The sequence below is a fragment of the Jonesia denitrificans DSM 20603 genome, assembly GCF_000024065.1.
In the GTDB taxonomy this organism is placed as follows: domain Bacteria; phylum Actinomycetota; class Actinomycetes; order Actinomycetales; family Cellulomonadaceae; genus Jonesia; species Jonesia denitrificans.
Genome location: NC_013174.1, coordinates 974731 through 1032401 on the forward strand (window position 1 = coordinate 974731; position 57671 = coordinate 1032401).

Annotated in this window: 50 protein-coding genes and 1 tRNA gene (1 of these 51 running past the window's edge); 29 read left to right on the forward strand and 22 right to left on the reverse strand. The window is 58.0% G+C overall.

What is annotated here, in order from left to right; genetic code table 11:
• Positions 1–14: 14 nt before the first annotated feature.
• The gene (locus JDEN_RS04625) at positions 15–668 is read right to left on the reverse strand and encodes a maleylpyruvate isomerase family mycothiol-dependent enzyme (protein WP_015771207.1); all 654 of its coding nucleotides are present in this window, start codon (positions 666–668) and stop codon (positions 15–17) included.
• An 89-nt stretch (positions 669–757) separates the two neighbouring features.
• Here JDEN_RS04625 and JDEN_RS04630 point away from each other — a divergent pair, with 89 nt between their 5' ends.
• The 11 genes from JDEN_RS04630 to JDEN_RS04680 all read left to right on the forward strand — a co-directional run bounded on the left by JDEN_RS04630 (position 758) and on the right by JDEN_RS04680 (position 12743).
• The gene (locus JDEN_RS04630) at positions 758–1465 is read left to right on the forward strand and encodes a winged helix-turn-helix transcriptional regulator (protein WP_041288176.1); all 708 of its coding nucleotides are present in this window, start codon (positions 758–760) and stop codon (positions 1463–1465) included.
• Entirely contained in the window at positions 1462–1953 is a 492-nt protein-coding gene (locus tag JDEN_RS04635) for a FluC/FEX family fluoride channel (RefSeq protein ID WP_015771209.1), read from the forward strand. The genes JDEN_RS04630 and JDEN_RS04635 overlap by 4 nt, the downstream gene beginning before the upstream one ends.
• On the forward strand, positions 1950–2339 hold the full coding sequence (locus JDEN_RS04640; RefSeq protein WP_015771210.1) for a fluoride efflux transporter FluC: 390 nt from the start codon (positions 1950–1952) through the stop codon (positions 2337–2339). Before JDEN_RS04635 ends, JDEN_RS04640 begins: the two co-directional genes overlap by 4 nt.
• 54 nt (positions 2340–2393) lie before the next feature.
• A complete protein-coding gene (locus JDEN_RS04645) occupies positions 2394–2585 on the forward strand; it encodes a hypothetical protein (protein ID WP_015771211.1) in 192 nt (63 codons plus the stop codon).
• 154 nt (positions 2586–2739) lie between these two features.
• A complete protein-coding gene (locus JDEN_RS04650; protein WP_041287826.1) occupies positions 2740–4344 on the forward strand; it encodes a dynamin family protein in 1605 nt (534 codons plus the stop codon).
• An 82-nt stretch (positions 4345–4426) separates the two neighbouring features.
• Positions 4427–5983, forward strand: a complete 1557-nt coding sequence (locus tag JDEN_RS12950; protein WP_015771213.1) for a P-loop NTPase family protein — start codon at positions 4427–4429, stop codon at positions 5981–5983.
• A 62-nt stretch (positions 5984–6045) separates the two neighbouring features.
• Positions 6046–6579, forward strand: coding sequence for a single-stranded DNA-binding protein (locus JDEN_RS04660; RefSeq protein WP_015771214.1), 534 nt, complete (start codon positions 6046–6048; stop codon positions 6577–6579).
• A 126-nt stretch (positions 6580–6705) separates the two neighbouring features.
• Positions 6706–8388, forward strand: a complete 1683-nt coding sequence (ettA, locus tag JDEN_RS04665; RefSeq protein WP_015771215.1) for an energy-dependent translational throttle protein EttA — start codon at positions 6706–6708, stop codon at positions 8386–8388.
• Positions 8389–8552: 164 nt separating this feature from the next.
• Positions 8553–10505, forward strand: a complete 1953-nt coding sequence (locus tag JDEN_RS04670; RefSeq protein ID WP_015771216.1) for a dynamin family protein — start codon at positions 8553–8555, stop codon at positions 10503–10505.
• Entirely contained in the window at positions 10502–12238 is a 1737-nt protein-coding gene (locus tag JDEN_RS04675; RefSeq protein ID WP_015771217.1) for a dynamin family protein, read from the forward strand. Before JDEN_RS04670 ends, JDEN_RS04675 begins: the two co-directional genes overlap by 4 nt.
• Before the next feature lie 31 nt (positions 12239–12269).
• Complete coding sequence (locus tag JDEN_RS04680) at positions 12270–12743, forward strand: acyl-CoA thioesterase (protein WP_041287827.1); 474 nt, start codon at positions 12270–12272, stop codon at positions 12741–12743.
• 5 nt (positions 12744–12748) lie between these two features.
• Here the strand turns inward: JDEN_RS04680 and JDEN_RS04685 are convergent, their stop codons facing one another.
• Genes JDEN_RS04685 through ptsP form a run of 3 tightly spaced genes read right to left on the reverse strand, consistent with a single transcriptional unit; the run spans position 12749 to position 15904 of the window.
• On the reverse strand, positions 12749–13720 hold the full coding sequence (locus JDEN_RS04685; protein ID WP_015771219.1) for an acyl-CoA thioesterase: 972 nt from the start codon (positions 13718–13720) through the stop codon (positions 12749–12751).
• 56 nt (positions 13721–13776) lie between these two features.
• Entirely contained in the window at positions 13777–14184 is a 408-nt protein-coding gene (locus JDEN_RS04690; RefSeq protein WP_015771220.1) for a globin, read from the reverse strand.
• A 25-nt stretch (positions 14185–14209) separates the two neighbouring features.
• On the reverse strand, positions 14210–15904 hold the full coding sequence (gene ptsP, locus JDEN_RS04695) for a phosphoenolpyruvate--protein phosphotransferase (protein WP_015771221.1): 1695 nt from the start codon (positions 15902–15904) through the stop codon (positions 14210–14212).
• A 181-nt stretch (positions 15905–16085) separates the two neighbouring features.
• Between ptsP and JDEN_RS04700 the strand changes: the two genes are divergently transcribed.
• Together JDEN_RS04700 and JDEN_RS04705 are read left to right on the forward strand one after the other, a co-directional pair.
• The gene (locus tag JDEN_RS04700) at positions 16086–16316 is read left to right on the forward strand and encodes a glucose PTS transporter subunit EIIB (protein ID WP_041287828.1); all 231 of its coding nucleotides are present in this window, start codon (positions 16086–16088) and stop codon (positions 16314–16316) included.
• 8 nt (positions 16317–16324) lie between these two features.
• Positions 16325–16813, forward strand: coding sequence for a PTS sugar transporter subunit IIA (locus JDEN_RS04705; RefSeq protein WP_015771223.1), 489 nt, complete (start codon positions 16325–16327; stop codon positions 16811–16813).
• Here JDEN_RS04705 and JDEN_RS04710 read toward each other — a convergent pair.
• Entirely contained in the window at positions 16800–17681 is an 882-nt protein-coding gene (locus JDEN_RS04710; RefSeq protein ID WP_015771224.1) for a mechanosensitive ion channel family protein, read from the reverse strand. The two genes, JDEN_RS04705 and JDEN_RS04710, sit on opposite strands and share 14 nt — an antisense overlap.
• A 110-nt stretch (positions 17682–17791) precedes the next feature.
• On the opposite strand from JDEN_RS04710, the gene JDEN_RS04715 reads away from it, so the two are divergent.
• Complete coding sequence (locus JDEN_RS04715) at positions 17792–19942, forward strand: 4-alpha-glucanotransferase (RefSeq protein ID WP_015771225.1); 2151 nt, start codon at positions 17792–17794, stop codon at positions 19940–19942.
• Here JDEN_RS04715 and JDEN_RS12955 read toward each other — a convergent pair.
• Together JDEN_RS12955 and pepN are read right to left on the reverse strand one after the other, a co-directional pair.
• Positions 19931–20962, reverse strand: a complete 1032-nt coding sequence (locus tag JDEN_RS12955; RefSeq protein WP_049754425.1) for a toxin-antitoxin system YwqK family antitoxin — start codon at positions 20960–20962, stop codon at positions 19931–19933. The genes JDEN_RS04715 and JDEN_RS12955 overlap by 12 nt on opposite strands.
• Positions 20963–21057: 95 nt before the next feature.
• On the reverse strand, positions 21058–23607 hold the full coding sequence (gene pepN, locus JDEN_RS04725) for an aminopeptidase N (RefSeq protein WP_015771227.1): 2550 nt from the start codon (positions 23605–23607) through the stop codon (positions 21058–21060).
• Positions 23608–23760: 153 nt separating this feature from the next.
• On the opposite strand from pepN, the gene JDEN_RS04730 reads away from it, so the two are divergent.
• Both JDEN_RS04730 and JDEN_RS04735 read left to right on the forward strand, forming a co-directional pair.
• The gene (locus tag JDEN_RS04730) at positions 23761–24372 is read left to right on the forward strand and encodes a mycothiol-dependent nitroreductase Rv2466c family protein (protein WP_015771228.1); all 612 of its coding nucleotides are present in this window, start codon (positions 23761–23763) and stop codon (positions 24370–24372) included.
• 94 nt (positions 24373–24466) lie between these two features.
• Positions 24467–25081 carry a hypothetical protein gene (locus JDEN_RS04735; protein ID WP_015771229.1) on the forward strand — a complete coding sequence of 205 codons (615 nt, stop codon included), beginning with the start codon at positions 24467–24469 and terminating at the stop codon, positions 25079–25081.
• Positions 25082–25156: 75 nt separating this feature from the next.
• Here JDEN_RS04735 and JDEN_RS04740 read toward each other — a convergent pair whose 3' ends face one another.
• Entirely contained in the window at positions 25157–27154 is a 1998-nt protein-coding gene (locus JDEN_RS04740) for a M13 family metallopeptidase (protein WP_015771230.1), read from the reverse strand.
• Positions 27155–27227: 73 nt separating this feature from the next.
• Here JDEN_RS04740 and JDEN_RS04745 point away from each other — a divergent pair, with 73 nt between their 5' ends.
• Entirely contained in the window at positions 27228–27680 is a 453-nt protein-coding gene (locus tag JDEN_RS04745) for a ribose-5-phosphate isomerase (RefSeq protein WP_015771231.1), read from the forward strand.
• Positions 27681–28712, forward strand: a complete 1032-nt coding sequence (locus tag JDEN_RS04750; RefSeq protein WP_015771232.1) for an Fpg/Nei family DNA glycosylase — start codon at positions 27681–27683, stop codon at positions 28710–28712.
• On the opposite strand, the gene JDEN_RS04755 is transcribed toward JDEN_RS04750, so the two are convergent.
• The 5 genes from JDEN_RS04755 to JDEN_RS04775 all read right to left on the reverse strand — a co-directional run bounded on the left by JDEN_RS04755 (position 28695) and on the right by JDEN_RS04775 (position 33526).
• On the reverse strand, positions 28695–30020 hold the full coding sequence (locus tag JDEN_RS04755; RefSeq protein ID WP_015771233.1) for a GNAT family N-acetyltransferase: 1326 nt from the start codon (positions 30018–30020) through the stop codon (positions 28695–28697). The genes JDEN_RS04750 and JDEN_RS04755 overlap by 18 nt on opposite strands.
• Positions 30021–30060: 40 nt before the next feature.
• Positions 30061–31179, reverse strand: coding sequence for an LLM class F420-dependent oxidoreductase (locus JDEN_RS04760; protein WP_015771234.1), 1119 nt, complete (start codon positions 31177–31179; stop codon positions 30061–30063).
• 110 nt (positions 31180–31289) lie between these two features.
• Positions 31290–31892: a serine O-acetyltransferase EpsC gene (epsC, locus tag JDEN_RS04765; RefSeq protein ID WP_226926600.1), complete on the reverse strand. Its 603-nt coding sequence runs from the start codon at positions 31890–31892 to the stop codon at positions 31290–31292.
• A gap of 103 nt (positions 31893–31995) precedes the next feature.
• On the reverse strand, positions 31996–32931 hold the full coding sequence (gene cysK / locus JDEN_RS04770; protein WP_015771236.1) for a cysteine synthase A: 936 nt from the start codon (positions 32929–32931) through the stop codon (positions 31996–31998).
• 521 nt (positions 32932–33452) lie between these two features.
• Positions 33453–33526: transfer RNA gene (locus JDEN_RS04775), tRNA-Gly, on the reverse strand.
• 246 nt (positions 33527–33772) lie between these two features.
• On the opposite strand from JDEN_RS04775, the gene tig reads away from it, so the two are divergent.
• The 5 genes from tig to JDEN_RS04800 all read left to right on the forward strand — a co-directional run bounded on the left by tig (position 33773) and on the right by JDEN_RS04800 (position 38467).
• On the forward strand, positions 33773–35140 hold the full coding sequence (gene tig, locus JDEN_RS04780) for a trigger factor (RefSeq protein WP_015771238.1): 1368 nt from the start codon (positions 33773–33775) through the stop codon (positions 35138–35140).
• 183 nt (positions 35141–35323) lie between these two features.
• The gene (locus JDEN_RS04785) at positions 35324–35947 is read left to right on the forward strand and encodes an ATP-dependent Clp protease proteolytic subunit (protein ID WP_015771239.1); all 624 of its coding nucleotides are present in this window, start codon (positions 35324–35326) and stop codon (positions 35945–35947) included.
• Positions 35948–35975: 28 nt separating this feature from the next.
• Entirely contained in the window at positions 35976–36683 is a 708-nt protein-coding gene (locus JDEN_RS04790; protein WP_015771240.1) for an ATP-dependent Clp protease proteolytic subunit, read from the forward strand.
• A gap of 141 nt (positions 36684–36824) precedes the next feature.
• Positions 36825–38102, forward strand: coding sequence for an ATP-dependent Clp protease ATP-binding subunit ClpX (gene clpX / locus JDEN_RS04795; RefSeq protein ID WP_015771241.1), 1278 nt, complete (start codon positions 36825–36827; stop codon positions 38100–38102).
• A 5-nt stretch (positions 38103–38107) separates the two neighbouring features.
• Complete coding sequence (locus JDEN_RS04800; protein WP_015771242.1) at positions 38108–38467, forward strand: chorismate mutase; 360 nt, start codon at positions 38108–38110, stop codon at positions 38465–38467.
• A gap of 88 nt (positions 38468–38555) precedes the next feature.
• On the opposite strand, the gene JDEN_RS04805 is transcribed toward JDEN_RS04800, so the two are convergent.
• The 5 genes from JDEN_RS04805 to valS all read right to left on the reverse strand — a co-directional run bounded on the left by JDEN_RS04805 (position 38556) and on the right by valS (position 45680).
• Positions 38556–39338: an amino acid ABC transporter ATP-binding protein gene (locus JDEN_RS04805; RefSeq protein ID WP_015771243.1), complete on the reverse strand. Its 783-nt coding sequence runs from the start codon at positions 39336–39338 to the stop codon at positions 38556–38558.
• Positions 39335–40174: an amino acid ABC transporter permease gene (locus JDEN_RS04810; RefSeq protein ID WP_015771244.1), complete on the reverse strand. Its 840-nt coding sequence runs from the start codon at positions 40172–40174 to the stop codon at positions 39335–39337. The genes JDEN_RS04805 and JDEN_RS04810 overlap by 4 nt, the downstream gene beginning before the upstream one ends.
• Complete coding sequence (locus JDEN_RS04815; protein ID WP_015771245.1) at positions 40171–40947, reverse strand: transporter substrate-binding domain-containing protein; 777 nt, start codon at positions 40945–40947, stop codon at positions 40171–40173. The genes JDEN_RS04810 and JDEN_RS04815 overlap by 4 nt, the downstream gene beginning before the upstream one ends.
• Positions 40948–41135: 188 nt before the next feature.
• Positions 41136–42950, reverse strand: coding sequence for an AMP-dependent synthetase/ligase (locus JDEN_RS04820; protein ID WP_015771246.1), 1815 nt, complete (start codon positions 42948–42950; stop codon positions 41136–41138).
• 24 nt (positions 42951–42974) lie between these two features.
• Positions 42975–45680 (reverse strand): valine--tRNA ligase, encoded by a 2706-nt coding sequence (valS, locus tag JDEN_RS04825; RefSeq protein ID WP_015771247.1) that lies wholly within the window; start codon positions 45678–45680, stop codon positions 42975–42977.
• 182 nt (positions 45681–45862) lie between these two features.
• Between valS and cofE the strand changes: the two genes are divergently transcribed.
• A complete protein-coding gene (cofE, locus tag JDEN_RS04830; protein WP_015771248.1) occupies positions 45863–46678 on the forward strand; it encodes a coenzyme F420-0:L-glutamate ligase in 816 nt (271 codons plus the stop codon).
• A gap of 23 nt (positions 46679–46701) precedes the next feature.
• On the opposite strand, the gene JDEN_RS04835 is transcribed toward cofE, so the two are convergent.
• The 4 genes from JDEN_RS04835 to proC all read right to left on the reverse strand — a co-directional run bounded on the left by JDEN_RS04835 (position 46702) and on the right by proC (position 50707).
• Positions 46702–47583: a putative F420-0 ABC transporter ATP-binding protein gene (locus JDEN_RS04835; RefSeq protein WP_015771249.1), complete on the reverse strand. Its 882-nt coding sequence runs from the start codon at positions 47581–47583 to the stop codon at positions 46702–46704.
• Positions 47580–48689: a putative F420-0 ABC transporter permease subunit gene (locus JDEN_RS04840; RefSeq protein ID WP_015771250.1), complete on the reverse strand. Its 1110-nt coding sequence runs from the start codon at positions 48687–48689 to the stop codon at positions 47580–47582. The genes JDEN_RS04835 and JDEN_RS04840 overlap by 4 nt, the downstream gene beginning before the upstream one ends.
• Before the next feature lie 5 nt (positions 48690–48694).
• Positions 48695–49762: a putative F420-0 ABC transporter substrate-binding protein gene (locus tag JDEN_RS04845; protein ID WP_015771251.1), complete on the reverse strand. Its 1068-nt coding sequence runs from the start codon at positions 49760–49762 to the stop codon at positions 48695–48697.
• A gap of 129 nt (positions 49763–49891) precedes the next feature.
• A complete protein-coding gene (gene proC / locus JDEN_RS04850; RefSeq protein ID WP_015771252.1) occupies positions 49892–50707 on the reverse strand; it encodes a pyrroline-5-carboxylate reductase in 816 nt (271 codons plus the stop codon).
• A gap of 283 nt (positions 50708–50990) precedes the next feature.
• On the opposite strand from proC, the gene JDEN_RS04855 reads away from it, so the two are divergent.
• From JDEN_RS04855 to dhaL, 5 genes are all read left to right on the forward strand, one after another.
• Entirely contained in the window at positions 50991–51257 is a 267-nt protein-coding gene (locus JDEN_RS04855; protein ID WP_015771253.1) for a hypothetical protein, read from the forward strand.
• 363 nt (positions 51258–51620) lie between these two features.
• Positions 51621–54839: an isoleucine--tRNA ligase gene (gene ileS, locus JDEN_RS04860; protein WP_015771254.1), complete on the forward strand. Its 3219-nt coding sequence runs from the start codon at positions 51621–51623 to the stop codon at positions 54837–54839.
• A 49-nt stretch (positions 54840–54888) separates the two neighbouring features.
• On the forward strand, positions 54889–56280 hold the full coding sequence (locus JDEN_RS04865; protein ID WP_015771255.1) for a bifunctional folylpolyglutamate synthase/dihydrofolate synthase: 1392 nt from the start codon (positions 54889–54891) through the stop codon (positions 56278–56280).
• Between the two features lie 116 nt (positions 56281–56396).
• Complete coding sequence (dhaK, locus tag JDEN_RS04870) at positions 56397–57392, forward strand: dihydroxyacetone kinase subunit DhaK (RefSeq protein ID WP_015771256.1); 996 nt, start codon at positions 56397–56399, stop codon at positions 57390–57392.
• 20 nt (positions 57393–57412) lie between these two features.
• Positions 57413–57671: the beginning of a dihydroxyacetone kinase subunit DhaL gene (gene dhaL, locus JDEN_RS04875; RefSeq protein ID WP_015771257.1), read on the forward strand. The gene runs 392 nt beyond the window's last position; 259 of the gene's 651 nt are visible here — the first part of the coding sequence; the start codon lies at positions 57413–57415; its stop codon lies off the right edge, out of view.

Genomic DNA, 57671 nt, shown 5'->3' on the forward strand with positions numbered 1-57671 from the left:
GTTTCCGGAAGAGATTATGGGTTCTGGCCAAGTGATACGCGTTCGTTGAGGATCGCAATTCCGTCGCCGTCAAGGACGCCAGGGGGCACGGGTCGGCCTGCCAGTGTCATGACAATGTCAAGGAGCGGGCCGTGGATGGTGGGGCCTTCACCACTGGCGAACGTCGTGTCTGTTGCCTGGAAGCTGAGGCCTTTGGCGAGCGTGTGACTGTTCACGGCGAAGTCTTTGCGAATGTAGAACTGGGCGACTTCCCTGACGGCTTCTGTGTCGGGTGTGAGGGAGATGTCCAGGCAGCGTGCCATGTCTTGTCCGTGGACAATGACCTCTCCTAACCATGCTGCGTAGTCTTTGGTGGGGGCGATAGTGGCGGATAATGACGCCCGGTACGCCTCCAGAGTGTCGTGTGGGGTTGGGCCTAGGTATGGGGTGAGGCGGCGGGCGTTGTGTCGGTCGGTGTTGAATCGTGCGGCGACGATGCTGCGCATCCAGGTCCACGTTCCGGTGCGTGCTGCTGCGGTGAGGTGAGCGGTGACGTGTTCGACTGTCCATGAATCACACAAGGTGGGGGAGTGCCATTGCTCAGTGGTGAGGGTGTCGAGCATGGTGAGGAGCCGGGCACGTTCGGTGTGGATGAGGGTCCAGTAGTGGTTTGTGGTGGCGGGTGACACAACAACTCCTCGCTTTGAATTTCATAGTATCTAATACATTTAATGTAGTTCACGTCGTGGCTGTGTGCACAGTGGATTACGATGACTTTATGAGTTCGCGACGCACATATGCCTCCTATAACGATGGGTGCGCGGCCGCGCACGCCCTAGATCTCATTGGGGATAGGTGGACCCTCATCGTGGTGCGCGAACTGATCCTTGGCCCCAAACGCTTTGCGGAATTGCAGCGTGACCTCATGGGAATCAGCCCCGCCATTTTGTCGCAACGTCTTCGTGACCTCGAGGACCGCTCCATTGTGGTGCGCCGGTCGTTGCCAGCTCCGGCGCGTGTTGACGTCTATGAACTCACCAACTGGGGTAAGCAACTCGAAGCAGTGAACGCTGCCTTGTCGCTGTGGGCGGTTTCTTCCCCCGAGTTCCCCATGGACGCGGATATGAGCCCAGATGCGCTTGTGTTGGCTATGCGGGCCCACGCCCGCGGCCTTGACTCACAGCCCTCCCCGGTCACTGTTCGTCTCATGCTGACCGATGCGCGCCTCGAGGATGCTGACCCTGTCACCTACACGGCCACTGTTGGGCCGCACGAAACAACGATTGTCAAAACCCCGGACCCTGGCCCGGCGGACGCTATCGTGTCGGCAACAGCAACGAACTGGAAGGCTCGGATCGTCGGCGCGTTTCCACTAGACCAGGTGTCGCCGCTGGCTATCGAGGGGGACGCATCGGCAGTTGACGCACTTATTGAGGCCACACGGCTGACTGCGCTTGCGCCAACTGCCAAGCCGAACCCGGCATGACTGGTCCGTCGACTCGCGAGCGCCCACTGGCCTCGCAGCCCCGTGTGGTGGCTGCTGTTGCGGTGGGGGGAGGTGTTGGGGCAAGTCTGCGCTATGGGCTGGGTGAGGTTTTCCCAACCAGTGTGGGTGCGTTCCCGTGGACCACGGTTGCGATCAACGTCGGGGGATCATTGCTTCTTGGTGCTCTCTTAGGATTTCTTGTGCTTGCGGGCACTGATCACGGGTGGCGTCGGTACCTTCGCGTGACCCTCGGCACGGGGATGCTGGGTGGTTTCACTACGTATTCAACGTTTGTCATCGACATCACGCATCAGCTGGTCGATGCGCGCTACCTCACAGCTGTGGTGTTGGCGGCCGGCAGCGTCATCGCCGGCGTTGTTGCTGGCGGTGTGGGTTGGGTATTGGGGCAGTCGGCGTGGTTTGCGTTACCTGGCAATGCTCGCCCCAGCGACAATGCCATGGATAGCGACGGCAAGGAGGCGCTGTGAGTGTGCTGTTGGTGGCCTGTGGTGGCGCGATTGGTGCCGCCATGCGTTTCATGACCGATGCGCGAGTGACCTCCTTTGTGGCTGCACGATGGCCCCAGGTGCCGGTTCCCGTGGGGACGGGCGTAGTCAACGTTGTGGGGTCGTTCCTGCTGGGTGTGCTGACCGGTGCCGGTGCCCACACTGACTTACCTCACGCGGTGGTGGTCGGCGTTGGGGTGGGGTTGCTTGGTGGGTTTACCACCTTTTCCACGGCAAGTGTCGATGTAGTGGTGTTGGCGAATAAAGACCACCCGCGCGCATGGATCTGCGCTGGCGGCTACGCGGTTGGCATGCTGGTGTTGGCATTGACGGCGGGTGTTTGTGGTTGGATGCTCGCGGGGTCATGATCACCAGGTAAGATACCGGCACAACGTTGCACCCTGTGACGCAAAGGAGCGATCATGACTGGACACCACAAGACCCGTGACAGCGAGCAGCACAACGACCATGGTGAGCACCACATGCCTGGGCAGGATGCGTGGGTGGAGCAACCCGACGATCAACCGGCAAAGGGCTATTCCACGGCCGCGCACATTCTTGCTCGCGATGAGGACAACGACACCGACTCGGATGCCACCACGACTGATCAGTGAGTGGCGCCTGCAGGGCGTGATAGCCGGGTGAAACGCAAAACCTTGCCTTGTCACAGCCTGTCACCACTGCCAATGGTCTCCGGGTGCTTTATGGTGGGGGCCAAGGGGGCTTCCTCCCCAACCCCACTGACGAAAAATGGTGACGGCGACCAGCATGGTGACTCGCAGTACTCGTAGCTCTCGCTCCACCGTGGATTCCACGGTATATGACATTGTTGCCGACGTCCGACGCGACGTGGCCGCATTGACGTTCCCCTTGGACACCTCAACTGCTGCCGATGCACGCCACCAGCAAGCTCTTCTTCTTGCGCAACTTGATGACCACCTGTTACCGCGGCTTGCACAATTGTCGCGGCCCGCGGTGATTGTGGTTGCTGGGTCAACGGGTGCGGGGAAATCCACTTTAGTGAACTCGCTGGTGGGGCGGGACGTGACCCGCGCATCGGTGATCAGGCCGACAACCACGACCCCTGTGTTGGTGCTTCACCCGGACGATGAACGTCTTATGGTTGGCTCAGCGCTCCTGACGGAGGCGGAGGTGACGTTCAGTGAGGATGTCCCGCGTGGGCTTGCGATCCTTGATGCGCCTGACCTGGACTCGGTTCGTGACGACAACCGCACCCAAGCGATCAGGCTCCTTGAATCTGCGGACCTGTGGCTTTTTGTCACCACCGCGCAACGCTACGGTGATGCGCTGCCGTGGAAAACCCTGACGAGTGCTGCGGAGCGGGGGACCTCTGTGGCGCTCATTGTCAACCGTGTGCCCGAGGACACCACCACGGAGATCTACCAGGATGTCGCCGCGCGTTTGGCTGACCACAAGATGGACGCCACCCCGATCTTCATGATGAAGGATCATTCACCACACACCGGGCCCCTCCCTGCCAGCGACGTGAAAGAAGTCACCGGATGGTTAGCGACCCTGGCTGGTGCAGATCATGCGCGCACCGTCATTGTGCGCACCCTGCGTGGGGCACTTGATGCACTGCCCCCACGGCTGAATACGTTGGCCACAGCGGTGGAGGATCAGGCAGCAAGTCACGCCGCTCTCAATGAATCTGCCCGTGACGCACTTGTTGACGTGGTTGAATCGGCTCGAAAACACGCTGCTACCGGCCAATATGCGCGTGGACGGTTGACCGCAGCATGGGGGCAGACTGCAGCGGCAGCCCGGTTCGACAAACTCATCAACCGGTCTGGGTACGCCCGCGTGCTGCGCAGTAACCCCACCCCACCTGAAGCGCTGCGACAGTTGAAAGACACAGCAATCACCGCAGCTCATGAATTGGCTAGCGACACGATCGTCACCGCACGGCGTGCTCTGGCGCAACTCGCCCACGATGACGATGCAGCAACCATCATCGATGTGGCTCACCACCCCGTGCGCACCGGTCACATCGCGACCGCAGTTGATACCTGGGTTGCCCGCATTGGTGACGACCTCGCCCCGATCCTCGCTGACCACTCCAAGCAAAGTCTTGCCTCCGAACGGGCCGTGACAAGAGATGGGCTTGTCACCATCACCTTGTACGCAGCGTTGGGAGTGCCTCAAGCAGGGGAATTACTTGAGCGTCTCATCGGATTTGAAGCAGCCCCATTGGCTGAGATCACCGCTGTACGTCTCGCAGACACCCTCGACAAGCTCATCCTCGACGAGTACACCTACGTGACCCACACCTTGGACGCACTCGGCCTTGACGAAGACACTGCAACTCGCCTCCACCTTCGAGCCGCAGAACTCGCCCAACTGCGAGGATGACCATACCCGGCACACGCACCCCAGGTAATCGCACTACACTGACGAGACGACACGTTTGTCCCCCACACCGCAGGAGGGAACAATGACCGACCACACAGCGCAACCCACGATGGATTATGTTGCAGCCGTCAACGCGCTCACCGAAGCCCGGGAAGCCGGGAAAGAGTACCTGCCCATCGAGCTGCAAAAACAAGTCAGCCAATCGTTACGTGCCGTGGACGAACGACTCGCCCTTGGGGTCCACCACACCATTGTTGCGCTCGCTGGGGGAACTGGATCCGGGAAATCCTCGACCTTCAACGCGATCTCTGGTCTCGAGTTCGCTGATGTTGGTGTGCGCAGACCCACCACTGCGCGACTCGCGTCGTGCTCGTGGAACTCCACCGCCACTGCGCTTCTCGACTGGCTTGAAGTCGACCACGACCGACGCATCTTCCGGGACACCGCACTTGATGGCGATGAGCAACGCGAGTTTGATGGGCTCATCCTCCTTGACCTCCCTGACCACGACTCTGTCGCCGAACACCACCGGCTCATCGTGGACAAAGTGCTCCCATTGGTGGACCTCCTGATCTGGATTGTTGACCCCCAAAAATATGCGGACGCGGCACTGCACGCGGGGTACCTGCGCCAACTCGTGGGACAAGAAACTTCCATGCTGGTTGTCCTCAACCAGGCCGACAAACTCACCGCTGACGAACAACTCACCATCACCACCGACCTTGGACGCCTCCTGCACGACGACGGTGTCGGTGACGTGGTCATCAGGACGATCTCTGCGCGCACCGGCGACGGGGTCGAAGACCTTCGCGACGATATTCAACGTGCCGTTGCCGCCCAATCCATGGCAGCGCGCCGCCTCGACGAAGAACTCGGGCGTATCGCACGTCTCATGCGGTCAGCAACGCCGTCAGGCGCCATTGAAGACCTCTCCTTAACCACCTCGCAAGAAATTGACCGGTTCGCTGTGGCAGCAGGTGTCGACACTGTCAAAGACACAATTGAATCCGCCACGCTCGCAGATCGTGCGACCGGAACTCCGCCGACCTTCGGTGCGCCCCACCAGTCGGCAGTCGACAACCTTCGTCACTCCTGGATTGAACGTGTCACCGAACCGCTGCGTGGCGGGTTCGACACAGCAGCCCGAGAAGCAGCAGGTACTGCCCAGCAACTTCACGATGCGCTGGTCGCCTCCTGCGCATCGGTCACCATCCCTTGGGGGCCGGTATCAGGTGCCCGCACAATGCGCACCGCAACCATTGCTGCCATGGCAGCAGGGGCATTGGTTGCGATTGCTGGGATCTTGTTCACGGTGTTCTCCCCTGTTGCTCTGGGAGTCACGCTCATGGCACTGGGTGTGGTCATCAGTGCCGGGGGATATTACGGGTGGCGCTCATTGAAAAAGAAGATCCGCTACGAAGCAACCGAACGTGCCCAAGCATTTGACGAAGACGCCCGGCGGGCCATCGGGGTTGCCATCACAGAGGTGTTGTTCGTGCCTGTTCAACCGGTGTTAGATGTCCACCACACGATCCGGCGAACCACCCGAACTGTGGAAAAAGCAACCCGCACAGATATCCCCAAGGCCGCGCATAGGGATGCTCATCCACAAGGTGAGCTTCCCCGACGCACCACCTAACATTCACCAGGCATTGTGAAGGCAACGGACACCACCAGGGTGTCCCAGCCAAGGAGTACACAATGACCCATGATGCACGGATCACCCTGACCGGGTGGATCGGTTCAACCCCACGACTTTTTCCTGCTACCGATGACGCAGTTGCCTACATGAGTATGCGAGTCGCCCACCGCAAAAGCTGGTATCACCGCTCCAAAGGCGAATGGGTTGACGGACCAACAACCTGGTACACCGTCAAAGCCTGGCGGGCACTAGCAGAAAACGTTGCTGCCTCACTGCGTAAAGGGGACCCAGTGATGATCTGTGGGAACCTGACCAATGACACGTGGGAAAGCCCCGACGGTGAGCGCGAAACCATGGTTATTGAAGCCGACGCCATCGGACCACACCTGGGACGTGGACGTTGCGTGTTCACACCGATGCGCGCCAGTGAGCCCAGTGACACCACCCAGAACATGAACGCAAGCAACACGAGCGAGGACGCTACCACCACCGCGACAGGAACCCACCAGAGCCAACCGGCAACCGCATCGGTAGATGTGACACAATCCCTGACCGACCGCAGCGCCTCAACTGACGCCCTGACCGCAGTGTGACGGTGTGACATGGTCACAAGTGAGTGGCACGCCCCTGAGCACGGGTGTGCCACTCACCGGAGTGCGATAAGATCGCCGCGAGACACCCACACCGAACACGAACTGACGAGGCGGATAACGAGTCCTGTGGCTGAGTTCATTTACTCCATGTACAAGGCGCGAAAAGCGCACGGCGACAAAGTCATCCTCGATGATGTCACCCTCAACTTCCTTCCCGGCGCCAAAATTGGTGTTGTTGGCCCCAACGGTGCCGGAAAATCCACCATTTTGAAGATCATGGCCGGGATTGAGCAACCCTCCAACGGGGAAGCACGACTCACACCTGGTTACACAGTGGGTATTCTTCTGCAGGAACCACCCCTTAACGAAGAAAAAACGGTTTTGGGGAACATTGAAGAATCCGTTGCAGAGATCAAGGGCAAGCTTGATCGGTTCAACGAGATTTCCGCGCTCATGGCAGAACCGGACGCAGACTTTGACACCCTGCTCGCGGAAATGGGGGAACTCCAAGAAGCCCTGGACCACGCGAATGCGTGGGATCTGGACAACCAGTTGGAACAGGCAATGGACGCGCTGCGTTGCCCACCGCCAGACGCCGATGTGACTGTCCTTTCTGGTGGTGAACGCCGCCGTGTGGCGCTGTGTAAACTCCTGCTCGAGAAGCCTGATCTCCTCCTGCTTGACGAGCCTACTAACCACCTTGACGCAGAATCTGTGCTCTGGCTGGAACAGCACCTAGCGACCTACCCTGGCGCGATCCTTGCGGTCACCCACGACCGGTACTTCCTGGATCACGTGGCCGAGTGGATTTGTGAAGTCGACCGTGGGCGGCTTTACCCCTACGAAGGGAACTACTCCACGTACTTGGAAAAGAAGCGGGAGCGCCTTGAGGTTCAAGGTAAGAAGGACGCCAAGCTGGCCAAGCGCCTCGCTGACGAACTCGACTGGGTTCGCCAAAATGCTAAAGGGCGCCAAACCAAGTCCAAAGCCCGTCTTGCCCGTTATGAAGAGATGGCAGCAGAAGCAGAACGGACCCGGAAACTCGACTTCGAAGAGATCCAAATCCCACCAGGCCCACGCTTGGGGAACCTGGTGATCGAAGCCAATAACCTGCGTAAGGGCTTTGATGACCGTGTCCTCATTGATGGGTTGTCTTTCACCTTGCCACGCAACGGGATCGTTGGCGTTATCGGTCCGAACGGTGTGGGAAAAACAACGCTATTCAAGACCATTGTTGGTCTTGAACCACTGGATGGTGGTGAACTGAAAGTGGGGGAGACAGTCCAGATCTCCTACGTTGACCAGTCACGTGGTGGCATCGACCCGAAGAAAACTTTGTGGGAAGTTGTCTCTGATGGCCTGGATTACATCAAAGTTGGACAAGTGGAAATGCCCTCTCGTGCCTACGTGGCAGCGTTTGGTTTCAAGGGCGCAGACCAACAAAAACCGGCTGGGGTGCTCTCAGGTGGGGAACGCAACCGCCTGAACTTGGCACTCACCCTGAAACAGGGCGGCAACCTGCTTCTGCTCGACGAACCCACCAACGACCTTGATGTGGAAACCCTTGGGTCATTGGAAAACGCTCTCCTGGAGTTCCCCGGATGTGCTGTAGTTGTCTCGCACGACCGGTGGTTCCTTGACCGAGTAGCCACCCACATCCTCGCCTACGAAGGCACCGAGGAAAACCCGTCCGCGTGGTACTGGTTTGAGGGGAACTTTGAGTCCTACGAAGCGAACAAGGTCGAACGACTTGGCGCTGATGCTGCCCGTCCACACCGAGTCACTCACCGCCGTCTGACCCGCGACTAACGCCACCACTGACGTCGTGGTCGTGCACGTCGTTGTGACAATGAGGCAACGAGTGCACCACACCTTGCGTCGGGGTGAGAGAAAGCTCGTGTTTTCTCCCACCCCGGCGTCTCACTCCCCACACGCGAGGTGCAAGGTTACGTGAAATCGGACACAATGGCGTCATGAGTGTGCGCCCCCACGACGCAGCCCCAACCAGCCCCGAGGGCGACGACGCAGAGGACAACCGAGCGCACGTTCTTGAACGCATTGAGACGTTGCTGCACGAGGTGTCGTTCCCTCTTGACACTCTTGACGCTGACCAAGGGCGTACCATCCTTGCACGCGTCAATGCGCAACTGCGTGACTATGTGATTCCGCGCTTTCAACGCCACGACGCCCCACTTCTTCTCGTGGTTGCTGGGTCCACAGGGGCAGGCAAATCGACCCTGATCAATTCGATGCTTGGCGCGCCGGTGACCTCAGCGAGCGCGTTGCGACCCACGACTCGCCACCCGGTTCTTGTGTGTCGCCCAGAAGATACCGAGTGGTTCTTGGGCCCCCACATCCTTCCCTCACTACCGCGTGCGCGGCACTCAGCTCAGACCACCGGGTCAGTTGAGGGGGAGCCCGGTCAGCACCTGCACCGTGAGTTGCGTGTGGTGTCGCATGAGGCGTTACCTTCGGGGATAGCCCTCCTGGATTCGCCTGATCTTGATTCGTTTGTGGACACAAACCGAGAGTTGGCCGCCCAACTGATGAATGCGGCAGACATGTGGCTGTTTGTGACCACAGCAGCTCGCTACGCGGATGCGGTCCCGTGGGATGCACTTGATGACGCGGCGGCCACTGACCGTAGCGTTGCCGTGGTGGTGAACCGGGTTGATAGCGAAAGTCTTGATGTGGTCGATGACCTGCGTGGACTTCTTGACGCCCATGGCCATGCTGATGCTGTTGTTCATGTCATTGAGGAAGAACCTATTCGGGATGGAATGGTCAGTGTCAGCGCTATTGCGCCTGTGTCACACATGATTGCCCGTATCGGTGCTGATGCTCTGAGTCGACACGCGGTGATGTCCCGCACCCACAATGGGGCGTTGCATGATCTTGCTGCGCAGTTGGGAACACTGGCGAACGTGTGTGATACACAGGGTCACGTTCACCACCATTTGCGGTCGATCATTGACATGCATTACGCAGCGGCGACGGAACGTATCACAGAGTTGGTCAGCGATGGTGCACTCCTTCGGGGCGATGTGCTTGCACGCTGGCAAGACCTTGTCGGTGCTGGAACATTGATGCGTGCACTGGATGGCAAGGTACAGGCGTTGCGGGACACTGTGAGTGTGGCGCTGTGGCGGCGGCCAGCAGCACGTCGTGTTACTCAAGCCGCGACGGACACGATCACTCAGGTCACACTGCATGTGGCTGGCCAGGCTGCTCATCGCACGTTTTTTGCGTTACATCATGACCCGGCTGGGCGCAGTCTCGTGACTGATGACTCGTTGGCGCGAGCCTCCTCGCAGCTGCCTCATCACATTGCGCGCGAGCTTCATGACTGGCACGACACCGTAACGCAGCTCTTGTTGGCTGAAGGGGGCCCGAGGAAGAAGCGGGCACGGATTTTTGCTGCGGGCACAAACACGCTGGGTGCAGCACTCATTATTGTCGTGTTTGCTTCGACTGGGGGGCTAACGGGTGCGGAGGTGGGGATTGCTGGAGGAACAGCGATCATCGCGCAACGCGTGCTTGAGTCGGTGTTTGGCGTTGATGCGGTCCGGGAGTTGGCGCGTCAGGCAAGTAAGGACCTCTTGTCGCGTATTGAACGTCTCCTTGATGAGGATGCCTCACGGTTCCGCGGTCCGCTGGAGGATCGTGCGATTGATCCAGCCCATGCTGTTGGGTTGAGGCAGTGTGCGCATGACTTGCGTGCTGTTCTTGCTGCGCCGCAAGCTCCACCTGCTCAGGGATCAACAAGTCCTGCGGTCGTGCGGGGGAAGCTGCGGGGTTGTGATGAGGTCATCGCTGGTGTGTCTGCCTCTGCGCAGAATGGGAAACCTGAGGATCCTGACTTAACTGTTACAGGACAATCATGGTGGTCGCGACTGTTTCGAGGGGGAGGCAAGCGTACCCAATGAGTATTCGCACCTACGACAACAAACACAAGAAGCGTGCCAACCTTGAGGTGAAAACTCGGATAGAGGCGCTTCAGGAAGCGGTTGATGCGGGGCGTTCGTGGCTTGACCCGGAGCTGCTGACGCGCTGTGAGCAGCGGCTTGTGGCTGCGCGCCACCGGGTGAAGTTGTCCTTGGACCACACGGTGATCGTTGTGGCAGGGACGACAGGGTCTGGTAAGTCGTCTTTGGTGAATGCCTTGGCGCAGCATGACGTATCACCGGTGTCAGCGCACCGCCCGACAACCAGTGTCCCCCGGGCAGTGGTGTGGGATGCCACTGAAGAGGGGCGGGCAGACGCAGGTGATTTGTTGGATTGGCTTGGGGTGCGCGAACAACACCACTTCACGGGAGTTGACGGGCAACGCAGGGTGGTGTGGCCACCGTGGCGTCCAACGCCGCAGACAGCGGAGCAGGGGGTGGGGACGGTCCTGGGCAAGCGTGCGTTTCGGCGGGGTCTGATTGTGGTGGATCTTCCTGACGTGGATTCGCTTGCGCAGGAACACCGGGCGATTGCGGACCCGTTGATGGCTCGCGCAGACGTGGTGGTGTGGGTGACTGACCCACAAAAGTACGCGGATGCAACGTTCCACCGTCGGCTTCAGGCGTTACCCCACGGGACGGACATCATTGTGGTGTTGAACCATGCGGACCGGCTCACTGAGGATGATGCGCAGGCCTGTTTTGCTGATGTGCAACGAGTGGTGCGCCAGACGACGTCGGCGCGTGTTCGGGTGATGATGACCTCAGCGGTGTCGGGGGCGGGTGTTCGTGATGTGGCTGCGGTGCTTGATTTGGCTGCTTCGCGTCGCGCGTCGATGGCGGCGACTCTCAATGGTCAACTTCGCGAGTGTGGTGAGGAGATTCTCAGTGCTGACCCTGAGGGCAGTGGGGCGGCGGTCTCGGCTGCGCAGGTTGAGGAATTGATTGACGATCTGGCTCGGGCATTGGGGGTGGACCGCATTGCTGATGCTGTTCGCCGTTCGGCGTTACGTCATTCGCATGCGCTCACAGGTTGGCCGCTGACGTCGTGGGTGTCGACGTTGCGACGTGACCCGTTAGCCGCGTGGGGGTTTGTGCGTCACCGTGATGGTGAGCGATCTATGGCTGGGGTCGGCCGAGGTGTGTCCCCGGTGCAGCGTCCTCTTGGTGTGCTTGATGCTGGGGTGCGTGCGTCTATTTCAATGGCAATATCTGATTTTGTCTTTGATGTGTCGGTAGGTGGGCCGGTCCGTTGGCGTGAGCAAGTGGGTGCCGCGGTTGATGGTGGGTATGTGGGGGCGTTGGATTCCGCTGTGTCTGATGGTGATGTGGTCAGTGTGCAGCCGGCGTCGTGGTGGGGGGTGGCAGTGTGGGTGCACCGAGTTTTTCTTCTGGCGATGGTCGTGGGGTTGGGGTGGTTGAGTTTTCTTGCTGTTGCCGCCTACTTGCGCCTTGATGTTCCGAACACACCTGCGTGGATGGGTTTTCCTATTCCTACGATTGTCACGGTTGCAGGGGTGTTGGGTGGGGTGATGTTTGCGTTGCTGTGCCGGGTGTTGTCGATGTGGTACGCGCAGCGTGAAGCGCGGCGCGTGTACCGTCAGTTGCGTTCCCGGGTGTCGGGTGTGGTTCGGGTTCGGGTGGTGGAACCGGTGGAGCTCTGGGTGGATCAGCGTGAACGGTGCCGGGTGTCTGCGCTGGTCGCAGCCCGGTGAATCGGTGAGTAAGACCTGCTACGTTAGTGGCATGCGGATTGACATTCCCGTCCACCTACGGTGGTCAGACATGGACGCCTATGGTCACGTGAATAACGTGGATATGCTGCGGTTGCTTGAGATTGCTCGGATTGAAGCGTTTTGGGCGTCCGAGTCGCAAACACATCACACGGGGATTCTCGATGCTCTCCCTGGTTCACCAACAGCGACCTACGTTGCTCGCCAAGAAATTGAGTATCTTGCTCCGCTCACCTACCGGCGCGACCCGGTCGTTGTTGAACTGTGGATCGGTCACATTGGAGGTGCTTCACTGGAGGTGTGTTACATCGTCCGGGACGCAGGTTCTGGTCCTGACACGGTTGTTTACGCACAAGCCTCGACAACGTTAGTCATGGTCGACACCGCGACGGGAAAACCGCGACGCATCACCCAAGTTGAGCGTGAAACGTGGTTGGGGTACGTCGGTGAACCACTATCGTTCCGGCACCGGCGGTCACCGCGCTAACGGTGTCACTTGGGGTCTTGGGGTGCAGGTCGCGTGAATTCTGAGCGAGCCGGGTGTTGACCGGCAAAGCGGGTCATGCCCTCTTGCGCGGTCGTTGCAATCAACGTTCCATCTTCTTGGTAAACCCGAGACAACCCCAGTCCGCGACCACCTTGAGCGGAGGGAGAATCCTGGATGAAGAGGAACCACTCATCAACTGACACATCACGGTGCCACCACATGGCATGGTCCAAGCTGGCAATGGACAAACCGGGGGAGACCCATGATTGGCCCAGACCACGCAGGATCGGTTCCAACATGATTTGGTCGCACGCGTAGGCAAGTAACGCTCGGTGCAACAGTTGGGGTCCTTGGACTACTCCTCGCGCTTTCATCCACACTCCCTGCCGTGTGACACCACGAGTGTCGGGGGAGAGGTAGATCGATGGTTCCACATGACGAATGTCAAAGGCGGACTGACGTGTCCAAAAAGCTGCCACAGGGTGGTCAATGTGAGCTAACTCGTCGTGAGCTGATTGGAGGTTATCGGGTCGTTCCACGTCGGGCATCGGTTCGGCAAGTTCACGCCCATCCTGAACTTCTTGAAACGAAGCGATCATGGACAAAATTGCTTGCCCACTTTGGTAGGCGTGCGCGCGACGAGCAGAAAACGACCCGCCATCACGAAGACGTTCCACGGTAAAATCCACCGGTTGGTGAATATCGCCAGGGCGCAGAAAATATCCGTGGAGCGAATGAGGCGGGCGGGCGGGGTCAACGGTGCGCCCAGCAGCAAGAAGTGACTGGGCAAGAACTTGCCCGCCGTACACCCGGCCCGAAGGCTGGTGAACTGACTCCCCAGAGTACACATCTTCACCAGACACGTCCCCGTTGTACTCCAAATCCATGACACGCAACAGGTGACCTAACGGGTCCGCCTCGATGCGGGTAATATCAGGGGTGTACGGGGTCTTCTTGTGCTGCGGACGCTCAGACATGTGCGCGATGCACCTTCCTTTCAACCAGTGTCCTCACCATGGTGGGGCACATCAAATCACTCATCGAACGTGTTCACCAACGAGTGTGCAGCGCGCTCAAGGTAATCCCACAACATCGCCTCATGCAGTGGTGCCAAACCCAGCGTGGTCACCGCCCGACGCATATGCGACAACCACGCGTCACGTGCTGCGGGATTGACCTTAAAGGGTGCATGTCGCATCCGTAATCGCGGGTGCCCACGCTCTTGCGAATACGTGGTAGGACCACCCCAATACTGTTCAAGGAAACCCGTCAGCCGCGCAACGGCTCCATCCCAATCATCCTCAGGGTACATCGGACCCAAAATCGGATCACCAGGGATGTCCCGGTAAAACTCAGTCACCAAAGCAACAAAGGTCTCATGCCCACCCATTGCCTCGTACAACGACTGCCGCGATGGGCCAGTATCTTGTGTTTCTGTCACTGTGCCACTATCTCAGAGGAGCAACTCACAAAGCCAACCCGGTCAGCTCAGGCACCAACTCACGAACCCGGGCACGAGCTTCGGCCGCACTGGACGCCGCCAACGCAGCACGCGCAACCTGCTCACAACGGGCCATATCAACCGCACCCAACGCAGAGGACACATCGGCAAGCGAACGAGCTGACATGGACAAGGACGTCACCCCCAGCCCCACCAACACAAGGGCCAACGCAGGCTGTGCTGCAGCCTCACCGCACACCCCTACCGGACGCCCCTGCGCCCGCGCTCCCTTCACCGCCGTGTCAACCAAACGCAACACTGCTGGCTGCCACGGATCATTCAACTCAGCCAACGACCCCAACATCCGGTCCGCGGCTAACGCGTATTGCGTTAAATCGTTGGTACCAATCGATGCAAACTCAGCTATCGCCATGAGATGCTCAGCCATCAACGCCGAACTCGGGGTCTCCATCATGATGCCGGCCTGCGACAAACCATGCCGGTGGCACGCATCAATAAATTCCTGGGTCTCATCCACGGTGGCGATCATCGGAGCCATCACCCACACGTCTGCTGAACATGATTGAGCAGCGGTCGCTATCGCCTGCAACTGGGTGTCAAGAAGCTCCGGTGCCTCGCGCACAGAGCGAAACCCGCGAACACCCAGCGCAGGGTTCTCCTCAGACCCAAACGTCATAAACGGCAACGGTTTGTCCGCACCAGAATCCAATGTGCGGATGACCACTTTACATCCAGCAAATGCGGTGAACACTAAGGAATAGTGATCAACCTGCTCCTCCAATGATGGGGGAGTGCGACGATCCAAAAAGCAGAACTCCGTGCGGAAAAGGCCCACCCCTTTGGCGCCCGCGGCAACAGCCTCACGCGCCCCGGCAGGATCGCCAATATTTGCCAACAATTCAACGGTATGACCATCCTTTGTCGCGCCTCCACCATGAAACACGCGCCGACTTTCGGTCTGCCCCTTGGCTTGGGTAAGAAGATGTGGCGCAGGATCGAGAACAACAGTGCCAGCGCTCCCATTGACTAACACCCATGCCCCAGGTGGTAGCGCATCGGTGGCGCCATGAGCTGCAACAACAGCAGGAATGCCCTTGGCATTGGCAATGATGGCTGCATGCGAGGTAGGTCCAGCCCCGTCAGTGACAATCGCTAACACCATGTCCTCATCCAAGGTCGCTGCGACTGAAGGAGGAATATCCGGAGCAACAAGTACATACGGGGTATCAACGAGAGGTAACCCAGGTGCAAGACGCCCCGTCAACTTCGCAATAATCCGGTCACGGACATCAGCGATGTCACTAGTCCGCTCCGCAAAATACCCACCCAACTCACGGAACTGCTCACAGACTTTCCCGGCAGCCTCCCACACAGCACGCTCAGGCTGAAGATGGTCATGCAACACTCGCTCCCGCGCACTATCAAGCAACGTGGGGTCAACCGCCAAAAGCGCAGTCGCCTCCAACATGTCACGAGTGGAAGAGACCTGGGATCGGCGAGCAGCATCCTCCAACTCACCATGAACATCCTGGGCTGCTTGAGCAATACGCGCAGCCTGGGCATCATGATCGTCGTGCGGACTTAACCGCACCCCTGGAGCAGGCTCAATAACTGGGCCAGTCAGGTGGTATACACGTCCATGCACAACACCAGAACACACCCCAATACCTGCGACGGTCGCTGACACTTCCTCGGCCACGTGATCCCTCCTTCACCGCATTGCCCAACGAACGTCGCTGGTCGAGCCCAGTCTCTCAAGAAAAAGTGTGATCTGCACCTCTGTCGTTGTTCAGAGTGGGAGAGCCATCCAGTCCCAGAACCCCGCAGTGGGGTAGCCTGAGAGAACACGGAACCAACCAGTAAGCATGAGGAGTGTCACGATGGGGAAGGCTCACAACATCTTGGAAGCTCTCGGCGGCGAAACGAACGTCGTTGAGCTCGAGCCGTGCATCACACGCCTTCGCGTCGAAGTCAAAGATGCTGACGCAGTCAACGACGACCAACTTAAAGAAGCTGGTGCTTTTGGTGTCGTCCGCTCGGGACGCATCGTGCAGGTGATCGTTGGCCCCGACGCCGACAAACTTGCAGCCGAGCTCCACAACACGCTGTAAAACCACACGTGGTCACAGTCATTGCACCACTATCGGGCACCATGGTCCCACTTGACCAGGTGCCCGATGACGTATTCTCCCAAGGGCTCGTCGGATGGGGGACCGCCATGCGCCCCACCACACCACACGTCAACGTCATCGCGCCAGTGACTGGACGCGTCTCCACAATCTTCCCGCACGCCTTCGCCCTGGACACCCCAGACGGCGTCCAAATCCTGGTCCACCTAGGAATCGACACCATCAGCCTGCACGGCGACGGGTTCACCCTCCACCACAATCAAGGCGACACCGTCACACAAGGTGAACTCATGATTACCTGGGACACCACCCCTGCACTCGCCGCGGGACTTGACCTTGCCTGCCCTATCCTCGCAGTCCAACATCCCAGAGACGCCCTTTACCTGGAGAACGTCCCACGTGACCCGCACCAACCGGTCACGCAAGGCGTTCCCCTCTTTCACATCGACAAACCTTCACTCAGTACTATGCAAGAGTGAGGCTACGGTCACGGAACTCTTGACGGATCGCACCACGAAGCTTACGGGCAACCGCCCACTGCATCGCGGGCGACGTCTTCAACGCCACACGGAATGACACCGTCTTCCCATCCAACGTTTCCGGACCAAACACCTCCGTCTCACCAGTGATCACATCTGTGAACTCGTCCATGCTGACCACCCGGGCGCCCGCAGCAAGCAACGCAGCTCGGACCTCATCAACTTCCTGGTGCGCAGGAACCGCAATAGTCACCTGAGTCATGGAGAACCCTTGAGTGAGGTTGCCCACCGTTAACACCTCACCGTTGCGTATGAACCACAAAGTTCCATCAAGGTCACGAACCTTCGTTGTCCGCAACGCAATCGCCTCAACAGTTCCCGTGACAGAACCCACCGTAATAATGTCGCCTACACCATACTGATCCTCAATGAGCATGAATGCACCAGACAGAAAGTCCTTCACAAGAGACTGCGCACCAAAACCCAACGCAACACCAGCCACACCTGCAGAAGCTATCAGTGGAGTGATGTTCATCCCCACCTCAGACAACACCATGAGAATCGCGGCCGCACCAATGACTAACGCCACACTCGAGCGCAACACTGACCCAATGGTGCGCGCCCGTTGCGCACGCCGAGCCGTATTCAACGGGTTGGCAGCTGCCAATGGGCTCAAGAAATCAGGCCCTCGTTTGCGCCCCTCCGCGATACTCTCAGTGAGCCTGTTGATCAGTCGGTTCGCAACGTAAAGTCCAACAAACGACAGGACGATGATCACAGTGATGCGCAACGGCGCACCCGTGAGCGTGTCGACCCATTCCTCGCCCGTTGACGGAAAAGCGTGCAGTAATGACGTCACAAGATCCATGCCAGTAGGCTACCGGGATTTCCTGTGATCAGTTGCTTCACCCGTGATCAACCCGCGTCACACGCGCGTTTTTCCGGTGATTCTGGCATCATCGGCGTCAGGAGGTAAACGTGGATCAAGGCGAGCAACTGAACACGGTGTGCGACACGTACCGGGTGGAACGACCCCATAGGTCTGTTCCATCATCGGCGATTGTCCGCGTTCTTGGTGCGTTCGGGATCGACATCAGTACACCAGGCCAACTGGCCGTCGCGGCCGCGGCCTGCGCAGACGAACCATGGCGCACCATGGCACCCCCCATGGTCGTTGCTGACCGCCCAAGTGTTCACGTCCCCATCCACGTTTTCGCAGGAGACCCAGTCAGCGTCACACTCGACGCCAATGGCACCCAGGTTCACCTCACACCCGCCCGCGGTCACACAACCGACGTCGAAACTCGACGAGTAGACGGAGTCGTTGTCGAACGTCGCATGTACGCACTCCCCACCTCCCTACCCGTTGGTTTCGCCCATCTCACCGTGACCAGTGAGGGACGATCGCAACGCAGCCTCATTATCGTGCCACCTATGCCCTCCGCTCGATCTCACACCCACAAAGACAACGACACCAACCGTGACATCGGAATGTCCTGGGAACTTGGTGCCTTGGCTAGTGACCGTAGTTGGGGAATCGGTGACTGGCTTGACGCGCGCGACGTTGCAGGGTGGGCACACACCATGGGTGCCCAGTACGTCTATCCCGATCCGCACCGGCTATCGCCCCAACAACGGTGGGATCAACCAACCGACGGCGTCACATTCCTTGACCCCTTGTATCTTCGAGTTGAAGACATTGATGAATACGCGTACCTGTCCACACCAGACCGCACCCTTGTCACGTGGGCAAAAGACGATCCGGCAGTCACGAGAGGGCTACGCGCCGGCAACCTCGATGACATCGCTCGCGCCAAAGTGCGGGCTGCACGAGTCATTTTCAACGCCGGGTTATCACCAGCCCGCAGGTACCAATTTGACGCTTTCTGCGTCCAAGGCGGACGTCACCTGCGGGTCTACGCAGCCTGGTGTGCACTCGTCCGTTATTCAGATAACCCGTGGAACCCTGATCGTTTCTTCTCCCTCTCCGACCCGCAACTCAACGACACAGCGGCACACTTCGCCCCCGATGTTGAGTTCTTCATGTGGTTGCAATGGATCCTCACCCGACAACTGGCTGCGGTCCACCGCCAACTGTCGTGGCACACCTTCGGGCTCGCCCGACCCCTGTGGCTCCATGCAGCCAAAGGCAGCATCGAAGAGTGGTTTGTCCGAGGAACAGTGATCAGTGGAACACGAAACGCCCCCGGTGTTGACACTGTTGCCAACACTGTCGTGTGCAACCCCCTTGATACTGAACGCAGCGGACTGGTGCAACTGCGCGCAACTGTGCGTCGAGTTGCACAACACTGCGGAGCAATAGTCATCCAAGACCCTCAAGCGTTCTTCACCTCACGTCTCACAGCCGACGGTCACACCATCACCATCCGGCACGACGCACGCTCCCGCATAGCCGCCGTCATCACCGAAGCTGCCCTAGCTGGGGTCCACGTATGGGCTAACGACCGTGATCTGACTCAGGAGCAGCGACAAGAGCTGACAGCAGCGGGCATCGTGGTAAGAACTATGGTCTTGGGCGACGCCGGCGTGGATGCCAGCGCCCTAGGGCGCGATCGTGATGCTGGGCGCATCGAATGTGTGTCCACATGGGCAACAGGACCATTGGCTGCCCGTCTTGATGGCACCGACCTCCACGCGGTCACGGACGTGGCTGATATTGGTCACACACCCACACGCCAATCAGAGCGAGCGTTTCACCGCCGTCAGTTGGCAACCGCGGTTGGGGCGGACCCAGAGAAGAATCCCACAGCATGGTCGCTCGTCACAGACGTGTACCGTAGGGTTGCCCAGCGTGGGCTGACAGACATCCACCTTGCCGATGCGCTCGGAGTGTCAACACTGTCAGTGTCAGTTGGATCACCAACACAATCCGTTGATGCGCGAAGCCCGCTTAGTGACTTCCCTGTTGTCCTTGGCGGGTACCGTGACAGTGGTGGGGCGCTGCTCAGCGTGGACGATGTGTGGAATAGTGCCCGTGCCGCTTACCTTGTGAACTCACTGACGCGCGGAGTAATCACTGATGCGGTCTCTCCGCGTCAGAAGAACACGCAGGATGCACCAACTGAGGTCTCCGAGTCAACACCTCCATCCACACGGTCACCGGCGTAGCCAGCGCCCTTTACGCGTGTGACGACGAGTTGAACGCACTGACCCATCCTCGTGGAAGGTGAACCAGTCACCAACTTTTTCGCCGTCATGGAACGTCCCCTGGTCAAGGATGCGCCCATTGGTGTAGTAACGGATCCACGGGCCTTCTTGCCGATTGTGGATGAACGAGCCTTCTTGGAGGAGGAGCCCGTGATCTCGAAACCAGATCCACGGCCCATCGAGCTGGTCGTCCACATACCAGCCAGCAGCCTTCAGTGCGCCAGATTTGTACCAAAAAAGCCACGGACCAATCCGCTGCCCGGCTTGAACCGCTCCCACCCCTGAGCGGTCGCCTGCAGCGAAAGTTTCCGTGGTCACTGAGGCGCCAGCACTTAACTCAAGGTCAGCGATCAAACTTTCCAACCGCTGCACAATGCTGGACACAGCAAACTGTGACGACTCAATTTGATCACGCGGGAGTTCTTCGACTTCCCGCACCCGCAAACCGAGGTTTGCGTCGCGAAGCGCCGCAATCAATTCATCATTTGCTAACCGGAACTTCGCACGGTGCTGCAACGTAAACGCATACGTCTCATACATGTCACGCCGCTGTGCATCGCCTGATCGAAGGCACACGATGTGGGCCGAAGTCACACACGCATCAAACAAATCAGCGGCTTGCCCAAAGCGCTCAGCGCTGTCGGCACTGTTCCACTGCAAAGCGGTGGCAAAACGCAGCGCTGGGCGAATCAATTCTGGAGCAATCACCGGGACAGGCCGGCCCTCCTCCAACGCAGTAATGATGTCGTCACCCCCACGAAGCCGCAAAGAACCCCGCGCAATCTCCTCCGCGCGCGTGTATTGCTCTGACATGCGCAGCCACTGAATAAGTTCAGCAACAATCTGTGCGCGCTGCTCACGTTGATCCGCAAGGTCACGATAACGAGCCAACAGAGCGTTGGCGTACTCACGTGCAGCATCGACATCGGCAGGAACCTCACGCAAAGTTGTGGGGTCCCAAGAAAAGGTAGGGCGATCCATAGCCTTCACATTACCGTTCAACACTGCACCCGATCATGACCACAACACAAGGGGCGCACCCTGGTGGGCACGCCCCTTGGCATAAGCATGATCAATCAGATACGGTCAGCGCGTTGGACAGCCAACGCACGGTCCACATCGGCAAGACACTCCACAACAACACGACGCAACGCAGGTGCAGCATCTGCGTGCTCACTCAACCAGCGATGCGCGGCGTCAGAAAGTTCTTGTGAGGCAAGCGGCGTGGGGAACAAACCAGTGATGATCTGGCTGGCCATGTGGAATGAACGCTCACTCCACAACCGTTCCAAACTCTCAAAGTACGGCTCCACCAGTGCTTCCACGACGTCGGCATCAAGGACATGAACGAATCCCTGAGCGGTGGCACGCGCAATCGCATTCGTTGCGTCCGTGTCAACCACCAGTGAATCAAACGCTGCCCGCTTACCCTCAGGCGTGGGCAGTGCGGCACGTGCCCGGGCGGCAGCCTGAGCACCGGAGGCTGTTGAATCCGCCTCGAACGCCGCATCAATGTCGCGTGAATCCGCGTGGCCTGACAGCACCAACCCTTCAAGTAGTTCCCATCGAAGGTCAGTGTCAATGGTTAGCCCCTCGAGAGCGATGGTTCCCTCAAGTAGATCGCGAAGGGCTTGCTGTTGTTCGTCGCCAACGGGCAAAGCAGCCAGGTACTTCACGAATTGGAACTGCGCATCTGACCCTGGTGCGGCTTCACGTGCAAGGTCCCACAAACGCGAGGACACCAAGTGCATCGCTTCTTTCCTACGTGCGGGTGCCACATACATCCGTGCAGCGGTCACAACCTGAGCGAGAGTAGTGCGAAGTGTGGTGGACTCAGTTTCGCGACCAATGTGGTTGAGAACGAGGGCCACATAGTCTGAGGCGGGGAACTCCCCATCCCGGGTGGCGTCCCACAGTGCCGCCCACACCAAAGAACGGGCGAGCGGTGCGGAGATGTCAGACAACCTCTGCGCTGCAACAGTCAGTGACTCACTGTCAAACCGAATCTTGGCGTAGGCCAGGTCATCGTCATTGAGGAGGATCAACGCTGGTCGGCGTGTCCCTTCCAGTTCTGTGACACGTGTTGTTGCACCTTCAACGTCCAATTCGACGCGGTGGGTCCGTACGAGCGCATCACTGTCATCGACGCTGTAGAAACCAACTGCCATGCGGTGTGGCCGAAGCGTGGGGTAGTCAGGTGTGGCGGTTTGCTCAATAACAAACGAGGTGATCGTGCCGTGTTCGTCCACCTCCACACGTGGTGACAGTGTGTTCACCCCAGCAGTTTCCAGCCACAATGAAGCCCATGACGTCAGTTCACGGCCTGAGGTTTTCTCCAGTTCACGAAGGAGGTCGCCAAGTTCAGTGTTCCCCCAGGCGTGTGTGGTGAAGTAGGCGGACACACCCGCCATGAACTGTTCCAACCCCACCCATGCAACGAGTTGTTTGAGCACTGACCCACCTTTGGCGTAGGTGATTCCGTCGAAGTTCACGTACACATCTTCGAGGTCGTTGATGGGGGCGACGATTGGGTGGGTGGAGGGCAGCTGATCTTGCCGGTACGCCCAGGTTTTTTCCATGGCGTTGAACGTGGTCCAGGCCTCATGCCACTGAGTTGCTTCGGCGGTCGCAAGTGTGGAGGCCCATTCTGCGAAGGATTCGTTGAGCCACAGGTCGTTCCACCACTTCATGGTGACAAGGTCACCAAACCACATGTGGGCAAGTTCGTGCAGGATGGTGACAACACGGCGTTCTTTGATGGCGTCTGTGACTTTGGACCGGAACACATAGGTTTCGGTGAAGGTCACACACCCTGCGTTTTCCATGGCTCCTGCGTTGAACTCAGGAACGAACAGTTGGTCGTATTTTTCAAAGGGGTAGGGCACCTGGAATTGGCTTTCAAAGAATTCAAAGCCGCGCCGGGTGATGTCGATGATCTCGTCAGTGTCGAGGTGCTCCGCCATTGATGCGCGGCTGAACACTCCAAGAGGGATGGTGCGTCCGTCACTGGAGGTCAGTTCGGAGCGGGTCACCGTGTAGGGCCCGGCCACAAGCGCCGTGATGTAACTGGAGATGCGCGGTGTCGCGGGGAACTGCCACGTGGCGGTGTCGTTGTCGTGGGCCACAGGCTGTGGTGTGGGTTGGTTGGACACCACTTCCCACCGGCTTGGTGCAGTGACAGTGAACTGGAATGTTGCTTTGAGGTCTGGTTGTTCAAAGACCGCGAACATTCGGCGGGCGTCGGGGACTTCGAACTGGGTGTAGAGGTACACCTCGTTGTCAACGGGGTCAACAAACCTGTGTAGACCTTCTCCCGTGTTCATGTACCGGCAGTGTGCTGTGACCGTCAACGTGTTGGTAGCGGTGAGGTCGTTGAGGGAGATGCGTGAGTCGTGGAAGACGCTTTGCGGGTCCAGGGATCTTCCGTTGAGGGTGATGGTGTCAATGGACTCAGCAATCAGGTCGATAAAGGTGGACGACCCTGGTTGTGCGGTGAAGTTGACTGTGGTTGTCGACACGAAGGTGTCACCGGGGGCGGTGACATCAATAGTGACTTGGTAGGAATCCACTGCGATGAGCGTGGAGCGTTGTTCCGCTTCGAGACGGGTGAGATTTTGTCCAGGCAAAAGAGCCTCCTTGACTCGTTGACGCCAGAGGCGAGCCGCCGGTGGGCAGGCTGCATCGTCTACTATTCTTTCACGTTCTCACCCAGCGCAGGTGGGAAGACCTCACGTAGCGTGGGGTTGATGAGTGTCGTCGAACGGAGGGTGTGAGAGATCGTGTCTGAGGTACAGACTGCTGCCGCTGATATGTGGTTTGATCCGATGTGCCCGTGGGCATGGATGACATCTCGGTGGCTGACCGAGGTGGAGAAGGTGCGTCCGGTGCGGGTGCGTTGGCATGTGATGAGTTTGTCGGTGCTCAATGAGGGGCGTGACTTGCCAGCTGATTATCGTGCTTTGATGGACGACGGTTGGGGAGCGGTGCGTGTGGTGACTGCGGCTGGGCAGGAGGTTGGTGACCATGTGGTGAAGCCGTTGTATGACGCGATGGGGACCCGTTTTCATCCTGGAGGTCGTACTGACCGCCGTGTTGTGGTGCAGGAGTCGCTGGCAGAGGTTGGTCTTGATCCTGACCTGATGGACGCGTATGACTCCACAGCCTGGGATGAGTCGCTTCGGGCATCTCACCGTCGTGGGATTGACCAGGTCGGTGAGGATGTGGGAACACCGATTGTCGCTGTCAACGGGGTCGCCTTTTTTGGCCCTGTGGTGACTCCAGCTCCCCGTGGCGAAGATGCTGGGCGGCTGTGGGATGGGTGCATTCTTGTGGCAGGGACCCCAGGGTTTTTTGAATTGAAACGAACACGCACCCAAGGACCACAGTTCTGACGACATATATGTGGGGAGTGGTCACCACCTCGTCGTTCGTGGTGACTACTGCCCGCTACCGTGGGACCGTACCCGTTACTCCAAGCAGGAATTTATGTCACGTACACAGCACACCAACTTTTCCGCCGATGAGCGTAGCCCGTGGTTGACCACACGGTTCAAACCCTTGGTCACGTCACTGATTGCGGTCGACGTTCTCCTTGTCGTCGTGGCGATCGTTGTCGCGGTGAATGTTTTTGGTCAAGGGGAAACCCCGCCACCGTCTCCTACCGCGCAGCCCTCACAAAGCGCCCCGAGCGACCCGGTGGAACAAACAAGTGATGATGCTTCTGCTGCCACTGAGGACCTGGAGGTGTCGGGCGCCCGAAAATTTGCCTCACCCAGTGGCAATATCTCGTGCACTATCTCCGCAGTGGGGGCAGAATGTGGGATCGCTGCGTTGAATAATCCTCCCTCAGAAGGAGCTGGTCAGTGTGAGGGCTTTGTGGGGTACGTGGTCCAGTTGAACGCCTCCGGTGTAGTGGTGCCCTGCGTGGAGCGTGCAGACTTACCTGGTTCAGCAAACCCCAACGCAGAGTTCCTCGACTACGGTGACAAGATTGACATTAACAACTTCACCTGTGTTTCGGAGCGCTCAGGCATGAAGTGCACTGATGTGAATACGGGCAGCGGATTTTCTATTGCACGTGCGGGGATTTCTCAGTTCTAACGGAAGAACCTGTGAATAGGTCATGGCCGCTGCATGTGTGCAGCGGCCATGACCTATTCGAGTGAGCTGTGGCTTTTACCAGATGCGTACTCGTTGATCGGCTGACAAGTAGAGCGCGTCCCCTTCAGCAACATCAAATGCCTCGTAGAACTCGTCAATGTTTGCCGCGATCTGATTGCACCGGAACTCCGCAGGAGAGTGAGGGTCAGTGGCCAGCCGTTGGATCATCAGTTCATCATGCATCTTGGTGCGCCACACCTGCGCCCACGAGTAGAACACTCGTTGGAGACCGGTGAGCCCGTCAATGACTGGGGCGTCATCAAGTGAACCACCCAAAGACAGGGCGTAGGCTTTCAGCGCGATGGACAGCCCGCCCAAGTCGCCAATGTTCTCTCCAATGGTTAAGGCGCCGTTGACTGTGTTGTCTGAGGAAAGCTGAGCTGGAGATAGTGCGTTGTATTGTTCGATGAGGGCGGTGGTTCGTTTCTCAAACTCGCGACGGTCAGTGTCTGTCCACCAACTCACCAGTCGCCCATCGCCATCATATTTGGATCCCTGGTCATCAAAACCGTGTCCGATCTCGTGCCCGATGACTGCCCCAATACCGCCAAAGTTCGCGGCATCTTCCGCCTGTGGGTCAAAGAAGGGAGGCTGAAGAATCGCGGCCGGGAACACGATCTCATTCATTGACGAGTTGTAATATGCGTTGACCGTTTGTGGGGTCATGTGCCACTCATCGTGATCGATGGGTTGACCGATCTTGGCAAGTTCACGGTCAAGATCAACCTCGTTAGAACGGCGAATGTTGCCCACCAGGTCCGTGGGATCAATCACGAGCTGTGAGTAATCACGCCATTTGACGGGATACCCGATTTTGGGTGTGAACTTCTCAAGTTTGGCCAGAGCTTTGGTTTTTGTTTCCTCACTCATCCAGTCCAACTCAGTGATGGAAAGCCGGTACGCCTCAATGAGGTGACCAACAAGTCGTTCCATATGTGTTTTATGCGACGGTGGGAAGTGCCGGTCAACATAGACACGCCCCACTGCTTCTCCCAACGCGCCTTCAACCACAGAAACGGCACGCTTCCACCGTTCGCGAACTGCCTGCGCGCCAGAAAGAGTGCGCCCGTAAAAATCGAAATTCTCCTCAACAAGTTCATCAGTGAGGAACGCAGCCCGCCCAGAAATCGTATGGAAGGTGAACCAGGCCATCCACGCATCGTGAGGCTGAGTCACCCAAACACGTGCGAAACCAGAAAAGAACGACGGTTCCCGGGCAACAACCATGTCCATAGCGCCAGGGGGCACGCCAAGAGCTGACGCCCACGAGTCTGTATCAAACCCATCAAGCAACCCCACAAACTCAGACCACGTCATCGGGTTATAGGTCGCTTCAGAGTCACGATCCTTGACAACATCCCAATGGTGGCTGGCAAGCGCAGTCTCTAATGCGAGAACCTGTGCGGCCGCATCTGTGCTGGCCTCGTCACTGTACCGCCCGCTGTGGCGCAGCATCGAGGCGATGTGCGCTTGGTACTTCTCCCGCACTGGCGCGTACTGGTCCTCGCGGTAATACGATTCATCTGGCAAGCCCAACCCACCCTGGTAGAGGTAGGCGCGGTACACCGTTGGATCGTCAGAGTCGTTGTCGACATAGAAGTTGAACGCAGACAACGCACCCGTGCGCTGCAACGCTCCCAACGCGCGGGCACGCCCACTGAGTGTGTCTGCGCTGTTCAGAACGGTCCAGTCCTGATCCAACGGAGCCAAACCCGCCTGCTGGATCTGATCTACATCCATGAAACTGCGGTACAAACCGCCAATTTGGGCTTCGACCCCACCGTGAGCACCGGCAGAGGCGCCACCAAGTTCCTCGATAATCTCGCGCACCTGAGCTTCCGCCTGGTCATACAACGCGCGAAAAGCGCCATCAGAGGCGCGATCCTCAGGGATCACATACGTGTCAAGCCATGTGCCGTTCACATGGCGGAACAAATCATCGGCCACACGAACGTTCGGGTTGAACGCTGCGACATCGATGCCGGACAAGGAAGACGTTGTGTTGTCGGTCATGAAACCACCCTAAAACATATTGCAGGATGAACCAGCCACCACAAACCCCCCTCAATGAGAGAAGATAAGAACCATGCGTGTACACATTGCTTCAGATCATGCCGGATTCAAGCTCAAGGCGTACCTCATCGCTCACCTCGCAGAGCAAGGCCACGACGTTGTGGATCACGGCGCCCACCACTACGACGCTCTCGACGACTACCCCTCCTTCTGCTTCGACGCAGCGCAAGCAGTCGTTGACGAACCTGACACCCTCGGCATCGTCATCGGCGGGTCAGGGAACGGCGAACAAATCGCCGCCAACAAAGTCAACGGAGTACGTGCCGTCTTGGCATGGTCAACCACCACCGCACAACTTGGCCGCCAACACAACAACGCCAACGTCATCGCCATCGGAGCGCGCCAACACACAGTAGAAGAAGCCGCATCCTTCGTTGACGCCTTCCTCAACGAGCCCTTTTCCCAAGACCCACGCCACCAACGCCGCATCGACCAACTTGCCCAGTACGAGGCAACCCGTTCCTAAATGCCAGAAGGTCACACCGTCCACCGACTCGCCCGCACGTTCGCAAACGTTTTCGGGGGACACACAGTTCACGTCACCAGCCCACAAGGACGGTTTGAACAAGGAGCTGCGCTCCTCAACGGAGCGCAGCTCGTTCACGCCCAAGCCTACGGAAAACACCTGTTCCTTGGGTTTACTCCCACACCAAACAAAACCAACGTCACCCACACGGACGAACCACCACCCGAATCACTGCGGTGGTTGCGCGTCCACCTAGGTCTCTACGGTTCCTGGACCTTTGCCGCCCACCCCAACACCCCCATCGCGCACGCCATTGGGGCACCACGGCGGCGCATCGGCGAACGCGAACACAACCTCACCCCCGACCAACCAGAGCCCCACGACACCTGGACCATACCCGAACCCCGCGGACAAGTTCGCGTCCGCATCGCCACCGCACACGCGGTCGCTGACCTCACCGGACCAACCGCATGTGAAGTGCTCACCTACGAACAAACCCGCCATCACATCAACCAACTTGGCCCCGACCCCATTCGAGACGACGCCGACCCCCAACGATTCCTCACCGCGGTCAACCGGTCCCGCAGCGCAATCGGAGGCCTTCTCATGAACCAAAAAACCATCGCCGGTGTCGGCAACATTTACCGAGCAGAAGCACTATTTCGTGCACGACTATCCCCCTACACACCAGGCAACACGATCCCAACGCACACCCTCACCGCACTGTGGAACGACCTTGTCACCCTCATGCGGCAAGGAGCCCACACCGGAGCGATCGTCACCACTCACTCCGCAGACCGAAACACCACACCACCTGCCCCCAACAACCCACGCAGCCGCACACGACAAAATACTGACCACACACCCGACGCCATCCCCACCGACCAGGCGTTCTACGTCTACCAACGCCACGGTCAACCATGCCGACGCTGTGGGACACCCATCGCGCTCGCGGACATGCAAGCCCGCAAACTCTACTGGTGCCCCACATGCCAATCAACCAGTGGTGAGGTGCTAGAACACCCAGCTTGAGCAGGGGGCAAGAGGCCACGCCATCGCACTTGATAGCTGTGCGAGGGCCTGCGGTGTGTCAGCTGTGACCAAGCCACCAGCAGCCAGTGACGCAGCGCTGACTCCACCCAGGTACAAGGCGGAGAGCTCGCGGATGTCTAGGGTCACATCGGCTGGAGCGTCAGTGCGTTCAACCCGTGGTGCGTCATGGCCGTGTGGCCCCCCAAATGGTTGAGCGCGCACCCGCCAGCAGCCAGCGTTGTGTGGGAGCATGTCATCGGTGACCTCAAGGACAAGGTCGATCGATCCGCTGTATTGGCGGGCGCTCAACGCTGCTGGTAGGTCAAGGATCCGCACCCACACATTGTCCACCACGGTCATCCCGATGGAACGGTTGTTGTTCAACTGGGTGATGATGGGGTCATCGGTCGGCAGCATGAATGCGGTCACCTCCGAGGTCAGGTCGAGGTCAAGCAGCGTTGTCCACAGCGTGTGGGAGGCAGCCGGGTCGAGGGCAACAACTTCGCCGGCGTCGACTCGTCCTTGTGGCCCGGTGTTCTGCCATGACATTGTTCTGCGGAACCGTGTGTACCCAACTGGTGTCCCGTTGCGTTCCACCACGATGATGCGTTGTGGCTCCTTACCTGGTGTTAACGAGATGGTGTGATGGTGGGCTGCTACGAGCGCGGGGGTGTCTCGGGTGACCCACCCAGGTCGATTCAGTCCTGTCCCGCCGACATTGCGGCCAGCGGCTTTGTGAACTGTTTCGATGAGTTGTGTGTGCTGGGTTGGGTCGTAGGTTTCGATGCGGATGGTCAGTGGTTCGTGCGTTGATGACGCGTGTTCTTGGAGGCTGGTGGGGGTTGTGGGGGTGAGGGGGCGCAGTGCTGCACCCCGGCCAAAGGTGCATCGCACATCAAAGGCCGCCGCCCCATAGCCAAAGCGCCCGTAGATGGTTGGTTCGGCAGCAAAGAGAACGGAGATCGCTTCACCGGCCTGCGTGGAGAGTCGGAAGTGTTCGGCGATCATTGCTCGCAGAATGCCTCGCCGGCGGTATTGAGGCTGGACCCCCACCCAGGTGAGACCACCGGCTCGAATGTCGCCTCCTGGGGTGGGGAACTGACTGAACTCATAGGACGCATGGAACGCGGCTATCTGTCCGTGTTGGTCGCGGACGATGACGGCACGCTCGTCCTCGTACGGCTGGGGGAGGGTGAGGAGGTCCGACACGGGGTGGGTGCTGGCCACCACGAGCGAGTTATACGTGAGTACTTCGGCTCGGTCCGCGGTTGTCGGTTGGGTAAAAGAAAAACCAGTGGGTAGTGTCATAGTCTCAACTCAACATGTCACCGCATGTCTTGGCTAGTATTTATTGCCGATGCGCCCCGTGCGTTGGTGGGGTGGTCTGCGTTTGGGCCAGAGCGGTCTTCATGGCGGTAGCTTCCATGACCCCCCGTATTGCTTGTGCATCGCCTTGAATGAGAAGCGAAGTGACCGCAGTTGCATCCCATTGAGCGAGAGCGGCGGCAATGCGAGGTATGGGGCCAACGAGTGCAACGTCGTCGATGAGCTCTAGCGGTATTTCTGCAGCAGCTTTGTCTTTGTCCCCTTGCTGGTAAAGGCGGGTGACATCGCGGCATACATCTTCGTACCCAAGCCTTTCTACAGCTGCGCGATGGTAGTTCGCGCTTTGTGATCCCATCCCACCAATGTAGAGGGCAAAAAAGGGGCGGATCTTTTCTAAGGCTGTGTCAAGGTCGTCGGCAACGACAACGGGCACGGTTGCTGACACTTCGAACGCGTCGGTGGGACTGAGGGCGCTGTCACGACGTGCGAACCCTTCAGATAAATAGTTCCGGAACTCTGCGTCTCGTTTCGGGGAATAAAACAGAGGGAGCCAGCCGTCACACAACTCGGCAGCAAGCGCGATGTTTTTAGGTCCTTCAGCAGCAAGGTGCAGCGGAAGGTTGCTGCGCAAGGGGTGGACTGTGGACTTGAGTGGCTTTCCCCCGCCCACGATACCTGTTGTGGCTTGATCTGAGCCTGGACGGGGGGATAACGGCAGGGAGTAAAAGTGGCCTTGGTGTTCAACGGGGTGCTGGCGTGCGATGACGTCTCGAACAATGGAAATATACTCGCGGGTGCGCGCGAGGGGACGCGCGTAGGGTTGACCGTACCATCCCTCAACGACTTGAGGGCCGGACGCCCCAAGCCCCATAATGAACCGTCCTTGGCTCAGGTGGTCCATGGTGATCGCTGCCATGGCCGCTGCAGTGGGTGTGCGGGCACTCATTTGCATCACCGCTGTTCCCAGCCGAATGTGGGAGGTGCGGGCACCCCACCAGGCCAGTGGTGTCAGTGCATCGGAACCGTACGCCTCTGAGGTCCAGAGAGAATCGACCCCTAGGGTGTCGCACAGTGTGTACAAGTCCTGGGCATGTGGGGGAGCGGATGCTTGCCAATAGCCGGTGTTGACGCCAATACGCATAAAAATCCTCGTCTTTGAAGAGCCTCACCGTTGAGGTTGTTGTCCACCTTACCCAACAGTGGTGGCTGCGCATTCTTGTGTATTCGTGCGGTGTTGATGCGTGGGGATGGCTAAATAAAGATTGCAGGGTCTTCGCAATGCTCGACGATGGGCGCGCTCGTGGGGCGGCCCTTGATTTGGGCGGGGACACCGACTGCAACAGCGTGGGAGGGAACGTCTTTCACCACGACCGCATTAGCCCCTATTTGTGCGTGATCGCCAACCCAGATGGGACCAAGGACTTTAGCGCCAGCCCCAATGACAACACCGTTACCAATGGTGGGGTGGCGTTTTCCATGTGTCATGGATCGCCCGCCGAGTGTGACTCCATGGAATAAAGTGACGTCGTCCCCGACGACTGCAGTTTCACCGATGACCACACCCATCCCGTGATCGATAAACAGGCGCCGGCCAAGGACCGCGCCGGGGTGGATTTCTACCCCTGTCAGTGACCTGGTGATTTGGGATAAGACACGGGCGGCAAGTTTCAGCGGTGCCCACTGCCACATGGCATGGGTGAGACGGTGGGACCACAGCGCGTGAAGCCCAGGGTAGCCAAGGACAATTTCGAACCGACTGCGGGCAGCGGGGTCCCGGTCGCGTGCTGCTTGGAGGTCTTCAGCAAGAAGTTTCCATGGGGCAGTCATCGAGTCACGTCCTTGAGTGGTGGTCATTACGCCAGTGCTGGCTTCGGTTGGCCGAGCACCAGGGGTGGTGGGGATCGAAGACAACAACGATGCGGGTGGAGCGAAATATTCCGCTCCACCCGGAGGCGTATTAGTCGAGGAGGTCGGCGTACAGGATCGAGGTAAGGTAACGCTCCCCAAACGATGGGATGATCACCACGATGTTCTTCCCGTTGTTTTCTTCTCGCTTGGCTACTTCGAGGGCGGCAGCAAGTGCCGCACCTGAGGAAAGACCAACGAGGAGCCCTTCTTCTTTGGCGGCACGGCGTGCGTACTCAACGGCAGTGTCGGCGTTGATGTCGATCACTTCGTTGTAAATAGTTGTGTCAAGAATCTCAGGTACGAAGTTCGCGCCGATGCCTTGAATCTTGTGCGGGCCTGGAGCGCCACCGTTCAAGATGGCGGACTCTTCAGGCTCAACGGCGATGACCTGCACCTCAGGCTTGCGCTCTTTGAGGTATTGACCGGCGCCTGAGATTGTCCCGCCTGTGCCGATTCCTGCAACCAGAATGTCCACTTCACCGTCGGTGTCAGTCCAGATCTCTGGTCCGGTGGTTGCTTTGTGGATTTCCAGGTTTGCTTGGTTAGCGAACTGACGGGCAAGGATCGCACCGTCACGTTCTGCCACAATACGGTCGGCTTCGTCGACCGCTCCTTTCATCCCACCTGATCCAGGAGTCAAAATGAGCTCTGCCCCAAATGCGCGAAGAAGTGCGCGCCGCTCCTTGGACATTGTCTCGGGCATCGTGAGCACAACGTTGTATCCGCGTGCTGCACCCACCATCGCTAGCGCAATTCCGGTGTTTCCTGAGGTTGCTTCAACGATTGTTCCCCCGGGCTTGAGTTGTCCGGATTCTTCGGCGGCGTTGATGATGGCCACGCCAATGCGGTCTTTCACGGAGTTTGCGGGGTTGTAGAACTCTAATTTCGCAAAGATGTTTGCGCCCACTCCCTCGGTGAGGCGGTTGATGCGAACAAGGGGAGTGTTGCCAACGAGTTTGGTGACGTCGTCGAAAATGCGTGCCATGGTGTCCTCTTCATCAGGGGGTCATCGGTGAGTGCCCACGTGGGGCGCATCCGCATCATGTAACTGAGTGAAACTTCCACTGCCGGTCAGATGACGTCGGACGCAGGGAAACGAGCGCTGGCTTTGCCTGAAGTTGACAAGGACAGCGCTCTAGAGACAGCAACAAGTCAATAAGCATGCGGAGGGGGTGACACGGCGGTGATGGGTGTTCACCACGTTCCCTCCTAGCTTTCTGTTCATCTCTTCCTGGCGAGGTCGCTCTGCAGAGCGAGGTGACTGCCGCACAGGAGAGTCTGACTGGACTCTATGAGTCTGGCACAGTCATGTCCAGCGTGCACCCGCCATGCGAGACATCATGTTACGCAGCGAAAACTATCGATGCGTCCGCGTCGCGAACGAGGTCGTGCACGGTAGAGGTGCGCATCACAGCTCGGAAAAAACTCTAGCGGTGCGGAATGAAGACCAAGCACAAGTGGAGGGAAGAGAATAAAAAAGGAGGACCCGAAGGTCCTCCTTGTCAGTGGAGCGGGCGACGAGAATCGAACTCGCGTCATTAGTTTGGAAGACTAAGGCTTTACCATTAAGCTACGCCCGCAGCTGCTCAACCATTCTATGGGGGAAGAGCGCGAAGTCAAAAACGAAACCGTGTGACTCGCGTCTCCTTCGTTATGGCGATAGAACAACTCACGCATCGAGGACTGGGGTCGCCGTGACGATTTCATGCGCGATAGCGTAGGATTCTTCAGTTGGGCCACTTTCATTGAGATAAATGATTGGTGCCCACACGACCAGACATCCTGCCGAACTCACCGGCACCACGCAATAGTTGGAGATCATCGAAGTGAAGAGCACCGTCGAGACCCTAGACCCGACCAAGGCCAAGCTGACGGTCGAGGTGGAGTACGACGAGCTCCAGCCAGCGATCGAGCACGCCTACACCCACATTGCTCAGGACATCACCATTCCTGGGTTCCGCAAGGGCAAGGTGCCGCCACGCATCATTGACCAGCGCATCGGACGCGCAGCAGTGCTGGAGCACGCAGTCAACGAAGCCCTCCCAGGCTTCTACCGCGACGCACTCGCGCAGTCAGAGTTGCGGCCGTTGGGGCAACCGTCCGTTGAGGTCACCAAGGTTCCTCTTGGCGACGACGAGCAGGGAAACCTCGAATTCGTGGTCGAGCTTGAAGTTCGCCCAGACTTCGACCTGCCAGAGCTTGACGGCTTGAGCCTCCAAGTCCCTAACGTCACCGTGTCCGACGAGGACGTAGAAGAGCGTCTGACATCGCTTCGCGAGCGTTTCGGTACCCTGGTGGGCGTTGACCGTCCTGCTGCTGACGGTGACTTCGTCGTCATTGACCTCACCGCGAAAATTGGTGACGAAACCGTTGATTCTGTTTCCGGAATTTCCTACGAAATTGGCACCGGCAACATGCTTGAAGGTCTCGATGAGGCACTGACAGGGTTGTCCGCTGACGAGACCACCACGTTCACTGCTCCACTTGCTGGCGGTGACCACGCTGGTGAGGAGGCAACGGTGACGGTGACCGCAACAGCGGTCAAGGAACGTCAACTGCCAGAGGCAGATGACGACTTCGCGCAAATGGCCTCTGAGTTTGACACCATTGACGAACTCAAAGACGACCTCCGCGAGCAGGCGAAGAACGCAGCTGCGTCCAACCAGGCTGTCGCCGCACGTGATCTTCTCGTTGCGGAACTCAACAAGGTTGAGTTCCCACTGCCAGCTGGCGTCATTGAGGCTGAAGTGAACCGTCACCTCGAGGGAGAAGGGCGCCTTGAGGACGACGAGCACCGTGCGGAGGTTACTCAAGAGACCACCACTGCGCTCAAGAACCAACTTCTTCTTGACACACTCGCAGAGAAGCTCGAAGTGAAGGTTGCTCAGCAGGAGCTTCTTGACTACCTCATCTCTGCGTCACGCCAGTACGGCATGGATCCACAGCAGTTCATTTCCACCCTTGACCAACAGGGTCAAATCCCTGCCATGGTCGGTGAAGTGGCACGTTCGAAGTCGCTGGCTGTTGCACTTCGGTCAATCGAAGTCAAGGACGAGGATGGGAACGTTGTTGACCTGTCTGAGTTCATCGGCTCGGACGAAGACGATGCTGCCGCTGAAGAGATTGCCAAAGCCGCCCAACAGGCAGCAGAGGGCGACTCTGAAGAGCAAGCAACTGAGGACGCCTCACACTGATCACCAACGTGACACGCTGTGAACGGTGGGCCGGACCTTTCTTGAGGTTCCGGCCCACAGCCGTGTGCGCAGGAAACGGCTGTGCGCCTTGAGCGAAACAATGCATTTGCGGGAGTGAATCCCATGGCACACGCGTTAAGGTCAAGGCAGCACTCAAGAAAAATCCGTGGAACAGGAGACAGCGTGAACGAGCAGATGCCTGCAAGCGCCCAGGGCGAAGGCAATGGGTTCGCACTCAACGACTCGATCTACAACCGGCTACTCAAAGAACGCATCATTTGGCTCGGATCAGAAGTGCGCGATGAGAACGCGAACGCTATCTGCGCACAAATGCTCTTGCTCGCCGCTGAGGACCCTGACAAAGACATTTACCTGTACATCAACTCGCCCGGTGGCTCCATCACCGCAGGGATGGCCATTTACGACACGATGCAGTTCATCAAACCAGATGTCGTGACCGTTGCCATGGGAATGGCTGCCTCAATGGGGCAGTTCCTGTTGTCCTCAGGGAAGCGCGGTAAGCGATTCGCTACCCCGCATGCTCGCGTCATGATGCACCAACCCTCTGGGGGGATTGGCGGGACCGCAACAGATATCCGTATCAATGCGCAACTTATTCTTCATATGAAGAAAGTTCTTGCCGAATTGATTGCGGAACAAACCGGCAAGACTGTGGAACAAATCAACACAGACTCCGACCGTGACCGCTGGTTCACAGCCCAAGAAGCGTTGGAATACGGCTTCATCGACCACATCGTTGAGCACGCTGGATCAATTTCCGGGTCCAAGCCGTCCTCTGACGACTGATCCGACAGCGGACAAGGAGACTTAATTCATGAGCTACGAATCTCAGTTCATCGCCCGAGCCCAACGACTTGCCGGTCCCAACGGTGTGCCTTTTGGTGGTGCTCCCACCCCGTCTTCACGGTATGTGTTGCCCCAGTTCGAGGAGCGCACTGCGTACGGGTTTAAGCGCCAAGACCCATACACCAAGCTGTTTGAAGACCGCATCATCTTCTTGGGGGTGCAAGTTGATGACGCATCCGCAGATGACGTCATGGCACAACTGCTTGTTCTTGAGTCGCAAGAACCAAACCGTGACATCATCTTGTACATCAACTCACCGGGTGGTTCATTCACCGCGATGACCGCGATCTACGACACCATGCAGTACATCACCTCCGAGGTGCAAACTGTGTGTCTTGGGCAAGCGGCGTCCTCAGCGGCTGTCTTACTCGCGGCTGGAAGCCCCGGCAAGCGCCTTGCGCTGCCCAACGCGCGTGTACTCATCCACCAGCCGTCACTGTCTGGTGGAGGGTATGCACAAGCCTCGGATATTGAAATTCACGCCAACGAAATCTTGCGGATGCGTGAATGGCTTGAGGACACTCTCGCGGTGCACACAGGCAAACCGATTGACGAGATTCGCACTGATATTGAGCGAGACAAGATCCTGTCCGCTCAAGAAGCTGTGGAGTATGGTCTTGTCGACCAGGTTCTTGAGTCCCGCAAGGCGCAACGGATCGCGCAAGCGCACGACTGACATGTGATCATAGGAATATTTCAGACCACCGGTGAGTTGCCGATAAGGTATTCACCGGTGGTGTGACATATTGGACCTGGAACCAACACGCGGTGACAACGCACCCAACCCCGATGGCGGGGCTTGCGAAGGAGGCAATCTGTGACACGTCTAGGTGACGGTGCCGACCTGCTGAAGTGTTCTTTCTGTGGAAAGTCTCAAAAGCAGGTGAAGAAACTCATCGCTGGTTCAGGGGTGTATATCTGCGACGAGTGCATTGAATTGTGCAATGAAATTATCGAGGAAGAACTCAACGAAGCTGTAGAGAGCGGCTTGGGAGAATTGCCTAAGCCTCAAGAGATTTTTGATTTCCTTGAAGAGTATATTGTCGGCCAAGACACAGCGAAAAAATCCCTCGCTGTTGCTGTGTACAACCACTACAAACGTATTACGGCAACCGATGCACCTAAAGTTGGTGACAACCACGACGACATTGATCTCGCTAAGTCCAATATTTTGCTCATAGGCCCCACTGGGTGTGGGAAGACCTACCTCGCTCAAACACTTGCGCGCATGCTTAACGTGCCGTTCGCGATCGCTGATGCAACGGCCCTGACAGAAGCTGGATACGTCGGCGAAGATGTTGAAAACATCCTTCTGAAGCTGATCCAGGCTGCAGATTTTGATGTGAAGAAAGCAGAAACCGGCATCATCTATATCGATGAGATAGACAAGATCGCTCGTAAAGCTGAGAACCCATCGATCACCCGTGATGTGTCAGGCGAAGGCGTGCAGCAAGCTTTACTGAAAATCATCGAAGGAACAACAGCATCAGTACCTCCTCAAGGTGGGCGTAAACATCCACACCAGGAATTCATCACCATCGACACCTCAAACGTTCTGTTTATTGTTGCAGGAGCATTCGCCGGACTCGAAGACATTATTTCGCAACGCACCGGGAAGCGTGGTATCGGTTTCGGGGCACCGCTTGCGCTCCCCGGTGACAGTGCAAACATTTTGTCGCGCGTGATGCCAGAAGACCTGCACAAGTTTGGGTTGATTCCCGAGTTCATTGGGCGTCTTCCCGTCATGACAACGGTCAATGAACTCGATGTTGATGCGTTGGTGTCAATTTTGACTGAACCACGTAACGCTCTTGTCAAGCAATATCGAAAAATGTTCGCCCTTGACGACGTCGACCTCGAATTCACTGACGACGCAATACGTGCAGTGGCGGAACAGGCCCTGTTGCGGGGAACTGGGGCTCGCGGGTTGCGATCAATTCTTGAGGAGGTTCTCCAACAGGTCATGTTTGAAGTGCCCTCTCGCACGGATGTTGAGAAAGTTCTCATTACCCGTGAGGTCGTCCTTGATAAGGTGTATCCCACCCTCGTCCCACGAACCGATGCGGGCCGTGAAGCCCGTGAAAAGAGCGCGTAACAACTGTGAATGAGACTCCTGCAACCGGTGATGACCCAACGGCAGACCCTGCTATTCGGCAAGAAATCCTGAGTCTTCGTGCGTCCATTGACAATATTGACGCAGCACTCATGCATTTGTTGTCTGAACGGTTTAAATTCACGCACCGCGTTGGGGAACTCAAAGCGCAAGCTGGTGTGCTGCCTGCAGACCCCGCGCGTGACCGTGAGCAAATTCAACGTCTCACCTCGATCGCTGATCAGGCTGGTTTAGACCCACAGTTCGCGGAGAAGTTCCGCGATTTCATCGTTTCCGAAGTGATCCGGCATCACAAACGGATTGCAGAGGAGTATGGAGAGGTTCGCCCATTGGACACCTACTCTTGAAGAGAATTCTTCGAGTGACTGTCGCTCCACATGTTTGAGGGGCCTGAGCGTGGTGCTCAGGCCCCTCAAATTTTGCCCGTGCGGGGCGTTATCGGTCAGTGTCTGTCAACGATGCGTGAGTGGGGTCCAGCACGCGCTTGAGGAACTGTTGGGTGCGTTCCTGAGACGGTGAGTTAATCACCTGTTCCGCGGGGCCTTCCTCAACGATGACACCTTGATCCATAAACACCACCCGATCCGCCACATCACGCGCGAAAGCCATTTCGTGGGTGACTACAAGCATGGTCATGCCTTGTTCGGCCAACTCACGCATCACAGTGAGAACATCTCCGACTAATTCGGGATCTAACGCTGACGTTGGTTCGTCAAACAGCATCAGTTCAGGGTCCATCGACAGTGCGCGAGCGATGGCCACTCGCTGCTGTTGCCCACCCGATAGCTGCCGGGGGTAGGAGGAGCCACGATCGCCAAGGCCGACCCGTTCGAGGTTCAGGTGGGCGATACGCTCTGCTTCCTTTTTTCCTCGACCCAAGACGCGGCGTTGTGCGATGGTGCAGTTCTCAAGCACTGTCATGTGTGCGAATAGGTTGAACTGTTGGAAAACCATCCCAACACGGGAACGGAGGTCGTCAATGTCAATATCGGGTTCATGATCATCAGCGGCGATGGTCTGACCCAGCACGGTGACAGTACCGGATGTTGCGTGCTCCAGTTGGTTCACACAGCGAAGAAGTGTTGATTTGCCCGATCCTGACGGGCCGATGAGGCAGACAACTTCACCAGCATTGATCGTTACATCGATTCCGGTCAGTACTTCGCGCTCACCATAGGATTTGTGGAGCTGATGGATGTTGACGATGGGCTGTGTCATCGGGACCCTCCGGTTTTCTTTTCAAGCCAGCGGGCAAGGAAGCCAAGCGGGATGGTGATGCACAGGTAGGCGGCTCCAACAACGAAGAGCCCTGTTAATCCGCCGATTCCTGAGTTCAGGGTGTCGCGACCAACCTTGGTCAGGTCATAGGCCGCTGCAGACAGGCCAAGGAGGTAGACCAGGGAGGTGTCTTTGGTCAGCAAGATGAGTTCGTTTGTCATCGGAGGCAGCACGATACGGAATGCTTGTGGGAGCGTGACAGTGAGCATTGTGCGCATGGGGGACATGCCTAGTGAACGCGCTGCTTCGATCTGTCCGGGCGGTACTGCTTGGATTCCTGCACGAATGGTTTCGGCAATGTATGCCGAGGACACGATCCCCAACGCGAGTGCGGCTTTGGCTGTGATGGAGTCAATGCGCACTCCAAAGGCGATAGGGACTGCAAATCCTACGGTGAAAACAACAAGGAGGGCAGGGATGCCGCGGAAAAACTCAATCCATCCGGTGGCGATCCACCGGTAGAGCCCCACTGAAGACAACCGCATGAGTGCCAGGAGAATACCAAGAGCTAGTCCAAGGGCAAAGGCAAGGACCGTGTAGGTGATGGTATTCAGTGCGGCACCTGGAAGCTGCGGGAGCATGTGACGGGCAACATCAACGTTGAAAAGGTTGGTTGCGATCCGCTGCCAGTCCGCAGTGAGGGAAGCGATGAGGACCACGAGCGCGAGAAGTGCATACTGAACTGCTTGGGACATTCGCGCGCGTTGTCTTGGGGTGAGGCGACGTCGGCGCGGTGCCGGGCGTGGTTGTCGTGTTGCAGGTGACGTGTCACTCATTCGGCTGACTCAGCTCCAGTGTGGGCTTCGACGATGGCCTCAAGTCGGCCGGACTCGGTGATCCGGGTTAGGGTGTTGTTCACGGCTGTGACGAGTTCAGGGTTGGTTTTCTTCACCCCAAAACCGTATTGCTCGTCAGTTTGTTCGATGTAGCCAATGGTGAGTTCGTCGGTCACGTAGGGTGCGAGTGTTCCTACGTCGGCGATTGCCGCGTCAGTTTGGCCAGTCGCTACTGCTTGGACAACCAGTCCGAGGTCCTCAAAGACTGTTGCGTTCAGGCCTTGTTCCTCTGCGAGTGATGCGCCAGTGGTTTCGATTTGGACGGCTACGCTTTGACCGTTGAGGTCCTCCAGGGAGGCGACTGTGGTTCCTGCGGTCACGAGGACCCCTTGGTTAGCGTCATAGTAGGGGTTGGAGAATGAGAAGCGTTCTTCACGTTCCTCGGTGATGGTCATGCCCGTGGCGATGATGTCGCATTGGTTTGATTCTAGTGACGCACCGGATTCCATGGCGTCGAATGCGGCTTCCACAATGGATAGTTCAAGGTCGAGGTCGGTGGCGACTTCAGCCATGATGTCCATGTCGATGCCCACGATCTCACCGGCATCTGTTTTGTATTCGAAGGGTTCAAACGGTGGGTTTGTGCACACAGTGAGGGTGTTTTGGTTGACGAGCGCGATACCGCTCTCCGTTTCCGTGCTCTGGGTGCTGGAGCATGCGGTCATGCTGAGGGCAAGCAGTGCGGTCGCGGTGAAGGCTGTTGTCCGGTTCATGGTGGTCCTTTGATCGGTGGGTCTCTGCCCAAGATCATACCTATACATAGGCGTGCATGACTAATCACTGCACGGGTTATTTCTCACAGCACACGTGGAGGAAGGTCAGCGCCTGCGCAGAGAGTGCAGACAGCAACGGCGTGTGTCGGGTTAACCCCACACACGCCGTTGACCTTGTGACAGAGCGCTTACTCGTCGTTCTGGGACACCGGCCCACCGTAGAGTTCGTCAATGGTTAAGGAGAAGTCCTTGAGGACTTGAGCGCGTTTTACTTTCATGGACGGAGTAAGGTATCCGTTCGATTCAGTGAAGTCTGTGGTGAGAACGGTGAACTTTCGGATGGACTCAGCCCGAGAAACTGCCTCGTTTGCGCGGGTGACGGCACGGTCAAGGGCAGCAAGGACTTGTTCATCTGTCGATGCCGTCGTCACGTCCATGGGGGGCAGGTTGTGCGATCGCAGCCAGCCAGGAAGCATATCGGTGTCCAGAGTGATCAACGCACCAATGAATGGGCGTTGATCACCAACGACAACGACTTGCGACACAATAGGGTGGCCACGTAACCGGTCCTCAAGGACCGCTGGAGCAACGTTCTTCCCTCCAGCGGTGACGATAATTTCTTTCTTGCGGCCGGTGATCCGAAGGTAACCGTCGTCGTCTAATGTGCCCAAGTCGCCGGTGTGGAACCACCCATCTTTCAGGGCCTCAGCTGTAGCCTGAGGGTTATTCCGATAGCCACGGAAAAGGTGGTCACCTTTGATTAGGATCTCGTGGTCGTCCGCGATTTTCACTGATGCACCGGGGAAAGGCAGCCCGACAGTCCCGATTTTCACGAGATGAGGGCGATTCACCGTTGTGGGTGCGCATGTTTCTGTGAGGCCGTACCCTTCCAGGATTGTCAGACCAATGCCGCGATAGAAGTGACCGAGTCGTTCACCCAACGGTGCACCACCAGAGATGGCGTATTCGGCTTGCCCACCTAACAAAGCCCGCAATTTTGAAAATACAAGAGCGGATGCAATCGCGTGCTGTGCTTTGAGGATTGCTGAGGGGCCTTCTTGGCGTTCACTTGCTCGTGAATACTGGATTGCCACTTTCGCAGCCCAGCGAAACAGTTTGAGTTTGCGGGGACCCGCTTTTTGTTCAGCTGAGTTGTACACCTTCTCAAATACTCGTGGAACCGCCAGAAGGAAGGTAGGACGGAACGAGGCGAGATCAGGGATGAGGTTTCGAGCATCGGGTGTATGCCCCATGACCGCACCTGAGGTCACGCACAACACCTGGATAAATCGGGCAAAGACATGTGCCAGCGGCATGAAGAGGAGGGTGCGCTTTCCTGGCGCACACACGTGTCCCAGGTCAGCAATTCCGTTGCGGGTCAGGAACACAAAGCTTCGGTGAGTAAGTTCCACACCTTTGGGGCGCCCTGTGGTGCCGGAGGTGTAAATGATGGTGGCTAGGTCGCCCCCGGTGACCGCGACAGAACGCTGTGTGACTTCGTGCGGGTCCGTGTTTGCGCCACGGGTAGCAAGCGTTGACAACGCGTCGTCATCAAGGACGAGAACCTCACGCAGATCAGGAAGATCGCGCGCTGCTTCCTGAGCGACCGCCAGGTGGGCGGAGTTTTCCACAATGAGGATGTTGACGCCAGCATCAGAGCAAATCCATTGCAGTTGTTTTGCAGAGGATGTCTCATACACGGGAACCGGCACGGCCCCGATAGCCCAGGCCGCAAAGTCAAGGAGAGTCCATTCGTAACGTGTGCGAGACATGATGGCGATTCGGTCGCCTACTGCGACACCTGAGGCGATAAGTCCGCGCGCTGTCGCCATGACTTGGTCGGCGAACTGTTGCGCGGTGACTGGTACCCAGCCGGAGGCCAGAGCGGTTTGCCGTTCGAAGAGTGTCTTACCACCTGCTCGCTGGACACGGTCAGCAAGCAAGGTGTTGATTGACGCTTCGGGAGGGTAATCGCACCGATCGGGCACTGATGATTCGTTCATAAGAGATCCTTGGATAGGGCGATGCTAGGCGCGGGGGGTTCGGGCAGGTGCTTCACCGAGCTCAACAGCGGTGATCGTCATCCCGCCGTGGTGGCTTGCGTCCGTGGAGTCAGGGTCGATCGGGGTGACACTGACGTTCTCAGCACGGCCTGCTGCGAGCACATCGGCCAGTGCAGTGTGGACATACGGTTCCCACAGCGTGGGAACGGCAAGTGTCGCACTGAGAATGGGGGTTTTCATCGAGACTTTTGCTTCTGACTTCACTTTACGCAGAGTTGCGAGTGCCGCTCCTGCTGCGGCGAGGAGGTCTGATGATGTGTCAGCGGCGACAACAGACAACTGCGCTGAGGTGGGCCATGGGCTGCGGTGGATTGACCCTTCGCGCCACCACGACCACACTTCCTCTGTGACGAAAGGAAGGACAGGGGCGAATAGCCGGAGCAGCACGTCCAGTGCGAGTGCGAGGGCTGTGCGTGCAGACTGGGCTTGTGCGCTGACTGTGTCGTGACCATCGGCATATGCGCGATCTTTGACGAGTTCTAGGTAGTCATCACAGAACGTCCAAAAGAAGGTTTCGGTCAGTTCTAACGCGCGGGTGTGATCGTAGGAGTTCAAGGCCTCAGTTGCACGGTCAACGACCTCCGCTAGTGCACCAAGCATTGCTTTGTCGAGTGGTTCACTCACGTGGGCTGGGTCGAGGCTGATGTGACCGTCGTCAGAAAACGACAGCGCAAACTTTGATGCGTTGAGAATTTTGATCGCGAGGCGGCGTCCGATTTTCATTTGGCCGACTTCGAACGCGGCATCGGTACCTAGGCGTGCCGAAGCGGCCCAATAGCGCACAGCATCGGAACCGTGTTGTTCCAGGAGCCCCATGGGGGTCACGACATTGCCTTTGGATTTGGACATCTTTTTGCGGTCAGGGTCAAGGATCCAACCCGAGATTGCGGCGTGCCGCCAGGGTAGGCAGTCGTTTTCCAGGTGGGAGCGCACAACTGTTGAGAACAACCACGTTCGGATGATGTCTTGTCCCTGTGGACGTAGGTCCATGGGGAACACTGTGCGGAACAGGTCTGGGTTGCTGATCCACCCACCAGCGATGTGCGGGGTCAGTGATGAGGTGGCCCAGGTGTCCATGATGTCTGGGTCGCCAACAAACCCGTGCGCTTGCCCACGTTGGTCTTCGGTGTACCCCTCGGGGGTGTCACTTGACGGGTCAATAGGGAGTTGCTCAGGGCGTGGCGTGATCGGGGAGTCGTATTGTGGTTCACCCGATCCATCCACCGGGTACCAGACGGGGAAGGGGACTCCGAAGAAGCGTTGACGGGACACAAGCCAGTCACCGTTCAGTCCTTCAACCCAGTTGCTGTAGCGCACGCGCATGAAGTCGGGGTGGAAGTGGAGTTCCTCACCGCGGGCCAGGAGTTCGGCCCGCAGGTCGCGATTGTTCGTGGGGCGTCCACCGTTACGGATGTACCACTGACGTGACGTCACAATTTCGAGGGGCTTGTCACCCTTTTCGAAGAAGTTGGTTTTCCGTTGTGTTGCTTGTGGTTCGCCGTCGAGGTCACCTGAGGCGCGCAGCGCATCGACAATGAGTTGGCGTGCGGAGAACGTGGTTTTTCCGCCAATGGCAGCATAAAGCTCGAGGCCTTGTTCCGCAGTGATCCACTCTGGGGTTTCTGGGATAATCCGGCCGTCTCGGCGGATGATGGAGCGGGTGGGGAGGTTGAGTTCGCGCCACCATTGGACGTCAGTGAGGTCACCGAAGGTGCAGCACATGGCGATGCCAGCACCCTTGTCTGGTTCTGCAGCCCGGTGCGCCAGGACGGGTACTTCCACACCAAACAATGGTGAGGTCACTGTGGTGCCAAATAAGTGTTGGTAGCGCTCGTCATCGGGGTGTGCGATCAGCGCAACACACGCTGCGAGAAGTTCGGGGCGTGTGGTCTCAATGAACAGTGGTGAGCCATCTGCAGTGTGGAACGCAACTTTGTGGTAGTGACCTGGGTAGTCGCGTGCCTCGAGTTCGGCTTGTGCAACAGCTGTTTGGAAAGTGACGTCCCACAGCCCAGGTGCCTCAGCTTGGTATGCTTCGCCTCGTTCAAGGTTGTTCAGGAAGGCCCGTTGCGCAACAGCACGCGCCTCGTCGCCGATAGTTTGGTATGTGCGTGACCAGTCAACTGACAGACCAAGTTTGCGCCACAACACCTCAAAGTGTTTTTCGTCCTCTACCGTCAGGCGTTCGCACAGTTCGACAAAGTTCTTCCGTGAAATGGGTTGTTGGTCGGCTGCTTTCACAGATTTTCCGTCACCACCCGCAAAAGGTGGTTCGTAGTTTGGCACGTAGGGCAACGAGGGGTCGCATCGGACTCCGTAGTAGTTCTGTACCCGTCGTTCTGTGGGGAGACCGTTGTCGTCCCACCCCATGGGGTAAAACACATTTTTTCCGGTCATCCGCTGGTAGCGGGCAATGACATCGGTGTGCGTGTAGGAGAATACGTGGCCGACGTGGAGGGACCCAGAAACTGTTGGTGGGGGAGTGTCAATGGAGTAGACCTGCTCACGGGTGGTGTGAGGGTCAAAGCTGTACGTGCGCTCGTTGTCCCAGGCGCGGTCCCAGCGGTCTTCAAGTCCCTCGACGCCAACTTTGTCAGGAACACCGGAAACAGTCGCGGAACGGGGGAAGTCAGGGTGGGTAGCGGCTGCGTTTTTGTCAAAGACACTCATGGTCAATCATTCTTCCATAACTTTCATGGGTCCTTTCGGCAGTATTCGTGAGGTTGTCTGTGTGATGTGACGGTGGGCTCAGTTGGCGCGGTGGGGTCAGCGTATGCTGGCTCCACCAAGAACAGGGTGTGACCTTGTCAGGTGAAGGGCTGTCAGGTGTGAACTGGTGGGAAGGGAAAGACATGATTCATGACGGGGCCGGCAAGCAGGGGGTGAGTGCCGCACTGCAGGTGTGGGCCGTGCACGGAGTTCCCGAGGTGACGCCAGGAATGAGCGTAGCTGAGCTGGTAGCTCAGTATGCTGGTGCGCTCCACGACGGTGATGTGGTGGTGGTGACCTCAAAGATCGTGTCCAAAGCAGAAGGACGTGTCGTCCGGGCGGATGATCGGGAGGCTGCGATCACAAGTCAGACTGTGCGCGAAGTGGCGCGCCGCGATCGAGTGGACGGACCACCGCTGCGCATTGTTGAAAACCCACTGGGGTTAGTGATGGCTGCAGCAGGTGTCGATTCCTCCAACACGAGCGAGGGGACGGTGCTGTTGTTGCCCGAGGACCCTGATTATTCCGCCCGACAGATCCGTGAGTTTCTGTGGGAAAAACGGACAGTCAACGTCGCCGTCATTGTGTCAGATACGGTGGGGCGACCGTGGCGCAGTGGGCAAACTGATATCGCCATCGGTGTTGCTGGGATGCAACCTTGGCGAGACTACCGTGGGCAAGTGGATCAAGCGGGACGTGCGTTGCACGTGACGATGAGCGTGATTGTGGATGAGTTGGCTGCTGCCAGCGATGTGGTGCGCGGAAAGAATAATGGCCGTCCGCTCGCTGTGGTCCGAGGTGTGAGTGAGGATGTGTTGCCGCCGGGAGACCACGGCCCCGGTGCACGGTCGTTAGTGCGTCTTGGCGAGGATGATTTGTTTGCTCGGGGAAGCAAAGAGGCCTTTGATGAGGGTTTCGCTGCTGGGCTTCGAGCCCGTGAGCGTCGCGCTCCACAGTGACAATGGTGATGCGATTGCTCGATTTACTGCACGCCAAGAGTTGTGTGGGGGCATTCTTGCTTTGATGGTTCAGGCAACGGGTTCAGAGCGATGATGAGTTCTCCGGTGTCCGGGTGGTCAAACATTGTGGCGTCGACTCCGTAGACTGCCCGGATTCGTGCGGGAGTTAAGACGTGGCGTGGTGTACCAGTGGCCACTATTCGCCCATGGTCAAGCAGGATGAGATTGTCGCAATAGCGTGCAGCGAGGGTGAGGTCGTGCATGGCGATCACCACGGTCGTCTGCGTGGCTACCTCTGGTGCTTTCCCACTGGCGGTGGGGGGCGTTGAGGTGCGGTGTGCCTGAGTGCTCACCGCGGCCAACACCTCAAATTGCGCACGAATATCAAGGTGGTTGGTGGGCTCGTCCACAAGGAGGATCTTGGGTTGTTGGGTAAATGCGCGCGCGACGTGGGTACGTTGGCTTTCTCCTCCGGACAGTGTCGTCATATCACGGCTGGCAAACGATGTCAGCTCCATCATGGTGATGTAGTGGTCAGTGACAGCGGCGTCATGAGGGGTTTCGCCAGCAAATAATGACCGATGCGGGATGCGGCCTAAGGCTACCGCGTCACGGACCGTCACCGGGGCGCCGGTATCGTTGTGCTGGTCGATTGTGGCCATCAGGCAGGCTCGACGGCGCGCACTCCAGGCGTGGACGTCGACACCGTCAAGGGTGACGTGTCCTTGTGTGGGGCGTATAGCTCCAGACAGGAGCCGTAACAGGGTTGATTTCCCGCTCCCATTGGGGCCTAATAGTCCGGTGACTTTACCGTGGGGGAAATCGACGGTCACATCGGTAAGAATGGGCACGCTACCAGCGTGCCAGGAGACGTGTGATAGCCGCAGCTGGTGGGGTTCGGTCATTGCGGTGTTCCTGACCGGTGGCGGTACAGCGCCCACGCGAAAATGGGAGCTCCGACAAGTGCCGTGATGACACCGACGGGGATTTCTTTTGGCTCCATGATTATGCGTGCAAGGGTGTCACTCCACATCAAAAAAACTGCACCACACATGGCAGAGAACGGTAACAGAAGGCGGTGGCGGGGGCCGGTAAACAGACGAACCGTATGCGGCACAATGATGCCGATAAACCCAATCGCCCCAGAAATAGAGACCAAAACCCCGACGAGCAAAGCAACAGCGATGAGAAGCGCCCATCGCCATTGCTCAACACGCACACCCAGCGCATGGGCATGGGACTCGCCAAAGGTGAACGCATCAAGGACGTTTCCTGTGGCAAGGAGCGGTAGCCCCACTACGACATATACAGCTACGCCAATGGCGGCTGAGTCCCAACTCGCTGATGCTAATGAGCCCAAAAGCCAGGCAAGAACCTCACGGTAGGTGTCTCCGGAAGCAGCGGTGAACACAACAAAAGAAACCAGTGCAGAGCACAATTGCGACACCGCGAGCCCGGCCAGAATCACCCGGGTAGGGGTGACGGTACCGAGTGCGCGGGCCAGCCCCAACGTCGCGATGAGTGCCCCCAGTGAGCCGAGGAACGCAGCGACAGGCAATGCGACACTCGCCGACAACACCAGCACACTGACCGCCCCTAACGATGCCCCTGACGACAACCCCACCAAATAGGGGTCCGCGAGAGGGTTGCGGGTCAGTGACTGCATGATGACGCCACTGATTGCCAACCCGGCTCCCACGAAACCTGCGGTAAGGACCCGAGGGAGGCGCAAATCCCACACCATTGCGTGTTCCAATCGGGACACCGCCACCCCAGGGAACCCCTCGCCCACACCACTTTCAGTGGCGAACACCTGGAGCACCTGCGCCACACTGATCTGTGCCGGGCCAACCAATACACCGCCGATGATGCTGGCGAGCACAACAACAAGTCCGGCGACCCCCCACGCGAGGGCCGCCCACCGGGGGCGTCCACCACGCGCACCAGTTGGCGCGGATTGCTCACCAGCCACCTGATGTGGACGGGGAATGTCGGTGGCTACCTGCGCCATGAAGGTCAGTCCTCCACGGTCAGGGCCGCGAGTTGGTCTGCGAGCGCCACCGCTCCATCCGCGGTACGCACACCTGGTTCTGTGGGCGGGAAGTCAATGACAAGATAACGGTCGTTCACAACCGCGTCGAGTGTTGATGCCACTGGGTGACTTGTCAAGATGTCCTTCTTTTTTTGCGCTGAGGACCATGACGAATCCACGAGGACAATGACGTCAGGGTTAGCATCAATGATTGCTTCCCAAGACATGGGTCCCCAGGTGTCGTCAATGTCTGATCCGATGTTACGCAGTCCTACGGTATCCATGACGAGCTGAGCTGAACCTGAACCTCCGCCGACGAATGGGGTGTCAGAGCCTGAGGAAAACCATAGGGCGCTGAGTCCACGACTATCGGGAGAGATCGCTGCCAGTTGTTCATTCATGGTGTCGACCAGGCTTTGTGCCTCACTGTGTGCATCGAATATTGTGCCGACTGTTGTGATCTCTTGTGCTAACGACTCCCAGGTCAAGGGATCAGGCCGGTACCCGTCTTCTTTGCAGGCGGATGGTGCGACAAGAGTGTTCACCCCCAGTTGGGTCAGTCGGTCGCGATCGGCTAGTCCTTCTGTGGTGACCATTGATTCCCAGCCTGCAAAAATCAGATCTGGTTCGGTTTCTAAGACTTTTTCCAATGATGGGAGACGTTCATCAAGTGGTGCCGACACGGCGGGTACTTGTGCGGCCTCATCCTCGAGCCAGGGGGCAACTGGGCCGTCAAGATAGCTTGTTGCAACGATCCGGTCACCACGTCCGAGGGCAAGGAGCAGTTCCGTAGTGGAGGATTTGAGGGTGACGACGCGCTCGGGTACTGAATCGAATGTGGCGGTCGTCCCACAATTGTCCACAGTCAGGGGGTAAGTGGTGGCTTCCCGTGTTTGGCTCGACGATGCGTTTGTGGTGGGTGAGTCTGGTGACGGCTGTGAAGGGGCAGAGCAACTTGCTACCAGCACGGCGCACAGTGAAGCACCCACGACAGCTCGCACACCACCACGAGGGCGGTACAACAAAGGAACAGGGAAGAAAGACGCAGACACGGGGACACCTCAACGTGGGAGTAAGCCGACAGAACAACACACACTTTGTGTGGCCATCGGCGAACAACCACGCCAACTCACTGCACTAACACCAGGGCAGGGGCCGTTAAAGAAGCATAACGCCTTCTGCTATCCCTGGTCACGCAGTTGTGCGTCACGGGCAACTGTTGCAGCCACCGCTTGGGTGACTGTTGATAAGAACCCATGTCGTTCCAACTCCAAGAGTCCTGCAACTGTTGTTCCGCCAGGAGAACACACTGAATCGATCAGTTCCCATGGGTGACGGTCAGACCCGGCTAGCAACGACGCTGACCCACGCACTGCTTGTGCAGCAACCGCGGTTGCCACATCTTTGGGCATGCCCGCGGCAACAGCACCACGGGAGAGCGCATCGATAAACAAGAACGTAAACGCAGGAGAGCTGCCAGCAATTGCAGTAAATGCGGAAAAGAGTGACTCATCAAGGACCGCGACCTGGCCAACCGCCTCAAATGCAGCAACCACTGATGCTTCGTCGGTCGAGGTGGCGTGTTCATTCACACAGACAGCGGTCATCCCTTCACGCAGGGAGGAATTGACGTTGGGCATGGCGCGAGCAATTCGGGTCCGTGCGGGAAGCATGTCAGCGAGTTGGCGAAGTGTCAGGCCTGCCGCCACTGACACCACGAGAGGGTCTGACTGCTCGATCTCCTCACCAATTTCCTCACACACAGTCTCAAACTGGGCGGGTTTGACTGCGAGAACTAAGATGTCTGACTCAAGCGCCACCAGAACGTTAGAGTCCAAGGACCGCACCCCCAACTCGGCGGCAAAAGCCTCGCGGCGAGCATGGTCGCGCGATGAGACAACGATGTCTGACGCATTCACGAGCCCGCTTGTAATTAACCCGCGAATGATCGCACTGGCCATATTTCCGATACCGATAAAACCGACTGTGGTGCTCATCGTGATCGCCTCCCTGTCGTGGTTGTCATTCTCCTTCCTACCGTACCGCTCTGTCACCGACAGCAACATGTGTCCACCTAGTGAGCGCGGACATGACCGTGGTAGACGAACGCACCGTTCGCTGTGACAATAAAGGCATGATCTCCCGCACACCATTGCTGATGACCGGCGTATACGCGCCTGTGCGTCGCGTGTGCGCGGTGCTGTGTTGCTGTTCGTGTTGTGCCTGAATAAGCGCCCACGTTCACCCCGGCCCTATCCGGCCAGCTCACAGAAAAGCACCATGACTGCCCTCTCACTCGCGTTGTCTCAACCAACTGCCACGACCGCCCCCTTGACCGCCGTGACCAGTGTGTCACCGATCGTGTCGCGGCCCCCTGGGGCGCCCTCGTACCATCGCGAACCGCTGCGAGCCGAACCGTCCCCCGAAGCAGCACATCGACAGTTAGGTGCCGCACACCTGAAAACAGGACGCCACGGGGTCATCACCATCGAATACCTTGTCCTGCATGACATCGAAGCATTCAGCGCACGATCACACACTCCCTAACCCACCCGCCCTGTCATTCGAGACACAGTAACCCGACGTGACGCGAGGAACCTCCACCCGCTACGATGGACAACATGTGGCGTTGACCCGGCTATCACCGGCGAGCCTCCGGAAGAAAAGGCCATGTCACGCGCAGTGATGAACCGTAAGGACTCACGCCCACCGGGACCCACGCGCGAAGCACAGCCCCAGTAGAACCGGACGGATCAGGCCCGTCATCACCTGGAATTGAGAGGTCAACTGTGGGGCATCCGCGTCCACACAGTTGGCAAGCGGGGTGGTACCGCGGCTCCGTGCCCCACGGCACGGTGTTCGTCCTCGCAGCGCCACGACTCAGCCGGTCCCACCTTGGAGTGCTCCACCATGGGTTCAAACTCCCGTTATCCGTTACACCGCGACACCACCGCGATCCCATCCTCGCCGAACTTCCCGGCCATTGAGGACGACGTCCTTGCCTACTGGGCGACGGACCACACCTTTCAGGCGTCCATTGATCAACGTGACGCGGGTGACAACGGCTCGAACGAGTTTGTTTTTTACGATGGTCCCCCGTTTGCCAACGGGCTTCCGCACTATGGGCACTTGCTCACCGGGTACGCGAAGGATGTTGTTCCGCGCTACCAAACGATGCGTGGCCGAAAAGTGGAACGGCGTTTCGGGTGGGACACCCACGGGCTTCCCGCAGAGCTTGAAGCCGAACGCGTCCTGGGGATTACTGACAAATCCCAAATCGAGGAAATGGGAATCGGCGCCTTCAACGAAGCCTGCCGCACCTCAGTGCTGAAGTACACCAAGGAGTGGGAAGAATACGTCACCCGACAAGCACGCTGGGTCGACTTCGAGAACGACTACAAAACCCTGGACGTCACCTTCATGGAATCGGTGATCTGGGCGTTTAAGCAACTGTATGACAAAGGGCTCGCCTATGAAGGGCACCGGGTTCTTCCGTACTGCTGGCGTGACGAAACCCCACTGTCAAACCACGAACTGCGGATGGACGACGACGTCTACCAATCCCGCCAAGACCCAGCGCTGACCGTTGTCCTGCCGTTGATTGGTGCCACCGGTGACCTCGCCGATGCGTCACTTCTCATCTGGACAACCACACCATGGACCCTGCCTTCTAACCTTGCTGTGGCTGTCGGGCCCGACATTACCTACGTCGTTGTCCGCCCCGCATCTGGTGAGTTCGCCGGGGCGAAGTTTGTCGTGGCCGAGGCTCGCCTTGCTGCCTACGCACGGGAACTAGGCGAAGCCCCGGAGATCGTGGCGACCCTCACCGGTGCGGACCTCACCGGACTCCACTACCAGCCTCCGTTTCGTTACTTCGCTGGAGCTGACAACGCCCACCAGGTCCTCGCCGCATCGTTTGTGACTACTGAGGACGGAACAGGGCTTGTCCACCTCGCCCCAGCATTTGGTGAAGACGACGCTGCCGTGTGCGCAGAAGCGGGAATTGCCACGGTCGTGCCCGTCGACTCTCAAGGCCGCTTTACCCCTGAGGTGAGTGACTACCAGGGGGTGCAAGTGTTCGATGCGAACCCCACGATCATCCGCGACCTCAAAGAACGAGCCTTGGTTGTCCGGCACGAAACCTACCAGCACTCATACCCGCACTGTTGGCGTTGCCGCAACCCGCTGATCTATAAGGCTGTGTCCTCGTGGTTTGTTCGGGTGACAGAGTTTCGCGACCGTATGGTGGAACTCAACGAGGATGTCACCTGGGTTCCCGAACACATCAAACATGGACAGTTCGGCAAGTGGTTGTCTAACGCTCGTGACTGGTCAATTTCCCGGAACCGTTACTTTGGAACGCCCATTCCTGTGTGGGTTTCGGACAACCCTGCCTACCCACGTATGGATGTGTACGGGTCTTTGGCGGACTTGGAACGTGACTTTGGGCGCCTGCCCCTCAATGATCGTGGTGAACCAGACCTCCACCGCCCGTACATTGATGACCTTACTCGGCCTAACCCTGATGACCCCACCGGTCAGTCCACGATGCGTCGGATCCCTGATGTCCTTGACGTGTGGTTCGACTCAGGTTCCATGCCGTTTGCGCAGGTTCACTACCCATTTGAGAACGCGGACTGGTTTGACAACCACTATCCAGGTGACTTCATTGTGGAGTACATCGGACAAACGCGTGGCTGGTTCTACACGCTGCACGTGTTAGCCACTGCGTTGTTTGATCGTCCAGCGTTCCGTACTGCGGTGTCGCATGGCATTGTCTTGGGTTCTGATGGCCGCAAAATGAGTAAATCGCTGCGTAACTACCCAGATGTGTCTGAGGTGCTGTCTCGTGATGGTGCCGATGCAATGCGTTGGTTCCTCATGTCCAGTCCGATCCTTCGTGGCGGGAACCTTGTGGTCACTGAGGACGGCATCCGTGATTCGGTACGTCAGGTGCTGTTGCCGGTATGGTCCACCTACTACTTCCTCACGATGTACGCGTCCGCGGTCGGGCAGGGGCAGGGGTATCTTGCGCGTGCTATCCGCGCTGATGAGGTGGGCGATTTGCCTGCTATGGACCGGTACATTCTTGCACGGACTCGCCACCTTGTGGATGGCATGACTGGTCAGCTTGATGGGTTCGACATTGCTGGTGCGTGTGAGTCTGTTCGTGACTATTTGGATGAGTTGACGAACTGGTATGTGCGCACACAGCGTGACCGGTTCTGGGCGGAAGACGAGACCGCGTTCAACACGTTGTTCACTGTGATGGAAACGTTGTGTCGTGTGCTTGCCCCGCTAGCGCCGTTGGTGTCTGAGGAAATTTGGCGCGGGCTCACTGGTGGGCGTTCTGTGCACCTTGTGGATTGGCCTGACATGTCTGGTGAGTTGGGGGCGGTTTTTGCGCCTGACGATGCGTTGGTTGCGACAATGGACGAATTACGTGAGGCGGTGTCCTTAGCGTTGGCGTTGCGTAAAGCGCACGCGTTGCGGGTGCGTCAACCGTTGTCCTCGCTCACTGTGGTGAGCGAGTCCGTGGATGCCCTTGCTCCGTACACAGGTCTTCTTGAGGGCGAACTCAATGTGCGTCAGGTGGTGTTGGAGCGTCTTGATGAGTCAGCAGCACAGCGCTATGGGATCAGTGAACAGCTGACAGTGAATGCTCGTGCAGCGGGTCCTCGTCTTGGTCGTGGTGTTCAAGCCGTGATTAAGGCAGCGAAAGCTGGTGCGTGGGACACTGTGAACGGTGAGGTTGTTGTTCACACCGCTGACGGGGACGTGCCACTTATAGCGACTGAGTATGACCTTGTTACGGTGGTCGACACTGATGCTGCGGATGCTCGTGCAGCTGCGGTGCTGGGGACTGGTGGGTTCATTGTTCTTGATGTGGCGTTGAGTGATGAGTTAATCGCTGAGGGTGTAGCGCGTGATGTGATCCGTGATGTCCAAGAAGCACGCAAGAACGCTGGGCTGAACGTTTCTGATCGGATTGTGTTGGACCTGGTGGTCGATGCAAGCGAGGTGGAGGCGGTGTCTACTCACCGTGATCTCATTGCCCGTGAAACGTTGGCAACGTCGGTGACTGTGTCTGCTGGTGACAGAAAGATCGCGGTTGCGGTAACGGCATAACACCATGACTGGGAACACCCGGTTGTGCCCGTGAAGTGAAGGATAGCGTGTGGCTAAGAAAGACACTGAGTTCCAGGACAGTGCGCAGGATCGTGACGATTTGGCGCGGGTGTATCACGCCATTATGGCGCGGAACCCGGAACACGACTTTGAGCCGACACTGGATCGTGTCACACAGGTTCTGGATCTGTTGGGGAATCCGCAACACGCTTTCCGCTCGGTTCACATCACGGGCACGAACGGAAAGACGTCGACCGCGCGCATGGTGGAGTCTTTGGTCGCTGAACATGGGCTGCGGACCGGCCGGTTCACTTCACCTCATTTAGCGTCGGTTACCGAGCGCATCACCATTGATGGCGAACCGGTCTCTGCCCGCCGGTTTGTTGAGGTGTACGAGGATGTTATTCCCTACATTGAAATGGTCGATGCGTCATCCCAGGCTGTAGGGGGGCCAGCGCTCAGTTTCTTTGAGGTGCTTGTCGTCATGGCCTATGCGGCATTTGCTGACGCGCCGGTTGATGTTGCTGTTGTTGAGGTGGGGATGGGAGGGGTATGGGATGCAACCAACGTCATCACGCCGCAAGTGTCGATCATCACGCCGATTTCGTTGGATCATACCCAGTGGTTAGGCGACACCTATGCTGATATTGCCGCTGAAAAAGCGGGGATCATCAAGGAAGGGCGTCCCGTGATTGTCAGCGCGCAACCACCGAGTGCTCATGATGTGATTGTGCATCGAGCCCACGAGGTGGGTGCGCAAGTTATTGCCGATGGTGTTGACATGGGTGTTGCCTCTCGTCTTCCTGCGGTGGGGGGGCAACTTGTGTCGTTGCGAACACCTGCAGCGACGTACACTGACGTGTTTCTCCCGTTATTTGGGTCGTACCAGGCGGACAACGCGGTTGCGGCACTGGTTGCCACGGAGGTGGTTATGGCTGGTGGGGGAGCGCTTCATGGTGACATTGTGGAGGCGGGTTTCGCGAAGGTGACGTCGCCGGGGCGTCTTGAGGTTGTGCGCTCAAGTCCCACAATTGTGCTTGATGCGGCACATAATCCAGGTGGGATTGAGGCATTAACTCAGGCGCTTGATGAGTCCTTTGATTTCACACGATTGGTGGGGGTCGTGTCTTGTTTAGCTGACAAGGATGCAGAAACGCTGTTTGCCCTCTTGGAGCCACACCTGGCTGAGGTTGTGGTGACCAGTATTGATTCTCCGCGAGCAGCGGACATCGAGGATCTGGCCGACATTGCTCGTGACATCTTTGGTGAGGACCGAGTAGCTGTTGAGCCTGTGCTTGACGCCGCCATTGATGCCGCCGCAACACGTGCCGAGTCGCAAGACACGGTGGGAAGCGGTATCGGAACCGGGGTTCTCATTGTTGGTTCAGTGTTGTTGGTAGCGCATGCCCGTTCGCTTCTCCTGCGTGAACGGCGGCGGTAGCGCCGCTGGGAGTTCCTGATCGCGATTGAGAGCGCCCCAGCAGGCGTGCCGGACCCTGCGGTGATTCAATGGAGCAAGGTGATCAGTGACCCACACGAGAGCAGGTGGAACGCGGCATGAAGAAGCTCATTAATGACCCGCAGGACGTGGTGATGCAATCACTGGAGGGGTTTGCTCTAGCTCATCCCGATCTGGTCACAGTGCACAACAACCCCACGTTTGTTGTGCGAACACACCCACTGGACTTCGCGACTGTGGCTTTGGTGTCCGGTGGTGGTTCCGGCCACGAACCTCTGCATGCGGGTTTCGTCGGTGACGGGATGCTCACTGCTGCTGTTCCCGGCGCGATGTTCACCTCACCAACACCTGACGCCATTGAAGCGGCTATTCGGGCAGCTGATCGCGGTGCTGGTGTACTCACAATCGTGAAGAACTACACCGGTGATGTCATGAACTTTGATATGGCCACCGAATTGGTGGAGGGCAGCGGAATTGATGTGCGATCAGTGGTGGTCAATGACGATGTCGCGGTCGAAGACTCCACGTGGACGGCCGGACGCCGCGGTGTCGCTGGTACGGTTTTTGTGGAGAAAATTGCTGGCGCATCGGCCGCACGCGGAGATGATCTCGAGACGGTAGCAGGCATTGCAACACGCGTGAACTCTCACATGCGGTCCATGGGAGTCGCCCTTGCGGGGTGCACTGTCCCTCACGCTGGAACCCCTTCGTTTGACTTAGCCGACGACGAGATTGAAGTGGGTATCGGGATTCACGGTGAGCCCGGGCGTCGGCGAGAGAAAATGACAGATGCCCACACAATTGTGGCCACACTCATGACAGCAATCAGTCAGGACCTCGATTTATCACACGGTGACGAGGTGATTGTGCTGACGAACGGTATGGGAGCGACCCCGCTGTCTGAGTTATATCTTGTCCACCGTGAAGCGGTTCAGCTCCTTGCCCAATCGGGGGTTCGTGTTCTTCGGTCGCTGGTGGGGAACTATGTCACTTCATTGGACATGCAAGGAGCCTCTTTGAGCGTGTTGCGCCTCGATGACGAACTGTTAGCGCTGTGGGATGCGCCCGTCCACACTGCAGCGTTGCGCTGGTGAATTCGACAACAGGAGGACCAATGACCGTGCCTGGTGATTGGGCACGCCGCTGGATGATTCAGTGTGCCCAGGTCATGCGTGACCATCGTGAAGAACTCAATTCTCTCGACCGTGTCATCGGAGACGGTGACCATGGTGAAAACTTAGCGCGTGGGTTTTCAGCACTGGAACAGCGCTTGGAGGAGTCTGCCTCTGATACTGACACGTCGACCGTATTGACGCTTGCCGCGACCACGCTCATGTCCACAGTTGGTGGCGCTTCAGGGCCCTTGTACGGCA

Excerpts from the sequence above, each read along its gene's own strand:
- proC (WP_015771252.1), bottom strand. The coding sequence starts at position 50,707 with ATGAGCACCACAGTCGGTTTTATCGGTATCGGAAATATGGCCAGTGCG.
- JDEN_RS04700 (WP_041287828.1), top strand. The coding sequence starts at position 16,086 with ATGGGGAAGGCTCACAACATCTTGGAAGCTCTCGGCGGCGAAACGAAC.
- JDEN_RS04740 (WP_015771230.1), bottom strand. The coding sequence starts at position 27,154 with ATGACCGACAACACAACGTCTTCCTTGTCCGGCATCGATGTCGCAGCG.
- JDEN_RS04630 (WP_041288176.1), top strand. The coding sequence starts at position 758 with ATGAGTTCGCGACGCACATATGCCTCCTATAACGATGGGTGCGCGGCC.
- JDEN_RS04840 (WP_015771250.1), bottom strand. The coding sequence starts at position 48,689 with ATGGCGCAGGTAGCCACCGACATTCCCCGTCCACATCAGGTGGCTGGT.
- epsC (WP_226926600.1), bottom strand. The coding sequence starts at position 31,892 with ATGACCACCACTCAAGGACGTGACTCGATGACTGCCCCATGGAAACTT.
- ileS (WP_015771254.1), top strand. The coding sequence starts at position 51,621 with ATGGGTTCAAACTCCCGTTATCCGTTACACCGCGACACCACCGCGATC.
- JDEN_RS04750 (WP_015771232.1), top strand. The coding sequence starts at position 27,681 with ATGCCAGAAGGTCACACCGTCCACCGACTCGCCCGCACGTTCGCAAAC.
- JDEN_RS04635 (WP_015771209.1), top strand. The coding sequence starts at position 1,462 with ATGACTGGTCCGTCGACTCGCGAGCGCCCACTGGCCTCGCAGCCCCGT.
- JDEN_RS04650 (WP_041287826.1), top strand. The coding sequence starts at position 2,740 with ATGGTGACTCGCAGTACTCGTAGCTCTCGCTCCACCGTGGATTCCACG.
- JDEN_RS04735 (WP_015771229.1), top strand. The coding sequence starts at position 24,467 with ATGTCACGTACACAGCACACCAACTTTTCCGCCGATGAGCGTAGCCCG.
- JDEN_RS04660 (WP_015771214.1), top strand. The coding sequence starts at position 6,046 with ATGACCCATGATGCACGGATCACCCTGACCGGGTGGATCGGTTCAACC.
- JDEN_RS04805 (WP_015771243.1), bottom strand. The coding sequence starts at position 39,338 with ATGACACAGCCCATCGTCAACATCCATCAGCTCCACAAATCCTATGGT.
- JDEN_RS12955 (WP_049754425.1), bottom strand. The coding sequence starts at position 20,962 with ATGGATCGCCCTACCTTTTCTTGGGACCCCACAACTTTGCGTGAGGTT.
- dhaK (WP_015771256.1), top strand. The coding sequence starts at position 56,397 with ATGAAGAAGCTCATTAATGACCCGCAGGACGTGGTGATGCAATCACTG.
- JDEN_RS04790 (WP_015771240.1), top strand. The coding sequence starts at position 35,976 with ATGAGCTACGAATCTCAGTTCATCGCCCGAGCCCAACGACTTGCCGGT.
- JDEN_RS04685 (WP_015771219.1), bottom strand. The coding sequence starts at position 13,720 with ATGTCTGAGCGTCCGCAGCACAAGAAGACCCCGTACACCCCTGATATT.
- cysK (WP_015771236.1), bottom strand. The coding sequence starts at position 32,931 with ATGGCACGCATTTTCGACGACGTCACCAAACTCGTTGGCAACACTCCC.
- JDEN_RS04820 (WP_015771246.1), bottom strand. The coding sequence starts at position 42,950 with ATGAACGAATCATCAGTGCCCGATCGGTGCGATTACCCTCCCGAAGCG.
- JDEN_RS04670 (WP_015771216.1), top strand. The coding sequence starts at position 8,553 with ATGAGTGTGCGCCCCCACGACGCAGCCCCAACCAGCCCCGAGGGCGAC.
- JDEN_RS04710 (WP_015771224.1), bottom strand. The coding sequence starts at position 17,681 with ATGGATCTTGTGACGTCATTACTGCACGCTTTTCCGTCAACGGGCGAG.
- JDEN_RS04675 (WP_015771217.1), top strand. The coding sequence starts at position 10,502 with ATGAGTATTCGCACCTACGACAACAAACACAAGAAGCGTGCCAACCTT.
- JDEN_RS04835 (WP_015771249.1), bottom strand. The coding sequence starts at position 47,583 with ATGACCGAACCCCACCAGCTGCGGCTATCACACGTCTCCTGGCACGCT.
- JDEN_RS04755 (WP_015771233.1), bottom strand. The coding sequence starts at position 30,020 with ATGACACTACCCACTGGTTTTTCTTTTACCCAACCGACAACCGCGGAC.
- JDEN_RS12950 (WP_015771213.1), top strand. The coding sequence starts at position 4,427 with ATGACCGACCACACAGCGCAACCCACGATGGATTATGTTGCAGCCGTC.
- cofE (WP_015771248.1), top strand. The coding sequence starts at position 45,863 with ATGATTCATGACGGGGCCGGCAAGCAGGGGGTGAGTGCCGCACTGCAG.
- JDEN_RS04745 (WP_015771231.1), top strand. The coding sequence starts at position 27,228 with ATGCGTGTACACATTGCTTCAGATCATGCCGGATTCAAGCTCAAGGCG.
- JDEN_RS04815 (WP_015771245.1), bottom strand. The coding sequence starts at position 40,947 with ATGAACCGGACAACAGCCTTCACCGCGACCGCACTGCTTGCCCTCAGC.
- JDEN_RS04760 (WP_015771234.1), bottom strand. The coding sequence starts at position 31,179 with ATGCGTATTGGCGTCAACACCGGCTATTGGCAAGCATCCGCTCCCCCA.
- valS (WP_015771247.1), bottom strand. The coding sequence starts at position 45,680 with ATGAGTGTCTTTGACAAAAACGCAGCCGCTACCCACCCTGACTTCCCC.
- JDEN_RS04680 (WP_041287827.1), top strand. The coding sequence starts at position 12,270 with ATGCGGATTGACATTCCCGTCCACCTACGGTGGTCAGACATGGACGCC.
- JDEN_RS04645 (WP_015771211.1), top strand. The coding sequence starts at position 2,394 with ATGACTGGACACCACAAGACCCGTGACAGCGAGCAGCACAACGACCAT.
- JDEN_RS04810 (WP_015771244.1), bottom strand. The coding sequence starts at position 40,174 with ATGAGTGACACGTCACCTGCAACACGACAACCACGCCCGGCACCGCGC.
- JDEN_RS04855 (WP_015771253.1), top strand. The coding sequence starts at position 50,991 with ATGACTGCCCTCTCACTCGCGTTGTCTCAACCAACTGCCACGACCGCC.